We start from the raw sequence: 55,668 nt of genomic DNA, 5'->3' as shown, positions 1-55,668 counted from the left end.
CACGCGACCATGCACCTGTTCGGCGCACTGCACGCGTTGTGGCGCGGCGCGTGCGTCACCGACGATCCGGCGCGAGCCACGGTGGTGCACGCGGTTCCCGCGGTACTGCGTGCGGTGGTGCGCACCTGCCCGCGTCTGCGTACGGCGATCGTCGCGGGCATCGCGCTGGACGACGGCGCCTTGTCGGCGGCAGGCGAGGTGGAGGTAGTCGAGTACTACGGGTCATCGGAGGTCTCGCTGGTGGCGGCACGCCGCGTTCCCGAGCCGATGCGGCTGCTCGACGGAGTCGAGGCCGAGGTGCGCGACGGACTGCTCTACGTTCGATCGCCCTACCGTGTGCTCGGCGCGCCCGACTGGTTCGGAGTCGGCGATCTCGCCGAACTGGGCCACGATCGCGAGCTGACCGTCCTGGGCAGGGGCGACTGCGCGATCAATGTCGGTGGCACCACCGTGGTCGCCGAGGAGGTGGAGCGCGTCCTCGAATCGCTCGACGGCATCGTCGCGGTGGCCGTGATCGGCTCGCCGCATGCCGTTTTCGGTGAAACCGTCACGGCCGCTGTGCAGTTGGACGACGGCGCGGGACTCGACGAGATCCGGTCGCGAGCGCGTCGCGTGCTGGCCAAGGAGGCGATGCCGCGCCGGTGGGTGCCACTGCCCGCGCTGCCGCGAACCGCCGCGGGAAAGGTCGCCAGGGGCAGGCTGAAAGACTTGCTGACATGAGCCCGGTTCCCGTTCTGGTAGCGCCGCGCCGCACGCCGATCGGCAACGCGGGACATGGATTGGCGGACCTGACCGTCACCGACCTCGCCGCTCCGGTGCTGCGCGACGTGCTGGCCTCGCTGCGCTGCGCGGGCCTGGACGCCGACGTGGACGACGTGGTGCTCGGCAATTGCCTGGGACCCGGCGGCGACCCCGCCCGGGTCGCCGCACTGCGGGCGGGGCTGGGTGTGCACGTCCCCGGCGTCACCGTGGATCGGCAGTGCGGATCGGGCTTGGACGCGGTGATGCAGGCGGCGTTGCGGGTGCGCAGCGGCGCGGACGAACTGATCCTCGCCGGAGGCGTCGAATCGGCGAGTACCGCTCCGTGGCGCTTCTGGCCGCCGGTGGCCGGCGCCGAGCCCGTGCGGTACACGCGGGCTCCCTTCGCGCCATCGGGCTTTCCCGATCCGGACATGGGCGCGGCCGCCGACGATCTCGCGCGAGCGCGCGGCATCAGCCGGGAACGGCAGGACGCCTACGCGGCCCGCTCACACACGCTCGCCGCGGCCACCGACTTCTCCGCGGAGATCGTGCCGATCGGTGACGTGCAGCGGGACGAGCGTATCCGCGCGGGCATGACCACTGCCCGGCTCGCGCGCCTGCGCCCGAGCTTCGGCGTCGACGGCACGGCCACCGCGGGCAATTCCTGCGGCATCTCCGACGGCGCCGCGGTCATGGCGGTCACCAGCGAGTCGATGGCCGCCGGGCTGCCCGCGTTGCGGATCCTCGGCTGCGCGGTCGCCGGATCCGATCCCGCGCTTCCCGGTCTCGGGCCCGTGCCCGCGATCCGGAAACTGCTGCGCCGGACCGGCGTCGGTGTGGCGGACCTCGGCGTCATCGAGATCACCGAGGCGTTCGCCTCGGTGGTGCTCGCGGTGGCGGACGAATTGGGCCTCGACGAGTCCACGATCTGCCCGCAGGGGGGCGCCATCGCGATGGGACACCCGTGGGGCGCGTCCGGAGCCATCTTGCTGGTGCGCCTGGCGAGTCGGATGCTGCGGGCGGACGGCCCGGCGCTCGGTCTCGCGGCCTGCGCCATCGGCGGCGGGCAGGGAATCGCCGTGCTCGTGGAGCGAGTGTCATGAGTGAGATCGTCTTCGACTCGGTGCAGCACCGTTTCGGTGAGCGGAAGGTGTTGCGCGACATCGATCTGCGGATCACCGAGCGCCGCGTCGGCATCATCGGGTCCAACGGTTCCGGCAAATCGACCTTGGCGCGCATGATCAACGGCCTGCTGACACCGAGTTCCGGCACGGTCACAGTGGACGGCGTGGACGCCTCCCGCAAGGGCGCACAGGTGCGGCGCAAGGTGGGGTTCGTCTTCACCGACCCCGACACCCAGATCGTGATGCCAACGGTCGCCGAGGATCTCGCCTTCTCCCTGCGGCGGACGGGGTTGAGCAAGCAGGAGATCGCGGCGCGCGTCCAGGAGATCCTGGAACGGTTCGGGCTCGCGGGCCACGCCGAGCACCCCGCACATCTGTTGTCCGGCGGCCAGAAACAGCTGCTCGCCCTCGGCGCCGTCCTCATCCGGCGGCCGGAGGTGATCGTGGCGGACGAGCCGACCACGCTGCTGGACCTGCGCAACGCCAGGGTCGTCGCCGACGCGCTGGACAACGTGGATCAGCAGGTGATCGTCGTGACCCATCAGCTGTCGTTGCTGGAGAGCTTCGAACGCGTCATCGTGATCGATGACGGCGCGCTGGCGTTCGACGGAACACCCGGCGACGCCGTCGCGGCATACCGGGCAGCGGTCGAGTGATCGGCCTGTACCGTCCGGGCGATTCGCCGCTGCACCGGATCCCGGCCGGGGTGAAGCTGATGCTGCTGCTCGGGTCGATCGTGGCCACCACGGTGTTCGCGCGGACTCCGCTCCAGGTGCTGGCCGCCGCGGGGGTGGTGGTCGTTCTGTTCGCGGTGGCCAGGATCCCTTGGCGCGTCGCGCTGGCACAACTGCGTCCGCTGGTATGGATGCTGCTGCTCATCGCCGTTTTCCAGGTGCTGATCACCTCGCCCGCGCGAGCGGCGGTGGTGTGCGGGGTGCTGGTGGTCTCGGTGGCGCTCGCGGCGCTGTTCACCCTCACCACGCGGGTGACCGACATGCTCGACGCCGTGACCCGGTGGCTCGGGCCGCTGCGCAGGGCCGGTGTCGATCCGGAGCGGATCGGCCTGCTGCTGGCTCTGGCCATCCGGTGTGTCCCGTTGCTGGCGGGGATCGTGCACGACGTCGCCGAGGCGCGGCGCGCTCGTGGCCTGCAATGGTCGATGACGGCGCTGGTCACACCGGTGCTGGTGCGGGCGCTGCGGACGGCCGACGCGATGGGCGACGCCCTCGCGGCACGAGGGGTGGACGATGACTGAACTGCTCGCCGCGCGGATCGCCCGGCAGGCCGCCGCGAACCCGGCCGCGTCCGCGGTGATCTCGGGACGCGAGCGGGTGGGTTACGAGCGGTTCTGGTCGAAGGTCGTTCGGGTCGCGGCCGGGCTCGGCGGCATGCGCCGGGTGGCCGTGCTCCCCACGTCCGATGTCGAATCGCTGGTGGCGGTGACGGCGGCGATGCACGCCGGGGTGAGCGTCGTACTGCTGCATCGTCATCTGCTGCCCGCCCAGCTGAGCCGGGTACTCGCGCTCGCCGAGCCGGGAGCCGTCGTGGCCGCGCCGCAGCAGCACCGGCGATTACGGCGGCTGGGATACGACGGAATCGTGCGGACCACCGCCACACTGGAATCCGAGGGTGCGGTGGGCCGGGTGGAGCCGGGTGCCGAACTGTTGGTCGGCATCACCTCCGGCACCAGCGGCGAACCGAAACTCTTCGTGCGCGACCAACGGTCGTGGGCCACGACATCGGATCGCTCCGACCGGACGTTCGACATCGGCGCCGGTGACCGGGTCTCGGTGCCCGGCGTGCTGGACCACACCCATTTCCTCTACGGCGCGTTGCACGCCTTGAGCCGGGGCGCGACGGTCGATCTGCGGCCGGTGGGCGATGCGCTGAAAGACGGTGCGACGCATCTATATGCCGTGCCGACGATCGCGTGGGACGTGGTGCGGGCGGGTATCGGCCGGTTCGGCGGTGTCCGGGAAGTGCTGTCCTCGGCGGCCCGGTGGCCGCGCACGGGCCGGGAAGCGTTGCAGGAGGTCTTGCCGAACGCCTCGCTCGTGCACTTCTACGGTGCGTCCGAATTGAGCTTCGTCTCCTTCGATCGCGGGCTCGGCAGCACGGACGAGAAGTCGGCGGGTGAACTGTTCCACGGTGTCCAGGCGCGCGTTCGCGACGGCTTGGTGTACGTGCGCAGTGACATGCTCTTCGACGGCTATCTCACCGAGGACGGTGTGGTCGGCGGTCCGGTGGACGGGTGGATGACGGTCGGCGACCGGGGCGAGGTGATCGGCAACCAGCTGCGGCTGTTCGGCCGGGACAGCGACATGTTGATCCGGGCCGGTCTCAATGTGGAACCCGCGGCCGTCGAAGCGGCGCTCACGGCGATACCGGGTGTCGCCGAGGCCGCCTGCGTCGGCGTGCCCGACGCACGCATGGGGGAGGCGCCCGCGGCGGCGATCGTGGTGGGCGCGGCCGCACCGGGCGCCGAGGAGATCTGGCGGCGGCTGCGCGCCACCTTACCGAGTCCGAGTATGCCGGTGCAGGTACTGGTCGTGGACAGCCTGCCGCGCACGCCGCGGGGCAAGCTGGATCGGGCCGCGCTGGCCTCGACGCTGGCTGCGCACCGTCGTGGCGGTCGCGCTGCCGAGGCCGATCACTGACCGTCTGCGCTTCGCGCCAAACGAGGGCTCGCCGGTATCCCCGTATCGGTCGACCGGGTCGGCTCGACCGATGACGCGCCGAACCACGTGGTGTAGAACATGATCGCCAGCGCACTGAGCGAAGCAACGAGCGCGATTCCGGACGGAATCGGGTACGCCGCCATCTGCGCGGCGAGGAACCGAATGCACAGCAGCACACCGGTGCAGACCGCGACCCCCATGGCGACGATCCGGACGCGCGGGCGATCCCAGCCGCGGTCGGGGTCGCGCAGCGCGGATTCGACGGTCAGGCACAGTGCCGCGCCCACGATCAGGTCGACGCCGTAGTGGGCGCCGAGGCCGAGTGTCGCGATGAGCGTGCACACCAGCCAGAACGCGCCGCCCCAGCGCAACCACAGCGGGCCGCGCCGGGAGTGGATGAACAGCGACAGTGCCCAGGCGGTGTGCAGGGAGGGCATGCAATTGCGCGGCGTGATGCCGTCGAAGCGCAGCGCCTCGAGTGCGGACGGCACCGCGGGAACGACATTCGGCCAGACGTCGGCGATCTCGAAACCCAGCCCCTGCGGTCCGTACGCGAGCACCGGCCCCACCACCGGGAACACCACATACCAGATCGGCCCGACGACCCCGAGTGTCAGGAACGTTCGCACCAGGTAGTGCCGTGGCCACGCACCGGTCGTCACGCCGCGCAACTGCCACGCCGCGACCAGCACGGCCGCCAGCGGCAGCTCGAAGTACACCCAGCGCACCACGCCCGAGGCCAGCGGTCCCGCCGCGTCCAGCGCGTGCCCGACCAGCCACGACGGGCTGCCGAGAGCGCGGTCGGCGACTTGCACGTACGGGTCCAGAACCATCGGGCAGGCCCACGCGGTGATGTCCAACCAGATCTCGCTGACCTTCGTCGCGCAGATCAGCAGGGCGCCGAAGGCGATGGTGCGCAACGCCGTGCGGCGTCGCTGCTCGTCCCATCGCACGAACGCGATCACCGCCAGTGCGGTGAGCACGAGGGTCGGACCGTTGCCGACGGTGAACGGCCGTCCCTCGGCCGCCCTGATCAGAACGAACACCAGGTCGATGGCGATCGCCGCGGCGACGGCGCCGACCCGTGCGCGAGACGTGATCCCGACCAACGCCAGCAGGAACCCCGCCCACGGTGTGGTCGCCGATTTCGGCGTTCCGGCGTAGTCCCGCAGCAGGCTGGTCAGCGGCCCCAGCGCCCCGATGTGCGCGGCCATGAGCTCACCACCGACCAGCGCGAGCACGATGGCCGCGATACCGCACCACACGACCACCGGCCGGAACCGACGCTCTCGGAGCTCTTCGATACCCACTCGCTCGCCCGGTGGGGTCAAGCTCCCTCGCACGTCGTTCACAAGCACCGAGACATCGTAAACACGACATTAACGTCGCATGTACGGGGAGATGCCTACGCGCGGACGGACGCCGTGCCGGAGGGTGCGCGATGCGCGGCCGGAAGGTTCGACACCGCACCCGCCGAAATCACGGCGCTGTGGGCGGAGACCGGTGGGAGCCCCGGGGCCGCTCAGGCGTAGCGGTCGCTCAACGGATCGCCTCGTCGCCGAGGGGAGCGTGCCGCTGCCACGGACGAATCCGCTCCAGCTGTGCGGCGACCGCCAGCAGCGTGGTCTCGCCGCCGGGCGCCGCGGCGAGCTGGACGCCGATGGGCAGCCCGGCATCGGAGTGTCCGGCGGGAACAGATATCGCCGGGTAGCGCACCGTGTTGAACGGCGGCGTGAACGGGATGAAGCGGGGCACGTCGAGCATGGTTCGCAGAAACCCTTTCCCGGCGAAGGCCCCGACGGGCACCGGCGGGGTCGCCAGGGTGGGCGTGAGCAGGAGGTCGTGCTTGGTGAACCACGCGGCGAATCGGCCCGCCTGCCGCCGCGGGGGAGCGTCGGGTACGCGGTGCATCCTTGTGATCACCCGTCCGGCCCGCGCCACCTTGCGGGTCAGCGGTTCGAGGAGATCCGCGCTCAGGTTCGCGGTGTCCTCGGCGACGCCGGCGAAATAGCGTGCGAGGAAGCCGAGCGCGTCCTGCGGCCGCCACGGCGGCGACGCCTCGGTGACGGTATGGCCCGCTGCGCGCAGCGCTTCGGCCGCGGCCAGCATCGCCGTGCGCACCTGAGGGTCGACGGATGCGCCCAGCACCGGTGACCGGGTGGTCATGCCGATCCGCAGCGGCCGCTCGAGTGGAGGCGGCGTCCGGTAGCGGTCGTCGGCGGCGAGCACCCCGAGCAGGAGCGCCGCGTCGGACACCGTGGTCGCCAGCGGGCCGAACGTCGATATGCCGAGCCAATTCGAGCCGAGTTCGGCAGGGCGCGGGATCACTCCGTCTCCGGGCTTCAGTCCGACGACCCCGCAGCAGGACGCGGGGATACGGATCGATCCGCCGCCGTCGGAACCTACTGCGAGCGCGGCCATCCCGGTGGCGACCGCCGCCGCGCCGCCGCCGGTGGAGCCGCCCGGCGTGTACGCGTGGTGCCACGGATTGCGGGTGACGCCGTGCGCTGCGCTCTCGGTGACCGGCCACTGACACAGCTCGGGCACATTGGTCTTGCCGATCAGCAGCGCGCCCGCGGCGCGTAACCGGCCGACCAACTCGCTGTCGGAACCAGCCGCGGTCTGGCGTGCCGCGCGGGATCCGTTGCCGGTCACGCATCCGGCGAGGTCGAGGTTGTCCTTCACCGCCACGGGAACCCCGGCGAGCGGAAGGTCACGAAGATCGCCGCGGGTGGCCAGCGCGCGGGCTTCGTGGCGGACCTGCTCGTGGCGCACGATCCGGAAGGCGTTGAGCCGCAGGTCGAGTGCCGCGATGCGGGTCAGGTGCTCGTCGGCCACCTCGAGCGGCGATACCGTCCGGCTCCGGACGCCCGCCGCGATCTCGGTCGCCGGCGCGCCCGCCCATGTCATCGCACTCTCCTCGGTACCTCGGATCGCGACGACCACTGCGGCACCGCCACCGGCCTTCGCGACTCGCCGCCCACGGTAATCGTCGACGGGTGAACCCACAACGACCAGCGCTGTCGTCGCCGCGCATGGGAACGACGCGACACACGGCGAGTACCTCGCGTTCTCGATGCGGGCGAGCCGGTTCGGACGGAGAGCATGTCGCGCCGGAGATCGCCGCGGTTCCGGGCACTCGCGGGCCGGAAACCGCGACGAAATCGGGGTTGAATGATCAGGTCGTGCGATAGGTGCGGGCCACGAGTGCCGAGCGCAGGTACCACAGGCCCGACGGCTGGGAGGGGTCGAAACCGGTGAGCTGTCCGATCCGCTTGAGCCGGTAGTCCACGGTGTTGGTGTGCACGTGCAGCACGCGTGCCGTGCGCTGCCGGTTGAGGTTGTTGGCGATGTGGCGTTGCAGCGTTTCCAGCAGCTCGGGATGCGCGTCCAGCGGGTCCAGCAGCGAGCCGAGATACTCGCGGCCGGGCCCGGGTCTGGTCAGCTGGTATTCCAGCGCCAGTTCGTCGAAGCGGTAGAGCCCGGCCACCGCCTGCAATCGCTGCACCATGTCGAGCAGTTCGTGCGCCTGATCGGCGGCGGTGGGGATCTTCTCGGGGGTCGCCTCGACCATGGTCGCGGTGACGCCCACCTGCGCGGCGTGCGACAGTTGGGTGACCAGCGCGTCCAACTGCTCGTTGTCCAGATGGCCGGACGGGATGAGCACCGTGCCCCCGTCGACGCTCAGCAGCGACAGCACGGCCTCGCCACAGCGTGTGGCCAGTTCGGCCTGGACCCGGCGCAGTTTCCGGCGCGCGACGACCTTGCCGTCCACCATCGGGTTGCGTTCCTCGCGGTGCGGCGGGATCGCCACGGCCAGAACGGCGTACGACGACGCGATGGCGATGCCGCACTCGCGCGCCATGGTGGAGGTGCTGTGCCCGCCGAGCAGCGCGGACGTCAGCGTGTGCACGGCGGTGTGGTGCTCACTGACCACCGCGCGAAGCTCACGAACGTAGGCCATGGAGACCGCGGAGTTGATCATGTCGAGCATCTCGACGACCATCTTGGCGCCGTCGACGAGATCGTCGTAGTCCTTCATCGTCGCGTCGGACACCACTAGGTCCAGGCCCATCTTGAAGCCTTCGTGGATCGAGTGGTGGATGGTGTCGATCGGCACCCCCTCCCGCGCCCACCCCGCGGCGGCGTCACCGAGCCGCTGGAGTTTCTCCGGAAGGTCCTTTCCGTCGAGCATGCTCACCGCCAGCTCCAGGCAGACCCGGGTGATGGTGGTGACGTCGCCGGCGATCGCGTCACCCGGTAGCGTCCCGCACGGGGTGACGTTCTCGACGAAGTGCCCGACCATCTGACGCGCTAGCCCGCGAACATCCTTCAGCGGGGACGACATCGGCTTTCCCGACAGGGTCAGGCTCGGCCGGGCCGAACTGTCGACGGACATTGGCGACTCCCTTCCGCCCACGATTGGTGTGCAGCGCATTCACACTAATCGGTAGATCTCCTTCGCGGACCCGATCGACCGGTTCTGTGAGAGCTGGGAGGGACCGGTCGGTGCGGGGTTGTGAGCGGTCACAGGACCGGGCCGGACAGCGGCTACCTACCCCGCGCGGGCGGCGCCGGGTTCGGTCGTCGCCGCGAGCGCGGACGGACATGCCGGTAGGATCACCCGCGCCGGGCATGGCCATGTAACGGGGGTCTTGTCCGGCACGTGTCGTGTCCTGGATGGTGTGCAGTGCCCATCCGCCGCGCACGCCACGGCGGAAAGGCAGTGCGGACGCAACGATAGGGGCAGGGCGATGACACCGGCTCTGAGATGTCTTGTCTGGGAACTGGACAACACCTTGTGGGACGGCGCCGTGTGCGACGCGACCGTCGGCGCGTTGCGACCCGCCGCCCTGCGCACCCTGCGCGTGCTCAGCGAGCGCGGGATCTGGCATGCCGTGGCAAGCCGCGGCGAGCGCGAATGGACGCTGGACAAGCTGTACCGGTACGGCGTCTACGAGATGTTCTCGGCCATCGAGATCGGCTGGGGCCCCAAATCTTCGGCGATCATGCGGATCGGGCGCACCCTCGGACTCCGGCCGGAGGCCATCGGTTTCATCGACCACGAGCCGGTGGAGCGCGCCGAGGTCGCCCGTGCGCTGCCCGCCGTGCGCTGTTACGCCGCCCGCAACGCCGACGTCCTGCCGGTGCTGCCGGACTTCCGTCCGGTGTTGCGCACCGGTCCCGCTCCCACGCCGCCGCTCGGCTTCGCCAGGGTGCCCGCGCGCTGAGACGAGCGCGGTGTGACCGCGTGATACGCGCCCGGCCTGCGGGATCGCGTGACCGCGCCGGAGGCTTCCCAGCTGCGCGAGGAGGCGCGCTGGAGTCGTATCGTGTTGATGGACAATGCGGTATCGGTGAATCGGCGGCGATAGGTTGTCACCATGAAGTGCTATGGCGTAACCGCGAGCGATGCCGAATCGTGGACGGAGATCGCCAACAGCTTCGTTCCCATGGACTACCGCTACGGCGATCCGGACCGATGGTATTCGGGGCTGACGGTTCAGGAGTCGGCCGTCTACCGGTTGTTGCGCTGGGAGCAGCGGGGAACCAGTACCTCCTACCGCACCCGGACGAACATCCGCCACGGTCCGTGTGACGACTTCTACTGGGTCGTCGTCCCCCAGCGGGGCGTGTACTCGGTGCGCTATCGCGGAGAGGAGACGCGGGCGCGACCCGAACAGGCCGCGGTGACCGCACTCGACGATCTGTGCCAGATCCACATCCCGCTGTTGTCGGCCTACGCGTTCCAGCTTCCCCGTGCCGAACTGGACCATCGCGCGGGACCGCTCGCCGAACGCGGTATGACGATCGACTTGAACTCCGGACTCGGCCGGATCACCCAGGCCATGATCCGCAGCACCCACGACGAACAGGCGAATCTGTCCGACCTCGAGTTCAACGCGGTCTGCGACCGGATCGCGGAGTTGCTCAGCCTGATCTCGCTCGGCGAGACCGGTCCGCAGCGAACCCATCACGCCCATGTCGTCGCGCAGATCCGGCAGTACGTGCGAGCCAATGTCGGCCGCAGTGACGTGCGCCTGCCCGCGGTGGCGCACGCGCTGGGCTGGTCGCCCCGGCAGTTGCGCTCGGTACTGCAGCAGGCCGGCACCACCTACCGCGACGTGCGGCGGGACGAAGCCCTGCGCGCCGCACGCGACCTGCTCGAGGACCCGGCGCGGGAGGACGATCCCATCAGCGCGCTGGCGGTCCGGGCCGGATTCACGCCGGCATGGTTCTCCGCGGCGTTCAAGGCGCGCTTCGGTGAGACGCCGCGAGACTTCCGGCGGCGCCGAGCGGCGGAACGCACCCTGCCGGGCGACGCGCGTGAGCCGGTGCCCGCGTTCCTGAACCGGACGGCATCCGGAATCAGCCCGGAAACAGGCTGATCGACAGGCCGCGCAGCCGGGCCGCCTCGGCGATCACCCGGTATCCCGCCACCCGGTCGCCGCGCACCGTGACGGTGAGCGCCAGCAGCAGCCTGCCGTGCGGCGCGACGACGACGCCCGGGTGACCGTCCACCAGCGCGAGCGCCGCCACCTGTGCACGCCGCCGGAGCAGCACGGTCTCTTCGGCCACCGAGGCCGCGCCGCGCACGGTCGTGGCCACTCCGGGGGGAAGCGCGGCGGCGTCGGCAGTGCGGACCACATCGGGCGCCAGGACGGCCAGGAGCGCGTCGAGGTCGCCGTCGCGTGCCGCGCCGAGAAACGCGTCGACGACATGCCGCTGCGCGGTGAGTTCGGGGGTGGCATCGGCATCCCGCACGCGGTGGCGAGCCCGGCTGGCCAGCTTCTTGGTGGTCGGCGTTGTGCGTCCGACGATCGGCCCGATCTGGTCGAACGGCACCGCGAACAGGTCGTGCAGGACGAACGCGACCCGCTCGTCGGGGCCGAGCCGGTCCAGCACCACCAGCAGTGCCCGGCCGACCGAGTCGATCAGGACTGCCTCGTGCTCCGGTTCGTTCTCGTCGGCGCCGCTTTCCAGCCGGGCGGGGTGGTCGAGCGGTTCCTCGCGCCGCGCGGCCCTGGCGCGCAGCAGGTCCAGGCAGATCCGGGACACGACGGTGGTGAGCCAGCCCGGCAGGTTCCGTACGTCCTCGACGTCGTGGCGGGCCAGCCGCAGCCAGGTCTCCTGCACCGCGTCGTCGGCCTCGCTGGGTGAGCCGAGCATGCGGTAGGCGACCGCGTGCAGGTGGCCGCGCTGGGACTCGAATTCGCGCGCGAAACCGTCTTCGGTGGGCATCGGTCACCTTTCCGCTCCATGGTCCGTCATCGAGATGACGGATCGGACAGCGCCCGGGTGACCGGGCGCGCCACCTGACGAAAGGGTATTGCCATGGACATCGCTTACGTCGTCGCCACCGTGCTGGCAGCCGCCGCCGCATTGCTCGCGGCGGGCATCGACGTGGTCCGCGCCGAGTGGGTGCGGACGAACATGCGCGCCTACGGCGTTCCGGAGTCGTGGCTGACGCCTCTCGCGGTCGTCAAAGCGGTCGGCGGGGCCGGGCTGCTGGTCGGACTGGCGGTCCCGCCGATCGCGGTTGCCGCGGCGGCCGGGCTGGTCGGCTACTTCGTCGGCGCGGTGGTGACCGTGGTGCGTGCGCGGCAGTACGCCCACATCGGCTACCCGCTGCCATACCTCGCCCTGGCGGCCGCATCGCTGGGACTGTCCGTCGCGGCGTAGATGCGCGGCGCCGCGCGTGGCACTACTCCGCGAGGATGAACTCGGCCGCCTGCTCGCCGATGAACACCGCCGGCGCGTGGGTGTGGCCCCGGATGAGCAGCGGCATCACCGAGGCGTCGGCCACCCGAAGCCCTTGGACGCCACGCACTTCCAGCCGGGGCGTGACGACGCTGGCGGAGTCGGTGCCCATGCGGCAGGTGCCGACCGGATGGTAGAGCGTGTGGGCGTAGGAGTTGAGCGTCAGTTCGAGCACGGCTTCCGGTTCCGCGGGCGCCTGGGGCGGGTAGATCAGCGGGCCGAGCACCGCCTTCATCGACGGCTCTGCGGCGATGGCTGCGCACACCCGCAATCCGGCCATGATGGCGGCGCGGTCGGCCCCTGCGCTGTCGGACAGGTAGCGCGGATCGATCACGGGTTTGGCGGACGGGTCCACGCCGGACAGGGTGATCCGTCCTCGGCTCTGCGGGCGCAGCAGCACCGTCGCCAGGATCACCCCGTGCTCGGTCGGGTCCTGAAGTCCTTCGTAGTAGAACGGCGCGGGTGCGAACACCAGCTCCAGGTCCGGGAACTCCAGATCCGGCGTGCTGCGCACGAACCCGTACGCCTCGCCGACGTTCGAGGTGAGCATGCCGCGATGGCGGATCAGGTAGGCCAGCAACTGGCGCGGCCGCTCGGCGCCGAACAGCGAATCGCCCGCGACGCCGTAGCCGATGCCCGCGACGAGATGATCCTGCAGATTCGCGCCCACCTCCGGCGCGTGGTGGCGCACCTCGATGCCGTGGCGGGCCAGTTCGTCGCGATCGCCGATGCCGGAGAGCATCAGCAGTTGCGGGCTGTTGATCGCGCCGCCGCACAGCACGACCTCACGCCGCGCGGTCACCGTGTGCGTGCCGCCGCCGTGGCGGTACTCCACGCCCACCGCGCGCGTGCCGTCGAACAGCACCCGGGTGGCCAGCGCCTCGCTGCGCACCGTGAGGTTCGGACGACGCAGTGCCGGCCGCAGATAGGCGTCGGCGGTACTCCAGCGGCGGCCGGCGCGCTGGGTGACCATGGTCTCGCTGAACCCCTCCGGCTGCGGACGGTTGGGCGGCTCCACCTGGTAGCCCGCCTCCTGCACCGCGGCCAGGTAGGCGGCGGTGAGACCGCGCGGGCTGCGCTGACGGGAGACGTGCAGCGGACCCTCGGTGCCTTCGTCGGGGTACTGGGCGTTCTCCACGCGTTCGATGCGGCGGTACTGCTCGACCGCCGCGGCGAAACCCCACTCCTCGCCCGCCAGCAGCGCCCACTCGTCGTAGTCCGCCCGGAATCCGCGCACCCACATCATGGCGTTCATCGAGGACGAGCCGCCGAACATCTTGCCGCGCGGCCAGTAGATCTCGCGGTTCTTCAGTTCCGGTTGCGGCGTGGTGAGGTAGTCCCAATCCACCTCGGAGCGGAACAGTTTGGCGAACCCGGCGGGGATGTGCGCGAACTTGTTCTTGTCCGGCGGGCCCGCTTCCAGCAACGCCACCGTGGTGCCCGGATCGGCGCTGAGCCGATTGGACACCACCGCGCCCGCCGATCCCGAGCCGACGACGACGTAGTCCGCGGAAAGCTCACCAGGTTGCACTGTTCCCACTCCGATCTGCACCGACTACGGCAAAGATACGAGCATGCCCGCGTCGCGTGGCCGATTTCGGGCAACCCGGCGCGAAGTCGTCCGGCGAAGTCCGCGCTATCGCAGGATCAGCAGCGCGGAGGTCTCGATGCGGTCGGCGATCTCGGAGTAGGACCCGTAACCCATGCCCGCCCGCACCAGCGCGCCCGCATAGAGCAATTCCAGCGATTCGACCACGTCCGGGTCCGGATCCGGACCGAGCGCGCGGATGATCCGCTTGCGGATCTCGGCACCGATGCGTCCGCGCAGATGCTCCACGTCCGGATCGCGGCCGAGCAGGGCGCTGGTGACCGCGCCGGAGAGTTCCTGCTCGTCGGCCACCAGCATGGCGATGTTCCGCAACTCGGCGATCACCCGGACGGTCGGGTCCTTGTCCTCGCTGACCGGCGACGGCGACGCGACCAGCCGCCGCCAGAAGATCTCGGCGACCAGATGCTCCTTGGAGGAGAAGTAGGTGTACGCGGTGGCCGTCCCGACCCCGGCCGCCGCGGCGACCATCCGGATGGTCATGCCCGCGAACCCTTCCCGCGCCAGCACTTCCACCGCCGCGCGGGTCAGCTTGTCGACGGTGTCGGCCTGCTTGCCGGACAGCCTGCGGCGGGTCGCCTCGAGAATGACGGAATCGGGTTCGGACATATGTCTGGATCCTACTATCGGCCCGGGCGGTTCAGTTCTTGGCCGCCGCGATGCCGGCCCGGCGCCCGTAGAAGCTGCCGTCGCCCAGCGACGCGCCGCTGACGTAGCCGCCCGCGCACAGGCCGGAGGTGCACCGGCCTGCCGCGAACAATCCCGGAATCGGCTCTCCGGAGACGTGCAGCACCCGCGAATCGAGGTCGGTGCGCAGTCCGCCGAGGGTGAAACCGGCCGTGAAGCCGCGCATGTCGAAGGCCGCCACCGGTCCGCGCAGCGGGCGCACCCATTCCGGCTTCTTGCCCAGCACCGGGTCCGCGCCGTCGGCGGCGTGCAGGTTGTAGCACTCCACGGTCGCCTGCAACGCCTGGCCGGGCAGGCCCATCTCCGCTTCCAGCTCGGCGATGGTCTCCGCCACCCAGGTCGGGGGCTGGCGGAAGAACGGCGTGGAGGTCTCGGTCGTCAGCGCCTCCTCGTAGGACGCTTCATCGAGCACCAGAAACGCCTGATTGTCCTGCTGGATCAGCGTCGCCTGGCCGATCCGGCCGGGGTAGGTGTCCTCCGGGATGTAGCGCTGGCCGCGCCCGTTGACCAAGATGCCTCGGGCCAGCAGCTGCGGATCCCCGAAGAACGCCACCTCGGTCGCGTCCATGTGCGCCAGCTCCGCGCCGAGCGCCTGCGCCAGTCGGATGCCGATGCCGTCGTGTTCCTCGATCGCCGCGGCGGGCCTGCCGATCAGTCGCGGCGCATATCCTTCGATCATCTCCTTGTGGTAGGCGAAACTGCCGGTGGCCAGCACGACGCCGCGCTCGGCGCGGATGGCGACCGGCTTGCCGTAGCGGCGGGCCAGCACCCCGACCACCCGATCGTCGTCGTCGACGATCAGCCGCGCGATCCGCATGTCGTACTCCGCCCGGATGCCGAGCGCTGCCGCGGTGTCGGCCAGCGGCTTCATCAGCATGTAGCCGCCGCCCTTCTCGCCGGTGCGCTTGTCGGCCATCTGCGGAACATGGCCGCGCGGAGCGGGTTCGGCGATCGCGTTGAAGGGCGCGGCGTTCTCGCCGCCGGAGTACATCAGTCCTTCGTCGTGCGGCGGCTCCCACCCCGGCTCGCCCCAGAACGCTTCGCGGAACGGCACGCCGCAGGACACCAGCCAGTGGAAGTGCTCGACGCTGCCGCGGCAATAGTCGGCGATCTTCGCCTTGTCCACGCCGGGGCCGAGCGCCGCGAGCAGGAAGGTCTCCATGTTCTCCGGCGTGTCCTGGAAACCGAGGGCCTGTTGCAGCGGTGTGCCGCCACCGAGGTAGATGAAGCCGCCCGCCAGGGCGGCGGCGCCACCCCAGCCGCCGGTACGCTCCAGGACCAGCACGTCCGCACCCGCGCGGGCGGCCTCGATGGCGGCGCAGACCCCGGCGATGCCGTATCCGGCGACGACGACGTCGGCCCGGTGGTCCCAGGTCTCGACCCGGCTCGCGCGCAGGGGGCGAATGGTGGTGGCGTCAGACATGGTCAACGAATCCTTCACTGCTCGGCGGGCGCGGACTGCGCGCGGGCGGCCTTCTTCTGCTGCGCCACAATCGTGCCCACCAGGATGTCGAGTTTGGTGCCGTTCGGCCAACCCACGTAGTGACATAGGAACACCGCGATCTCGTGCAGCTGGTCTTCGGTGAGTTCGCCGTTGCGCAGCGCGGCCCCGATCTGGATGCCCGCGGTGTCGATCGCGCCCTGCGCGGCCAGCGCGCCGAGCAGCAGCAACCTGCGGTCGCGGATGGTGAGTCCCGGCCGCGACCAGATGTCGGCGAAGAGGTGGTCGGCGGTGACGGCGAAGTGGGCGCCGGGGTATTCCTGGAACTCCGTGCCGTAGACCTCGGCCATCCTGGCCAGACCGCGCTGCCGCACGCTGTCGCTGGAACCGTTGTCGCTCATGAGGTTTGCCTTTCCGATGCGGAGGTGCCCGTCCCGACGCCGAGTCCGGGACCGAGCAGGTCGATGGCGAGTGCGGCCAGCGGCAGCGCGGTGCCGAGCCGTTCGCCCAATTCCAGGGCGAGACCGAGGTCTTTCTCCCCGAGGTCGCGCACGTGCCGCAGGATCGGCAGCCAGAAGTCGCCGTCCTGGATCGGCGCGGTGGTGCCGCGCAGCATGATGGCACCGGGCCCGCCGGTGACCGCGTCGGAGTGGCGCACCACTTTGCCGAGCGCGGTGAGGTCGAGACCGGCCGCCTCGGCCAGGCGTTGCGCCTCGGTGGCGGCGGTGAAGGAGACGAAGTGCAGCAGGTTGCGGGCCAGTTTCATGCGCGTGCCCGCGCCGACCGGCCCGGCGTGCACGATCAGATCGGCGAAGTAGCCGAACGGTTCGCGCACCTGCTCGAACGCCGCGTCGCTGCCGCCGACCATGACCGCGAGCGCGCCGCGGGTCGCGCCCGGCGCGCCGCCGCTGATCGGCGCGTCCACCAGTTCGACGCCGCGGTCGCGGCAGACCGCCGCGAGTTCTTCGGCGGTGTGATCGCTGATCGTGGAGTGCACGGCGACCACGGTGCCCGCCGCGGCGGTGCGCAATATGCCCTCCGGACCGGTGATCACGTCGCGGACCTGGGCATCGTTCACCACGGTGATGGAGATGACCGCCGCCTGCCCGGCGAGTTCGGCGGCGGAGGTGACCGCCTCGGCCCCGGCCGCGAGGAACGGCTCGACCGCCTCGGGCCGCGTGTCGCACACCGTCAGCCCGCCTGGCCATCGCAGCAGGCGCTCGGCCATCGGCGCGCCCATGTTACCGAGGCCGAGGAATCCGATGCGGGCGCTCATGACCGCACGATCTGTCCGCCGTCGACGTTGAAGATCTGCCCGGTGACCCAGCTCGCCTCGTCCGACAGCAGGTACAGGCAGGCGCCGACCAGGTCCTGCGGCGTGCCCATCCGCTTGAGCGGCAGGCGTTTGACGATGTCGTCGACGATCACCTCCGGGGTGACCGCCTTGGTGGCGTCGGTGTCGATCGGTCCCGGCGCGATGGCGTTGACGCGGATGTTCGACCCGCCCAGTTCGAAGGCCAGTTGCTGGGTGAGCCCGTTGACGCCGACTTTCGCCAGGCCGTAGAAGCTGGAATACAGCCACGCGGCGGTGGAGGACTGGTTGACGATCGATCCGCTGCCGCGCTTGGACATGTGCGGCCAGACGGCGCGGGTCATGACGAGCGCGCCGTCCATGTTCACGCTCATGAACTTCCGGTAGTAGTCCCACGGCACGGTCAGCAGCAGGTTCAGTTTCATCTCGCCGTAGATGGCGGCGTTGTTGACCAGGTGGTCGATGCCGCCGAACTCGGCGACGGCGAGATCGGCCAGCGCGGTGGCCGAGTCGGGATCGGACACATCGACTTGTCCGAACACCGCGTTGCCGCCGTCGGCGACGATCTTCTCGACGACCGCCGCGCCGCTCTCGGCGTTCTTGTCGGCGACGACGACGTTCGCTCCTTCGGCGGCCAGCGCCTGCGCGTAGGCGGCGCCGATGCCCTGAGCGGCGCCGGTGACGATGGCGGATCTTCCCGTGAAACGGGCCATGGAGTTCAGCTCCTCTGTGTTGTCCCGCGGCGGTCAGACCGCGGTGGCGATGACTTTGGTCTCGAGGTACTCCTCGAAACCGGCGATGCCCATCTCACGGCCGAGGCCGGATTGCTTGTAGCCGCCGAAGGGGACGTCGGCGGAGTACCAGATCCCGCCGTTGACGCCCAGCGTCCCGGTGCGCACGCGTTCGGTGACGCGCCGGATGCGCTCGGGGTCGGTTCCCCAGACCGAACCGGACAGGCCGTAGGGGGAGTCGTTGGCGATGCGGACGGCGTCCTCGTCGCCGTCATGCGGGATGATCACCAGCACCGGGCCGAAGATCTCTTCGCGGGCGACGGTCGAGCTGTTGGGGACGTCCGCGATCAATGTGGGTTCGACGAAGAACCCGCGTTCGTGCCGGGCCGGCCGCCCGCCGCCGACCACGATCCGCCCGCCCTCGGCGCGCGCGATGTCGACATAGCGTTCGACCCTGGCGCGCTGGCGTTCGGAGATCAGCGGCCCGCACACCGTGCGCGGGTCGGTGGGATCGCCCGGCCTGATCCCACCGAGCGTGCCCGCGGCCGCCTGCACCGCTTGGTCGTAGGCGGCGCGCGGGACCAGCAGCCGGGTGGACAGCGCGCAGCCCTGCCCGGCGTGCACGCACACCGAGAACGCCGCGACCGAGCAGGCCGCGGCGATGTCGGCGTCATCGAGCACGATGAACGCCGATTTGCCGCCCAGTTCGAGGAACGCCTTCTTCAAAGTCGTCGCGGCGCCGGTCATGACGGCGCGGCCGGTGGCCGTGGAGCCGGTGAAACTGATCATGTCGACGCGCGGGTCGGCGGTCAGCCGGGCGCCGAGCGTGTGGTCGGCGGAGGTCACGATATTGACGACGCCGGCCGGGATGTCGGTCTCCTCGGCGATGACGGCGCCGACCGCCGCCGCGCACCAAGGGGTATCGGGGGCGGGTTTGAGCACGACGGTGTTCCCCGCCGCCAGCGCGGGACCCAATTTGGCGAAGTTGATCTGATGCGGGAAGTTCCAGGGCGTGATCGCCCCGACCACGCCGATCGGCTCCCGGCGCAGCAACCGGCGGGTCTTGATGCCCATCGGTTCGGCCACGCCCAGATCGGTTTCCCAGTCGTAGGTTTCGGCGAGTCCGGCCGCGTAACCCAGGTCGGCGACCGGGCCTTCCAACTGCGGGCCCGCGGTCAGCATCCGCGGGGCGCCCGCCTCGGCGATCGTGATTTCGCGCAGGTCCTCCACGTGGGACTGCAACGCGGTGCGCAACTGCTCGAGGCAGTGGGCGCGGAAGGCGTGATCGCGCGACCAGTCCGTCTCGTCGAACGCGGTGCGCGCGGCGGCGACGGCCGCGTCGAGATCGGCCGCGTTCGCGTCTGCGGCGAGGCCCAGGACTTCCTCGGTCGCCGGGTTCACCGTCGCGAAGACACCGTCGGCGCCCTCGACCAGCTTGCCGCCGATCAGCAGGCGGGACCCGTCGGTGGGCAGAAGGCTGCTCATGGATTACTCCGATACTGTCTGGACACGTGTACGGAATATAGTCTCGGACGTCGATCTGTGGCAATAACAGGTTCTAACTCTGCCAACCTCGACGGGACCGAGCGGGAAGGGGTGCGCTCCGGCCGGATGCGCGCGAAAGTGTCGAGTGCGGCACGGCGAAACGGTTGGTGGTTCGAGAAGCATTGTCGGGAACGGTGGATCGGTGGTACTGTCCAGACACATGTCCAGCTATCTGTCTCCGCCTCGGTGGCGGCACGCTGCCGCGAGGCGGAACGTGTTATCGGTTTCGGAGTGTGGGCGATGACTGCCGCGGTGGAGCCGGTGGTGTTCGATCCGTATGACTACGGGTTTCACGAGGATCCGTATCCGACGTATCGACGGCTGCGGGAGGAGGCGCCGCTGTATCGCAATGCGGCTTTGGGTTTCTGGGCGTTGTCGCGGCATGCGGATGTGGTCGCGGCGTTTCGGGACAGTGTGCGTTTGTCGAGTGCGAATGGGGTGTCGCTGGATCCGGCGGCGTGGGGGCCGCACGCGCATCGGGTGATGTCGTTTCTGGCGATGGACGATCCGCGGCATATGCGGATGCGGCGGCTGGTGTTCAAGGGGTTCACCCCGAAGCGGGTCGCGCAGATGGATGTCCGGATTCGGGAGCTGACGCTGTCGTATCTGGAACCGGCGCTGGCCGGGGGGAGTTTCGACTGGATCGATGAGGTCGCGGGCAAGTTGCCGATGGATGTGATCTCCGAGTTGATGGGGGTTCCGGCCGGCGACCGGGTGGAGATCCGCCGGTTGGCGGATTTGGTGGTGCACCGGGAGGACGGTGTGCTGGATGTGCCGGTGGCGGCGGCGGAAGCGTCGATGAAGTTGCTGGGCTATTACGCGGAGATGGTGGCCGAGCGTCGGCGTGCCCGGCGGGATGATCTGACCTCGGCGTTGCTGGATGCCGAGATCGAAGGGGATCGGTTGTCCGATGAGGAGATCATCGGGTTCTTGTTCCTGATGGTGGTGGCCGGGAACGAGACCACCACGAAATTGCTGGGTAATGCGTTGTATTGGGGTGCGCGTTACCCGGGGGAGTACGCGAAGGTCGTCGCGGACCCCGGCCTGGTGGCCGACTGGGTGGAGGAGACGCTGCGCTATGACACCTCCAGTCAGATGATCGCGCGTACCGCGACGGAAGACCTCGGCTACCACGACGGCGTGGTCCCGGCGGGAGCGAAGGTGCTGCTGCTGATCGGTTCGGCCAATCGTGATCCCGCGGTGTTCGACGATGGTGACAGTTTCCGTATCGATCGTGCCGACAAATCGGGGCTGGCGAGTTTCGGTGCGGGAGTGCACTTCTGCCTGGGCGCGCATCTGGCGCGGCTGGAAGCGACCGTCGCGTTGCACGAGTTCGGCTCCCGGGTGCGGTCCTACGACGTCATCGAATCCGGGATCGCACGTGTTCATTCGTCCAATGTGCGTGGGTTCGCCCACCTTCCCATCACCGTGGAGACTCGATAATGCCAAGATTCGCACCCCATCCCGAGCGCAGGCCCGCGCTCGTCTCCGGCGCCTCCTCCGGGATCGGCGCGGCCACCGCCGTGGCCTTGGCCGAGCTGGGTCACCCGGTCGCGCTCGGCGCCCGCCGCGCCGAGCAGTGCGCCGAACTGGCGGACAAGATCCGCGCCGACGGCGGTGAAGCCTTCGCTTACCGCCTCGACGTCACCGAGCCCGACTCGGTCGACGAGTTCGTGCGCGCTGCCGAAGAAGCGCTCGGCCCCACCGAGATCCTGGTGTCCAGCGCGGGCGACATCGAGTTCGGACAGGCATTCGCGATGGACCCGGAACGGTTCGTGCGCCAGGTGCAGGTGCATCTCGTCGGCGCGCAGCGCCTCGTGCACCGGGTGCTGCCCGGCATGCTGCGCAGGCAGCGCGGCGACGTGGTGCTGATCAGCTCGGACTGCGCATCCGAACCGCGTCCGCGCACCGGCGCCTACAGTGCCGCCAAGGCGGGTCTGGAAGCGATGGCCGCGCAGATGCGCATGGAACTCGAGGGCACCGGCATTCGCCTGTCGCAGGTCCGGCCCGGCCCGACCCTGACCGGGATGGGCATGGACTCCACGCCCGAGATCGTCGGCCCGGTGCTGGAGGACTGGAAGGCCTGGGGCTTCGCCAGGCACCCGTACATGCTGCGCGCCGGCGACCTGGCCGCCGCGGTGGTGGCGGTGGTGTCCACGCCGCGCGGCGCACACCTGGTGCTCGTCGAGGTGCAACCCGAGGCGCCGGTGCGTCCGCTCGCGGACGACCCGGGATCGAACGAGCAGTAAGGAGCGACGATGCGAGTGCTGGCCGATCTGGATCTGTGTCAGGGACATGCCGTGTGCCAGGACGAGGCGCCCGAGGTGTTCCACGTCCCCAAGCGCGGCAAAGTGGAGATCCTCGATGCCGTCGCGGACCCGCAGACGCAGGCCGACGTGCAGCGCGCGGTCCGCTACTGCCCCACCCAGGCGTTGACGATCGCCGCGGACGAGTGAGCGGAATTCTTCGCCCGCGGCGGGTAGGCAGGGCGAGCGGGGACGAATACGATGAATCCGAAACCGGAACGTGTTCTAATTCAGGCGCACTGTCCGGCCCGGGGCCCGCGGCGATGTCCGACGTCATGGAGATGATCCGATGAGCACAGCACACACCGACAAGGCGGCGGGCGCCCTGCCCGCCAGGATCACCGGGGAGCTGATCACCCGGCTGACCGGCCTGGTCGCCGCCGACGGTAGCGCGGCGCCGTTCGAGATGACCGAGGTCTACACCGGCGCGCCGGTCGGTGCGCTTCCGCAGTCGACCCCGCAGGACGTCCTGCGCGCGTGCGCCACCGCCCGGACGGCGCAGACGGAATGGGCCGCGCAGCCACTGCGGGAACGACTGCGGGTATTCGAGCGGCTGCACGAGGTGATGCTCGGCGAAGTGGAGACCATCGCCGATCTCATCCAGATCGGATGCGGTAAGACCCGTCGCATGGCGGTCGAGGAATCCTGCGACGTGCCCATGGTGGTCAGTCATTATCTCAAGACCGCGCGCCGGGTGCTGCGGCCGAAGCGGCGCGGCGGCCCGATGCCCCTGCTGACCACCTCCACCGAGCAGCACCGTCCCAAAGGGCTCGTCGCGGTGATCGCGCCGTGGAACTTTCCCTTCGCCATCGCGCTGTCCGACGCCATGCCCGCGCTGATGGCAGGCAACGGCGTGGTGCTGAAGCCGGACAACAAGACCGCGCTGTGCGTGCTCTTCGGTGTCGAGCTGCTGCACCGGGCCGGGCTGCCCCGCGGTCTGGTGCAGGTGGTGTGTGGTGAAGGACCCGATATCGGGCCGACCCTGATCGACAACGTCGACTTCGTCATGTTCACCGGCTCGACCGCCACCGGCCGGATCGTCGGCGAGCAGGCCGGTCGCAACCTCATCGGGTGCAGCCTGGAGCTGGGCGGCAAGAATCCGATGATCGTGCTCGCCGACGCGAACCTGGACGAGGTAGTCCCCGGCGCGGTGTTCGCGGTGTTCGCCAACTCGGGGCAGGCGTGTATGCACATCGAGCGGATCTACGTGCACCGCTCCATCCATGACGAGTTCCTCCGCCGGTTGGTCGCCGCCGCGGCGGAATTGAACGAAAAGATCGGCGCGGCCTACGACTACACGCCGGAGTTCGGCTCCCTCGTCTCCCCGCAGCACCTGGAACGGGTCGCCGCCCACGTCGAGGACGCGCGATCGAAAGGGGCCACCGTGCACGTCGGCGGGCAGGCGCGGCCCGATGTCGGCCCGGCGTTCTACGAGGCCACCGTGCTGACCGGCGTGACCCCCGAGATGACCCACGCGACGCTGGAAACCTTCGGCCCGGTCGTCACCGTGTACCCGTTCGACGACGAGCAGGAGGCGGTGCGCCTGGCCAACGCCACCGACTACGGCTTGAACGCCAGCGTCTGGACCCGGGACTTCGCGCACGCCGAGCGGATCGCCGCCCGGTTGCAGGCGGGCAATATCAACATCAACGATGGTTTCGTCGCGACCTACGCCGCGAAAGGCACGCCATCGGGTGGCGTGAAACAGTCCGGTGTCGGCACCCGGCACGGTGACCAGGGCCTGCTGAAGTACACCGACACGGTGAACGTCGGCGTGCTCAAAAAACAGGTGCTCGCCGCGCGGGCAGGTCAGCCCTACGACAAGCAGCTGAAGATGACCCTGACGTCGCTGCGGCTGATGCGCCGAACCAGGTTGCGCTGAGCGCGGTTCCCCCGCGGGAACCGCCGCGCCCGCAACGGTCACAGCCCCCGCCGATCCGGTAGCGTGGCCGTCGGGGTGGATCCACGGCATCGAGAACGGATACGCATGAGTCTTCGAGAAGTTCCGCTACGCACGCTGTCCGGCGAATCGACGACGCTGGCCGACCTGGTCGGCGACCGCGCCGTCCTGCTGGTCAACGTGGCCTCGAAATGCGGCCTGACGCCGCAGTATTCCGGTCTGGTCGAGCTGCACGAGTCCTTCGGTCCGCGCGGTCTCAGCGTGGTCGGCGTGCCGTGCAACCAGTTCATGGGCCAAGAGCCGGGCACCGCCGAGGAGATCCAGGAATTCTGTTCCACCACCTACGGCGTCGATTTCCCCTTGCTGGAGAAGACCGACGTCAACGGCGACCAGCGCCACGCCCTCTACCAGCAGCTGGTGGAGACCCCCGATGCCGAAGGCAACGCGGGCGACATCCAGTGGAATTTCGAGAAGTTCCTGATCGACCGCGACGGCAAGGTCGCGGGCCGCTTCCGCCCGCGCACCACCCCCGAGGCGCCGGAATTGGTAGCGGCCATCGAAGCCGTGCTCTGAAGCAGTCGCGAGAAGCGGAGCCGTCGTCCCCCCAAGGACGGCGGCTCCGCTCGCGTCCGCCCGCCATTCACGAGCGGTCGGCCTCCAACCCGATCAGCCCGGCACGCGTGGCGCATCCTCTCGGTGATGTGCCACTCGATGACATCGGCGTCAGGAGCGCCGGGTGAGTGGCTCGCGTAAGCCGAGTTGCCTGGCCTCGGCCGGGCCGCGCATCGGGGAATCACCAGATCATCCGCAAGCAGGCTGTGTCTACGAAATCTACAGTGGGGGTGGGAGAGTGAAAGTTTGCGCTGGGCGAACTCGGCACCGAAACGCATGGTCTCACCCGACGGCCGAACTGTCACTCTTCGCGGATCCATACCACCGAAACACATTGTGCCGCAACGTAATTGAGATAGCTGCAAACCGGCGTGTCGGACTTGTGGCCGACGTAGACTGCTCGAGCCGAACCACATGTAAGCACGTGAAGGGAGTTCGGCCATGCTCACAAATGCGCTACTTGTGAACCGACTCAACGGAAGTCGACTTACCGTGTATGGCGACGCACTCACCGATGGAGCGATCGTCGTCAGTGTTCGCTATGCCTTGCACGACCATCGTCGGCAAAGGTGGACGACACATGAAGTGGGAAAAAAAGATGGCTATACCGTGATCCGAATTGAGATCTCCGACGACAAAGATACCTACTGCCTCGATGCGGGCAACGCCCAGATCAACTCCGAAGTCAATCTCAGGATCAAAAAATCTAACGGCTCCGACCAGCAGAAATGGTGTTATCGCGAAGACTCGCGCGGCCCCAAGATTTTCAACTACATGCCATATTTGAATACGTCCGCCGCATTGAGCCTCAGAGGCGATTTCGGAAACGTACAGTACGACACAGTTGTACTGGACAGAAGTTTTTCCGCCGTAAGTCAGCTCTGGTATTTCAACGCGAACGATTATCTCGACGAAATCCCGAACTGACGGGATCGCTCCCAGGGCCCCGGCGAAATCGGCGGGGCCCTGCCAGGGTCGAGGTGGCGGTAGATCGTCGCGCGGGAGACGTTGGAGGTCTCGGCGATCTGGGTGAGCGTGTACTTCCGTTTGCCCGGCCGGTCACGTTCTTCCTGCATCTCGCGTGCCTTGCTCATCCGGAGTTCGGTCAAGGCGGGAGGTCGGCCACCCGTTCGCATCCGGCAGCATTGAGCGCGTCGAGCTGAGAATCGTGGTTCTGCCCCCGGGTTCGCAAGAGCGTGGCGGGCATTCGCGGGACAGAAACTAACAGACACCGAAACACCTTGCCCGGCAATATAATTCTCTCGCTCGCCCGCCCACGCGAGGCGTAATCCAGCGACGCCGCCTGCGATGCCGCGTGAAACGGTTCGGCGTAGGTAGTGGCCCGCGAGCCACCGAGCCGCCGCCGGGAGCGGTGGCCCGAGCCGGGCACGATCCGGCTCGGGCCACCGACGGCGCACCCACTGGTGAGGATGCGCGGCGGCGGCGGCGATTCGCGATGGTTCGACTCGCCATGATTCGAAGGTCGTCGAACGGCGGGCCTGCTACCGCGCGGCGCGTGCCGCGAAAGCCGCCGCCACTAGGACCGTGCTGCCCTCGGCGATCGCGGTGCCGCCCAGCGCGTGCGCCGCGCTGGTCACCGTGCTGCCCGCGAGGCCGAGGAACAGCGAGCCGAAGGTGGCGATCCCGACCACGATGCCCAGTTGCACGTTGGTCACCAGGATGCCGCTCGCGTCCGCGGCCGAAGTCATCGGGACCTTGGCCAGCGTGCGGGTCATCAACGGACTGAACGCGATGCCGTTGCCCGCGCCGCACAAGCCGAGCAGTGTCAGCGCCAGCGGCCCGACCTCGGCGCCGTCGCGCAGCAGCGCGCCGAGGGCCACCATGCTCACCGCGCCGAGAACCAACCCCAGCGGGATCATCGCCGGGTGGAAACGAGCCGGGATGCGCTCCCAGTTCAGGCTGGCGACGGCGAAGGTCACGCCGAGCGGGACGAACAGCAGGCCCGCGTGCAGGGCGCTGTAGCCGAGCGTGCTCTGCAAGTGGATCGCCATGACGAACATCCAGCCGCCGAAGGTCGCCATGATCACGAACAACGCGACCGCGGCGGAGATCAGACCCGGTGCGGTGAGCACCGCCCGCGCGAACAGGGGTTCGCCGCCACGTGCGGCGACGATTCGCTCGATCATCACGAACAGCCCGAAGCCGATCACGCTGGCGATCAACGCGATCCACGACCACATCGGCCAATCCATCTCGCGCCCGAGCGCCAGGGGCAACACCAGCAACAGCACCGAGGCGGTGAGCGTGGCCAGCCCGGGCAGGTCGAGCCGCCGCTCCAGGCGCCGGGCCGAGGGCGGCAGGATGCGCGGTGCCGCGACCAGCAGCGCGACGCCGATCGGCACGTTCACCAGGAACACTCCGCGCCATCCGCTGCCGAACAGGTCCGCGTTGACGATCAGCCCGCCCAGCACCTGCCCGGCGACCATGCCGCCGGAGATGATGGCCGAGTAGACGCTCAGCGCTCGCGCGCGGGCGTGACCGGTGAAGGTGCGCTGGATGAGCGTCATGATCTGCGGCACCATCGCGGCCGCGCCGATGCCCTGGGCGAACCGGAAGACGATCAGCGAGGTCTCGTTCCAGGCCAGTCCGCAAGCCAGCGAGGCGAGGGTGAACAGCGCCAGTCCGGCGACGAACGCGCGGCGCTGGGTGAACCGGTCGCCGAGCCGTGCGCCGGTGACCAGCAGGACGGCGTACGCGATGACGTAGCCGGCGACGATCAGCTGCAGGGCCGCGCCGCTGGTGTGCAACGAACCCCGGATGGAGGGGATCGCGACGTTGACGATGGAGGAATCGAGCACCGCCATGAACTGGCCGGTGAGGATGACGGCCAGGACGGCGAGCGAGTGCCGCGCTCCCAGCGCGGCGGGTGAGGCGGCCGGAGCGGCGGCGGGCGTCGTTGCCGCCGCCGGACCCGGCGATATGGTCTGTGTCATGCTCCGAGCATGCGGTGCGCCGGGCACCGGTAACAGGAGCCCGTTGACACTGGTACCGGCAGCACCAGGCTGAGCGTGTGCCGCAAGGGAATACCGGAGCATTTGGTACATATCCGGCACTGTGTCCGGCGTCACAGACACCTACCTCCGCTATCGCCCGCCCGAAGTACTTAGGCGAGCTAACGTGTTTGGTGAACGCGCGTTCCCGGAGGAAGGAGGTCGTCGTGGCACTCGAAACACGCGGGGAGCGGCTCATGCGCCGCATCACCCGGCTGTACGCGGAAAACGACGACATTCGCAACGCCACCCCGCGTGCGGAGGTCGCCGAGAAGCTTCGCGAGCCCGGCGCGGGGCTCGCCCAGATGGTCGAGACGGTCATGGTCGGCTACGCCGACCGGCCCGCCCTCGGCACGCGCGCGACCGAACTCCGCACCGGCGAGACCGGCCGCACGACGCTGAGCCTGCTGCCGGAGTTCGACACGATCCCTACGGCGAGCTGTGGGAGCGCGTGCGCGCCGTGGCCGCCGCATGGCACGGTGATGCGCGCGAGCCGCTCCGAGCGGGCGATTTCGTAGGCATTCTCGGCTTCACCAGCAGCGACTACACCACTCTCGACCTGGCCTGCATCCACTTGGGGCTGGTTGCGGTTCCGCTGCAATCCAGCGCGCCGGTCGCCCAGCTGTCGGCGATCGTCGAGGAGACCGCGCCGCGGGTGCTCGCCGCGACCCCGGAGCTGCTCGACGCCGCGGTGACGTGTGCGCTGTCGCAGGCCGGGCCGCACCGGCTGATCGTCTTCGACTACCACCCGGGAGACGACGACCAGCGCTCGGCGTTCGAAGCGGCCCGCGCCCGCCTGGCCGAGGCGGGCAGCTCCGTGCTCGTGGAACCGCTCGACGAGGTGCTCGCACGAGGTAGGTCGCTGCCGCCCGCGCCGCTGTTCGCCGCCGAGTCGGGTGCGGACCCGCTGGCGCTACTGATCTACACCTCGGGCAGCACCGGGACCCCCAAGGGGGCGATGTACTCCCAGCGGCTGGTCGCCAGGGGATGGGTGAACCGGCGCGATGTCGCCGCGATCAACCTCAACTACATGCCGATGAGCCACGTGGCCGGTCGCGGGTCGCTGACCGGCGTACTGGCCCGCGGCGGCACCGCCTATTTCACCGCCAAGAGCGATATGTCCACGCTCTTCGACGACATCGCGCTGGCGCGGCCCACCGAGCTGTTCTTCGTTCCACGGGTGTGCGACATGATCTTCCAGCGCTTCCGTGGCGAGGTGGATCGGCGCGACGGGCCGGGCGTCGACCGGGCCGCGCTGGAAGCGCAGGTGAAAACCGAACTGCGCGAGCACTTCCTCGGTGGACGCATGGTCATGGCGATCTGTGGAAGCGCGCCGGTGTCGGCGGAGATGAAATCGTTCGTCGAGTCGGTGCTCGAGCTGGAACTGCACGACGGGTACGGGTCCACCGAGGCGGGCGGCGTCGTTGTCATCGACGAACGGGTGCAGCGGCCGCCGGTGCTCGATTACAAGCTCGCCGACGTCCCCGAGCTGGGCTACTTCCGGACCGACAAACCGCATCCGCGCGGTGAGCTGCTGCTGAAGAGCACCACCCTGATCTCCGGCTACTACGCGCGACCGGAGCTCACCGCCGAGATCTTCGACGACGAGGGCTTCTACAAGACCGGCGACATCGTCGCCGAACTCGCCCCGGATCGCCTGGTCTACGTCGATCGGCGTAACAACGTGCTGAAGCTCTCCCAGGGCGAATTCGTCGCGGTCTCGCACCTGGAGGCGATCTATGCGACCAGTCCGCTGATCCAGCAGATCTTCGTGTACGGCAGCAGCGAACGCGCGTATCTCCTGGCCGTGATCGTGCCCACCGAGGACGTGCTCGGCTGGGGCGACCTCGAGAAGATGAAGACGGCGCTGAGCGAATCGCTGCGACAGCTCGCCAAGGACGCCGAACTGCAATCCTATGAGATCCCGCGCGATTTCCTGATCGAGCCGGAGCCGTTCACCACCGCCAACGGTTTGCTGTCGGGCATCGGAAAGTTGCTACGCCCCAAGCTGAGAGAGCGGTACGAGCCGCGCTTGCAGCAGCTGTACGCCGACCTGGACGCCGGGCAGGCGAACGAACTGCTCGACCTGCGCCGCACCGCGGTCGATCTGCCCGTGCTCCAGACGGTCGGCCGCGCGGCGAAGGCCGTGCTGGGCTGCGCGGACGCCGATCTGCGTCCCGACGCGCACTTCACCGATCTCGGCGGCGATTCGCTGTCGGCGCTGTCGCTGTCGAACCTGCTGCACGAGATCTTCGATGTCGAGGTGCCGGTGTCGGTCGTGATCAGCCCGGCCAACAATCTGCGCGAGGTGGCGGATTACATCGCGGCCGTGCGTGTCTCGGGTGGACGAGGTGCCACCTACACCACGGTGCACGGTGCCGGGCCGCAGGTGCGTGCCGCCGATCTGACGCTCGACAAGTTCCTCGACGCCCGCACGCTCGCCGCGGCGCCGTCGCTGCCGCGCCCCACGGAGACCGCGCGGACGGTGCTGCTCACCGGCGCGAACGGCTACCTCGGGCGTTTCCTGTGCCTGGAGTGGCTGCGGCGGATGCACGACACCGCAGGCACACTCGTCTGCCTGGTCCGTGGCTCCGACGCCGCCGCGGCGCGCCAACGCCTCGACAGCGCTTTCGACACCGGGGATCCCACGCTGGTCCGGGAATTCCGCGAGCTGGCCGCCGCGCATCTCGAGGTGATCCCCGGTGATATCGGGGAGCCGAACCTCGGCCTGGACGATCGGACGTGGGATCGGCTGGCCGACCGCGTCGACCTGATCGTGCATCCCGCCGCGCTGGTCAATCACGTGCTGCCGTACCGGCAACTGTTCGGCCCGAACGTGGTCGGCACCGCCGAGTTGATCCGCCTCGCCCTCACCACGCGGCTCAAGCCGTTCACCTACCTGTCCACGGTCGCCGTGGCCGCGCAGATCGATCCGGCCGTCTTCGCCGAGGACGGGGACATTCGCGAGATCAGCCCGGTCCGCGCGGTGGACGACAGCTACGCCAACGGCTACGGCAACAGCAAGTGGGCGGGTGAGGTGCTGCTGCGTGAGGCCAACGACCTGTGCGGACTGCCGGTGGCGGTGTTCCGGTCGGACATGATCCTCGCCGACCGGCGCTACGCCGGCCAGCTCAATGTGCCGGATATCTTCACCCGGCTGCTGCTGAGCCTGATCGTCACGGGGATCGCGCCGTTCTCCTTCTACCGCACCGACGCCGACGGCAACCGCTCGCGCGCCCATTACGACGGCCTGCCCGCCGATTTCACCGCGGACGCGATCACCGCCCTCGGCGCGACGGCCGGCACCGGCTTCCAGAGTTTCGATGTGCTCAACCCGCACGACGACGGCCGCTCGCTCGACGAGTTCGTCGATTGGCTGATCGCCGCGGGCCACCGGATCGAGCGGATCGCCGACTACCAGGAGTGGTTCACCCGGTTCGAGACCGCCCTGCGGGCGCTCCCGGAATGGCAGCGCCAGGCCTCCGTCCTGCCCTTGCTGCACGCGTATCGGCGACCGGCCCCGGCTGTTCGCGGCTCGGCACTTCCCGCGGAGGGGTTCCGCTCCGCCGTGCGAGCCGCGAAAATCGGCGCCGAGCACGATATTCCGCAGATATCGCGAGAACTCATCGAGAAATACGCGACGGACCTGCAATTGCGGGGCCTGCTGTAGAAGTCAGGACGGCCTCGGCACGGCATCCAGCAGAGCGTTGCCGATTCGTTCGGCTTGGACCAAGATGTTCGTCTGCGCCGAGATGTAGTCGCCGATGCCTTCGTCCTGGGCGGCCCGCAGATACGGCGGCAGCGGTTGCTGGATCTCGGTGTGGATGACGTTGTCGAGCAGCGGCTCCATGTCGCCGCGCAGCGGATTCCCGGTCGCCGCCTGGTTGTCGAGTTCGAGCCGGCCGCCGTCGGTGCTGTAGTCGTAGAGTTCGAACTCCTGCTCGCGCGTCGGATCGATCTGGATCCGGCCGTGCACCCATTGGGAATAGGACGCGAACTTCGCCTCGGCGGTGCGCACCATCGCGACGTGGCCGGGGGCGTCCTGGTTGAACAGGATCGCGGCTTCCTCGATCGACGCCTCGTCGGTCGTGTGCGCGACCCACGGACGGCCCGCCGCGCCCGCGTCGCGGCAGAGCGCGGCGATGTCGAAGCGTCCGCTGAGATGTTCGTAGCGTCCGTCGCCGCGCCATTCGTTGCCGCCGGTGCCGATGGTGAGCAGTAGGGGAGTGAAGTCGACGCTGGAGGTGAGCTGGTCCCTGGTGGTCGTGCCGTCCACCGGGCTCAGGTATCCGCGCGGGTCGTGTACGTAGAGCGGCACCCGCAGCGCCTCGTCGTAGGCGGCGCCGCCTTTGCCGTGCAGGCCGTGGGAACCGGCGTAATCGCCGTGGTCGGAGGTGAAGACGACGACGGTGTTGGCGGCGACATCGGGACGGGAGTGCAAGGTGTCGAGCACGCGACCGATCTGGATGTCGACCTGCTGCTGCGCCCACAGATACAGGTTGCGCATCTCGATCCAGGCCTGCATGGCTTCCGGTGTCCCGTAGGGCGCCACCCCGAACGCCACCGCCGAGACCTCGACCAGCGCCATCTGCAGGCGGGGCTTGCGCGAGAGCTGTTCGAGGGATTCGAAGTTGGGCGGCAGTTCGTTCATCCACCGCGGGATGTCGGCGTTGAATTGGTCGCGCCGGGTCCAGCGCGGCCACCACTGGATGTCGTGCGGGTTGACCAGCGACACCGTCGTACACCATGGCGCGGCGCCGGAATCGTTGTGGAACCAGTCGGCGAACTGGTCGACGATCTTCGGGTCCGCTTGCACCCCTTGCCCCGGCGCGCCGTTCGGGGAGGGATAGGTGCCGCCGTGGAAACCGTAGGCTTCCAGCGCGCCCGGGGTGCGATCCGGGTAGCTGCCGAGATGCCACTTGCCCCAGTACGTGGTGTCGTAGCCGTGGTCGCGCAGCATCGATCCCCATGTCGGGAAAAGGGGCGACAAGGTCGACTCCGACACGACCATCACCCCGGTCTGCTGCGCGTAGAGGCCGGTCAGCAGGCAGCCGCGAGCGGGCGTGCAGTCGTTGGCCGCCGTGTAGTGATTCTCGAACGACACACTGCCCCGGCGGATCCGGGCGATGTTCGGCAGGACGGTGTCCAATGTCTGCTGATCGGGAAACCACACGGGCGTCCGCATCTCATCCACGATGATCACCAGGATGTTCGGCTTGTCCGGATCGGTGTCGGCACGCGCTCTGCCCGGAGCGGCTCCGGTCGAGACGGCGGCCGCGGCCGTCGCCGAGGTGGCCGCACTGGAGAGAAAACCCCTGCGAGTGAACGAGCTCGGCAATGTTCCTCCACGAATGAGTGATTTCGTCGGGCGAATGGAACGCGGAGAATCTCGGTGCTGTCACCGTAGCGCTGTCCGGATCGCGGTAGCCGAACTCCGGTGCGGACACGCCGCCAGGTTATCGCCGCAGGTGAGCCGGTCGGGGGACGCTTGCGACGGTGCGGAGTACGTCGTGAGAGCCGGAATCCGGGGTTACGGCAGGCCGACCAGATCGGCCATCACGTTCATGTGGTGGGCGAAGTAGTCCGCGCGGGCATCGATGATGCCGTTCAGCCGGCCGAAGACCTCGAAGTCGAGCAGGCCGAACAGCTGGGTCCACGCCACGAAGACCCGGTCGAGCACGTCCTCGGACAGGTCGGAGGACTGCTGCTCGATCAGGCGGCGCAGGTCGGCGTGCACGGGTGCGGGCAGCGCGGACGAAAGCGGCGGCGGCGCCAGTTCTTCCGCACCCGCCTGCGCGATGGCGACAAGCCGGAAGACCACGGCCGCGGCGGGCGCCACGGTGTCGTCCGGGGCGTCGTATCCGGGCACCGGACTGCCGTAGAGCAGGCCGTATTCGGCCGGATGAGCCTGCGCCCAGTCCCGCACGGACGAGCACACCGCCATCCACCGGCCGCGCAGATCGCCGGCGGGCAGCCGCGTGTCCGCAGCTTCGGCTTCGGCGGCGAGCGCTTGGTAGGCCTCCATGATCAACGCGGTCAGCAGGTCGTCGCGGCTCGGGAAATACCGATAGAGCGCCGAGGCGACGATCCCCATGTCCCGGGCGACCCCCCGCAGGGACAAGTTCGCGCCGTCCACCGCCAACCGTTTGCGCGCGGCCGCCTTGATCTCCTCGATCATCTCGGAGCGGACGCGGGCGCGCAGTGACTGGGCGGACATTCCTCCCAGTGTAGGGAACAAAGGACGGAGAAGAGAACGTCGGCACAGAGTGTGAACAGTGTTCTTGACTCAGATAGGTGTTCTGACTTAGGCTCTAGCTGTCAATTAGAGAGCAGTGTTCTCTATAAAGAACGTCAGACAGGTTGGAATGCCATGTCCCTGCACGTCGTCATCGGAGCCGGTCCGGTCGGAACGGCCACGGCCCAGTTGCTCGCCGCACGCGGCAGCCGGGTGCGCGTGATCACCCGGCGCGGTAGCGGTCCGGACCACCCGCTGATCGAGCGCGTCGCCGCCGACGCCACCGATTCCGAGGCATTGATCCCGCACTGCGAGGGCGCGGAGGTCGTCTTCCAGTGCGCGCAGCCGCCGTATCATCGCTGGGCGACCGACTTTCCGCCGCTGGCCGCCGCCGCGTTGCGTGCGGCGGAAGCGACCGGCGCAGCGCTGCTCAGCGTCGGAAACCTGTACGGCTACGGACCGGTCGACGGTCCGATCAGTGAGCGGCACACACTGCGCCCCAACAGTGTGAAGGGGCGGGTTCGGACGGAAATATGGGCCGAGGCGCTTGCCGCGCACGAGGCGGGCCGCGTCCGCGCCGCCGAGGTGCGTGGATCGGACTACCTCGGCGCGGGAGCGAAATCGGCGTTCACCATGGTGGCGCTGCCCGCCGTGCTCTCGGGGCGCCGGGCGCAGTTCCCCGCCGATCCGGACGCCGCGCACAGCTGGACCGACGTCGGTGACACCGCTCGCACGCTGGTCGCGGTCGCCGCCGACGAAAGTGCGTGGGGCCGAGCATGGCACACGCCGACCGCGCCGCCCATGTCCATCCGTGAACTGGCCGGACTGGCCGCGACGGTGGCGGACGCGCCCCCCGCGCGCGTGAGCCGGATGCCCATCGCGATGCTGTGGGCCGCAGGGCTGTTCGATCCCGCCGCCCGCGAGATGCGCGAGATGCGCTACCAGTTCGATCGCCCGTTCGTCATCGATTCCTCCGCCGCGACCGCGGCCTTCGGCATCGAACCGACACCGACCGCGGAGTCCCTGCGCGCGACGATCGCCGCGCTTCGCGCGGAAGAATCGGCGAGCATAGGCTGAGCAACGCGGGGCGTAGCGACGTCGTCTCGCGCCATGCGACCCCTATGTGTCGGCGCCGCGACGAAAGGCGTCCCCGCAACGACATCAACGGCGGGATCCGGTGTAGGTCGGCGGCAAATTACGCCCTGGCCAGGCGGTTTGCCAACCACGTTCCGATACCGCGAAGGGCGACGGCGGCCATGCCGGTCGGGCGATAGGTGAACCAGCAGCGTCGGTGGTAGGCCACCGAGGTCGCCGTAGAGGGGGGAGATATCGGGATCGGTCCGATCGGCGACGTGGCCGGCGTACGCCTGAATGAAGAACTCGTCGGCGTACAGTTTGCCGCCGGGAGATCGCCCGCTGAGGTCATAGGCGCCGAACTGCAGGAAGGCACCGGTGAACGGATCGGTCAGGCCCCGCTCTCGTAGCTCCTCCGAGTGTGCGGATCCGGCCTGCGGGTGGGTCAGTCCTTCACCGGATCGGCTCCCACGTGCTTGGTCACCGAATCACCGGCTTGCACTGTTTTCCACAGTTTCCGGTCGACCCGAACCTTCACGGTACTGCCGTCCGATAGCCGGACGGTCAAGCGCCGGTACAGGTTCGCCCCGTCGAACAACCCGCGCGACTTCTCGACAACCGTCCCCCGCCATTCCTGCTGTTGCATCGGTCGACTCCTTGTTTCGCTGAGCATTCACGCCACGGGATCCCGTACGACGTGATTCCAGTGTTTCCTGTCGCCGCCGCGGCGACATCCCCCGCAGGGGTGTATTCGCCTCGGCCGAAAGTCGGAGATCACCGTCGAAAGGACTACCGATCAGCGGGTGATGGCGTCGGCTGCCGTGCTCGAGCAGGCTACCGCCGCTGTTGTCGGTGATCGCCACCATGAGTTGCCCGGCGGCGATCCGGACGTCGACCTCGGCTCGATCGGCTCTCGCGTGGCGCAGGCCGTTTCTCTCAGCCGGCGTGCAGGACGCGAAAGCGATCGGGTCGCACCGGATCCCGGTCGACGACTTGGATCGGCGCTCGAGCCCATTGCCAAACGCTGATGCCTGGCGTGCGGGAGAACCGGATCATCCCGCGGGTGCCTTCGACTGCGACGCGCGGCCAGGATTCGGCGGTGCGGGCCCGGTCCGCGCCGTGCGAACGCAGCATGTCGGCGAGGACGGCCACCGTGTCGTAGCCCTCGAAGGCGACGAAGGAGGGCGCTTCGGTCAGCCGCTCGCGCAGGGTCTTCTCGACTCGGGCGCCGAGGGGGCCGAGGCGCTCGGGCAGATAGCGCAAGAACGGGATCGCGGCGCCGTCCTCGCCCAGTAACCTCGCCCATTCGGCGAACTCCGGTTGCCCGGCGGGAGCACCGATCATGATCTCGGCGAGGCGCTGGTCGCGGCGAACAGACTCCACGATCGACACTGCCTGCTCCGGGTAGCCGACCAGAAGAAGCAGAGCTGTCGCGCGATTGTCGGCGAGTTCATCGCACACCGACGTGGGGGTGAGCGCACGCATGTCGAGTTCGACGACGGTGCCGCCGCGTGGAGCGAGGTAGTCCCGCAGAATGCGGGCACCGGACGCCCAGTAGACGCTCGATTCCGCCGCCACGGCGATTCGGCTGTGGCCTGCGTTGAGCAGGAAGTCCGCGTAGATCCGCCAGCCCCGAGACTGCGCCGGGGCCAGGCGCGCGACCCATCGCGTCGGCTGTTCGGTGAGCGCGTCGAGAACCGCCGACGAGCAGAGGAAAGGCAGGCCGAGGGCGTCGGCCCTGGCGGCAGCGGCGCGAGCGACGACACTGTGATACTCGCCCGCCAAGGCAGCCACGCCGAGGCGAGCCAATTCGTCTACGGCAGCCGCGGCCCGCCGCGGATCAGCCGCGGTGTCTCGGACCACCAGCTCGAGTGGTCTTCCGGCGATCCCACCGGCCTCATTGACTTCGCCGACAGCCAGCTCGACTCCGGCGAGTAGGTGTCGGCCTGCCTCGGCCCAGCCGGGCCGGGTCAGCGGAGCGAGAGCGCCGATCCGGACCGATGATCCATCGGTCCGGATCGCTTCAGGCGGCGGCAGTGGCGTCTTCATGCGTCGGCGTCTCGCCCGCGGCGATTCGGTTGCGGCTAGTCCACAGCCCGGAATGGCACCGTCCGTAGTGCGTGTGCATCTCGATCTCGCCGTGGCGGGCAACCTGAACGACCATGCCGCACATTGGATCCAGCGTCCTCGCCGACAGGCAACCGATTTGTTTATGCGGGCAGGTGGCCGTAGCCGAAGATGTTGATGAAGTAGTTGCCGGGGATCAGTTGGTTCATCGTGTGCCACTGTCCCGCCGGGTCGCGCTGGTAGTAGCTCACCGGCAGCGAACCGACGTCGTAGCAGACGATGTCGGCAGTGCCGAACGGGCTCCAATAGGTGCTCGTACCGGGGCGGCCGGGTTCGAGCGGGGTGGTGAACAGGTGACTGCACGGGGTGATGCTCGGTTCGTAGATCGAGGGCGCGGCCGCGGTGGTCGGCGCGAGGCCGGCCATACAGATACCGCCCCATCCCACACACACCGCCGCGGTCAACGCACGAGGGACAAAACGTCCCATGTCGATTCTCCTCAACTATTCCGATCGGTAAGAGTGAGTACACGATAGTGGCAGGAAGCGAGGGCCGATAGCGCGTTGTCGGCGGGACGGCGGCACGGTGAATCCGGCCGCCACCGGGACGGATGCGGTGGGCCTCCGTGCCCTATGAGCGGCGCACCGCTACTACTCCTGCGCAGAAAGGTGCGGCGGAGCTGCGCACGATGGGCTTCGGGAATCGGTACTGACCTCGAAGACCGGGAACCGGCCTTCCGGGGGATGGGGCTGGAATCGCACGCGTACCGACCGGCCCGAAGACGAGGGGATCTCCCCTTCGAGCGATGTATAGACCCACGGGCCTTCGTCGAGTTCCACGATGGCGATCGTCAGCGGCACCAACCCGCCCTGCCTGTCGGTCGGGGCGCGATCCACCACCCGCCACGACACGACGGAACCGGTACCCATCGAGGGCACACGCTCGAGCTCGCCGGATCCGCAGGACGAACATCCGGACGCTATCGGCGCGAGCAGCTTGTCGCACCGCACGCAGCGGTAGATCATCAGCCTGTCATCCATGCTCAGTGTGCTGCCGCTCCCGACGGCATTCGGACTGTGCGTCACGTGGTTCGTGTGCATACGAGCTTCTCCGGAACGTTGCTGGCAACTTCCGCTCCAGACTCCCCCGATCAGCCACCTCGAGCGACGGTGGAATGACCCGGGGTATACCTGTTTTTCAGGATGGCCGGGCCGTAGCGATGGTCGGCTAGTCCGCGACGGGTTCCGGGGGCGCCACCCGCTGGTGGATGGTCAGCAGCAGATGGTCGAAGCGGGTGCGTTGCTGAACCAGCGCACCGCCCATCGCGACGATGTCGGCGACGAGCTGCTCGGCCAGCGTGCGGATCTTGACATTGGTCTCCTGCGAGCGCCAGCGCAGCACCCGGAACGCCTGATCGGCGTTGACGCCGTAGACGAACATCAGGACGCCCTTGGCCTGTTCGATCACCGCGCGCGCGTCGATCACGTCGGGCAGCAGGTCGTCGAGGGCTTCCTGGAGATTGCCCTCGAGTGTCTCGGTGACATCGATGAAGTAACCGGCGGAGCCGACCACAGTGCCTTGCTCGTCGAACAGCTGGTCGCCGATGACGATCACGTCGTGCGTGTCGCCCTCGGTGTCGATGATCCGGTGGCGGGTGCAGAACGGAGTCGCGGTCTCGATGGCGTCGGCGAGGGCCTCGGCGACCCGCTGGCGGTCGTCGGGGTGCTGGTGGTTCTGCAAGAGTTCGGTGGACGGCTCGACCTCGCCCGGTGCGTACCCGAAGATCCCGGCGGCTTCCTCGGACCATTCCCACCGCTGGTCCGCGAACCAGAACCGAAAGTTGCCGATATCGGGGCAACCGCCGAGCATCCTGCGCGCAGTCTCCCGCTCGCGTTGTCCCATCTCAGTCACCGGTCCAGTATGGCCCGAATACAACCCCAGGTCAGGCGGGGGGTGTGGCGTTGTGTGCCGCGCACCTCCCGGATCGGGGCCGCCGCGTCGCCGCGTAGGCGCGAAAAGTGAAACAGGAATGGCCGCGAACCCGGTCTTTTGGTATCCCGAAGAACGGGAAGGCTAGCGTCGACAGTGTCGTCGCTGACGATCCCGGTGTGCGGGGTCGGGGTCCGGCAGCACTCGGGCCAGCGTGACAGGACTCGATGACCGAACCCGGCCTACCGGGTTCCGGACGAGGAGACAACAGACCATGCCGAAGATCCTTTTCGTGATGACCGGAGCCGACCACTGGACGCTGGCCGACGGGACCCAGCACCCGACCGGCTTCTGGGCCGAGGAATTCGTGGTGCCCTTCGAGAAACTGAAAGCGGCGGGTTACGAGATCGTGGTGGCCACCCCGGGTGGCGTCGTACCGACCGTGGACAAGGGCAGCCTCGCGCCCGAGGCGAACGGCGGGCAGGAGAACGCCGATCATCGAGCGCACGTGATCGGCACGAGCGCCGAACTGAACAACCCCGTGGACCTGGCGGGGGTAAACCTCGCCGACTACGCGGCGGTGTTCTACCCCGGCGGGCACGGGCCGATGGAAGACCTCGCCGTCGACGCCGACTCCGGTCGGTTGCTCGCCGACATCCTGGCATCCGGCAAGCCGCTGGCGGTGGTGTGTCATGCGCCCGCGGCTCTACTCGCCGCGCAGGGAGAAGACGGAGCGAACATCTTCGCGGGCTACGCCCTGACCGGCTTCACCAACGCCGAAGAGACCCAGGCGGGCTTCGCGGACAAGGCCGAGTGGTTGTTGCAGGATCGGCTCGTCGCGATCGGAGCCGACTTCCGCGAGGGCGATCCGTGGGCCCCGAAGGTCGTCGTGGACCGCACGCTGATCACCGGCCAGAATCCGGCATCCTCCGCAGGCGTGGCCGACGAGCTGCTGAAAGCGCTTTCTTGACCGGTACCTGTCGGTCCGGCCGCTGAGCGGGCGCGGCGTGCGAATGCGACGGCACCGACGCAGCGCCCGCGGTCCGGGCGACGGACCTGTCAGGGGCGGTGACAGGCCGGTGGCAGGCGATATCCGCGGTCGGAAAGCAGCGCGCGCAGTACGTCCGGCCGGTTGGTGATCAGGCCGTCTACGCCGAGGTCGAGCAAGGCGTTCATGGTGGCCCGGTCATCGACCGTCCAAGGCACCACCCGCATGCCTCGGCGGTGAGCGGCGCGGACGAGGTCCATCGTGGTGAAAGGCTGGTAGTCCGGAGCGGTGACGGTGGCGTTCTGCGGAGTGCCGTGCACCGGTGAGACCGCGGCGGCGCCGATGGCGGCCGCCGCCGCGACGAACTTCTCCTGCAACGATCCAGGGAAGTCGTCGATATCCATGCCGCCAAGCCACGGGGAGCCGCCGGGTTCACCCGCACGCAACTTCGGCTGACCATCGGTCAAGACGATGATCGGCAGGTCGGGCGCTACCTCGCGCAGCCGTATGAGGGTGCCGAAGTCGAAACTCTGGATGGTGACCTGCCGCCCGATGCCCGCCCGGCGGATCTCCGCCACCACGACGTCCACGAACTGCTCACGCGGCGCGGTCTGCTCGGGGGCGGCTGCCTCGACCTTGGTCTCGATGTTCAGCTTCACCTGATCGGCGCGATACGCGCGCACCAGGTCGAAAACCTCCGCAAGCAACGGTATTCGCGCTCCCGGCGCTCTCCGCTGCCCGGGTTGCTCGGCGGACGGCACCGAGCCGCAGTCGATCGTCCGGACCTGAGCCAGGGTCAGATCCCGGATGTAGGTGGTTCCCGCGACATAGGGGAACTTCGGGTCGCCGGGAACGGCGGGTGTGGTGTCCACGCACTTCGCCGGATTCGGATCGCGGTCGTGCGTGACCACCGCATAGCCGTCCGCGGTGATCTGCACGTCCAACTCCAGCGTGCTCACCCCGAGCTCCAACGCGTTCGCGAACGCGGGCAACGTATTCTCCGCCACCAGCCCCAACCCGCCCCGATGGGCTTGCAGGTCGAACGCGGCCGGACCATCGGCCGCTCCCGGGGCCACGTCGACCGTCAGGACACCGGCCGCCATAACCCCTGCCACGCATATCCGCCACACCGGCCCATCCTCTCGCCGGACGGTAACACCCGGGCGAAGAAGCGACGATCGCGTAACTTCACCGCCGCCGCGGGCGGAACACAGATGTAGTTTCGGGCATTCGGAAAATGGCGGGAAAATCGCCACCGGCTGACATTCTCTGTCCGGCTACGCCATAATGATGGCCGTTCAAGATCTCGCCATGTGTCGAGGGCTCGGTAGCAGCTCTCCTGCGGGGGAAGGCCGGGGGTACGTGAATCGCTATCGGATATTTCTCAGCTATCGCAGGGATGGCACACACCACTTCGTCGGCCGGCTTCGAGCTACCTTCGAAAAGGAGCTTCCGGACGATCTGACCTTCTTCGACAGAGACTCCATCGATGTCGGGGTGCCCTTCCGCGAGGCGATCGTGCAAGCCATCGCCGGGTCGGCCGTGGTCATCGTGGTCATCGGATCGGAGTGGCTCAGCCCCCACAACAGGAGCCGGTTGCACGCCCCCGACGACCCGGTACGTATGGAAATCGAGACCGCACTGCGTCTGGGGAAGGTGATACTCCCTCTTCTGGTCGATGACGCCCGACTGCCCCACCCGGGCGAATTGCCGCCGAGTATCCGGAATCTGCTCGAGCACAACACGGCCAGGATCAGGTCGGAGGTGTATGACGACGACACCGACAGGCTGATCCGCATCGTCGACGGTCTGGTCGCCCAATCGGTCCCTGATCGCAGGGTCGAGAGCGGTACCGTCTTTCCCGATACCGGAGAGAGCGCCAGTAAATATCTCAACGTGGCGATCGCGGGCACAGCGATCCCGTTGTTCGTCTGGTTCGTATTCCGCGTGCACGGCGAACTGCGCGATCTGCTCTCGGTGCTCTTCGGTGTCTCCGTCGTCGCCGGACACTTCTACATGCTCAGTCGCGGCGACAAACTGGCGATCGATGCGGGCGGAGTCGAGGTCCGGAAAGTCGGCGTCGTCCACCGCTTCTCGTGGCGTGAAATCGACCGATTGGCGATTTATCCCACCGGGAAAAGTGTCTTCCTCGTCGCGCGTATGGTCGATCCGCTCGTGCAAGAGAAGTACAAGCAAACCGGCGGCTGGCCGCGCTGGGACGCGAGCACACGCCAACTCATCATTTGCGATCTGAAAGTCGAAGCCTACCGCAACACCGGGGGTAAAGACGGCGGGTCCATCTCCTTCACCACCGACCGATATTCGGGTGGGAGCGAATACGTATTGGAATCGGTGAAGCGCTACAGACCCTACGGCGGCTTCGGTGGCCTGCCACCGCCTACTCCGAACACGGATCCGATTCCGCGCAGATTGATCGGCGTGGCATTCGCTGTTGTGCTGGCCGTCCTCGTCACGCTGATGGCGGTGTCGGTCTCCCGATCGACGGATACCGGGCCGACCAGAAGCCGGCACGTCGGATCACAACCTGTGCAGACGATGCCGCCGGCAGTATGTGCTGCCGGTCAGGGGGAGGGCTGCGCCGAGTGCGATCCAGACGGCCAGGACGGTGAGGGCGTGGGTGGCGCCGTGGCCCTCGAAGAAGGCGGTGGAGCGCAGCAGGCGGCCGCCTGCTCCGGGCGGTAGCAACTGACCGAGGTTGCCGGACCAGCCCGGCAGCATCGGGCGCGGTCGCGGTGCCGGAGAGGGGGTGGCCGATGAGCATCATCGCGATGGCACCGATCCCGATCCCCAGGTATCCGAGTAGGGATTCGGCGGGGATCACCTTGTCCGCTCCTTCGTTGCAGGGATTTCCTGACATCTGGTGACGCAGATCACTTGGGTGACTGTCAGGAATTCAGGGCCTGTCGCGTTCAGGAAGTACGCGAACCAGACAGGAGCGAATCATGAAGCACCGCATCGTCGTTCTCGGAGCCGGATACGCCGGAGCCTTCACCGCCGGATATCTGGCCCGCACGCTGCATTCGGACGATTTCGAGATCGCCGTCGTCAATGCCGAACCCGATTTCGTCGAGCGGCTGCGCCTGCACCAGCTCGCCGCGGGGCACGATCTTTCCCACCGCCCGCTGGCGGAGGTGTTCGCGGGCACCGGAATTCGGCTACGCGTGGCCCGGGTCACCGACATCGACGTCGCGCGGCGGACCGTTACGGTGGCCGATGGCGAAGGCATCGACCGGATCGGATACGACACCCTCCTCTACGCGCTCGGCAGCACTGCCGCCGACCATGGCGTGCCCGGCGTCGCCGAGCACGCCTTCCACGTGGCCGCACGGCCGTCCGCGCTGCGCCTGCGCGCCCGCCTGGATGAGCTGGGCGAGACCGGGAAGGTGCTGGTCGTCGGCGGTAACCTGACCGCGATCGAGGCCGCCACCGAAATCGCGGAGGCCCGTCCGGGTCTTCAGGTCAGCCTGGTCACCAGCGGCGAATCGGGGGGTTGGCTGGGTCCGAAGGCGCGCCTTCACCTGCTGCGTTCCTTCGATCGATTCGGCATCGCGGTCCACGAGCACACCGAGATCGAGCGTGTCGAGGAGACGAAGGCGGTCGCCGCCGACGGCAGCGTGTTCGCCGCGGATGCGACTGTGTGGACCGCCGGCTTCGCCGTCCACCCGATCGCCGCCGCCAGCGGTCTCGCGGTGGAAGCCGACGGGCGGATCACGGTAGACCGTCAGATGCGGTCGGTCTCGCACCCGGATGTCTACGTCGCCGGTGACAGCGTCTTCGTCATCGGTGAGAACGGTCGGCCGTTGCCGATGTCGTGTGCTTCGGCGGGATTCACCGGCACGCAAGCGGCGGCCGCGATCGTCGGGGATCTGACCGGCCGCAAGATCAAGGCGACCGCGCTGCGCTATGTCGGCAACCACATCAGCCTCGGACGCAAGGACGGGATCTTCCAGCTTGTCGACGGTGCCGGGCGCGCGAAGGCCGGGGCCCTGTGCGGCAGGCCTGCGGCGCGAGTCAAGTCGGCGATCGTGGCGGCCAGCGCTTGGGCCATCAGCCGACCGACCTTCGGAATGCCGACTCGCCGGCACCGCTCGGCCACCGACCGGGAGCGCTCGCCCGAAGTGCTCACCGCATAGGGTCGGGCGCATGAACACCGCCACCGTGACGCGTTTCGAGGCCAGCCGGAACCGCCTGGCCTCGCTCGCCTACCGGCTACTCGGCTCGGCCGCCGACGCCGAGGACACGGTGCAGGACGCGTTCCTGCGGTGGCAGGCCGCCGACCAGGAGTACGTCGAGGTTCCGGAAGCTTGGCTGACCAAGATCGTCACCAATCTGGCCCTCGATCGCCTTCGTTCGGCGCAGGTGCGGCGCGAACGCGCCGTAGGCGCCTGGATGCCCGAACCGCTGCTCGACGGCGATCCGATGCTGGGCCCTGCGGAGACCGCCGAGCAGCGCGAATCGGTGACCCTGGCGGTGCTGACCCTCATGGAGCGCCTGTCGCCGACCGAGCGAGCTGTTTACGTTCTGCGCGAGGCTTTCGCGTACAGCCACGCCGAGACCGCCGAGATTCTCGGCATCACCGAGGCCGGGAGTCAGCAACACGCGCACCGAGCCCGGCGTCGAATCGCCGCCGCCGGCAAACGCACCTCCGAGGTCGATCAGGCCTCCGCGCGTCGAATTGTCGAGGCGTTCGTTGCCGCCGCCTCTTCGGGCCGGACCGAACGGCTGGTGGCGCTGCTGACCGACGACGCGAGCGGCGTCTCCGACGGCGCCGGAGGCATGGCCGAGAAGCTGATCCGCTACCTGAACCCGGGGCAGATCGCCCGTGCGGTGCGAGCCGGCTTCAAACCGTCCGCGGCCAAACGCAAACTCGTCGGCGGCTCTCCCGCTGTCCATGCCGCCGTGATCAACGGCTGCCCGGCCGTGCTCTTCACACTCGGCGCCCGGATCCTGGGCGTCACGATCCTGGAGATCCGCGACGACAAGATCGCGGGCATACGCGGTATCGCCGCCCCGACCCGACTCGGCCGCCTCACCGAACAATGGCAGCGGCGCCGGCAGGATGTCCCGCTGATCGAATCCTGGTAGCCGACAAGCTGTTTCGACCGTCGCGTCGACCACTCGGGTAACAACCGCAACGGGGTCACCTCGAAAAGCGTTGCCTCGGCGAGCGCCGATACAGTACCTCGGTGCCGAGTTCGTCGATGATCGCGGTCGCGAGGGCGTCGAGATCGGTGAAGCAATTTGCCCGCGAGTTCTGGCGCTACAGCCGGGCCCGCCGTGACCGAGGGCACGGTGCGCCTGCTCCGGTCGCAAGTGGCGTTGCGGGCGCTAGCATCGGCGGCATGATTGCCGGCGAGTTGGTGGGGCGGTGGCGGTTGACGGCGTGGACCGCCACCGACGAGGCAGGCGCGGTGACGATGCCGTTCGGCGACGACCCCCAAGGGTGCCTGGTCTATACCTCTGGCGGATGGATGACCGGTCAGATCGCCAAAGCCGACCGTCGTGAACTGTCGACATCGGTCGCGCTCGGCGGCACCGAAAGTGAACGCGCTGAAGCCTATTCGACCTACGTCGCGTACTGCGGGGAGTACCGCCTGGAGGGCGACACCGTCGTGCATGTGCTGCGAATGAGCGTGTTCCCGAACTGGGTGGGCAGCGAGCAGCGGCGCTCGGTGGAAATATCCGGCGACCGGCTGGTCTTGCGGACGCCACCCACGCCCGTCGGTGAACAGATCCTCGTCAATCGGCTTCATTGGATCCGTGCCGAGTAGCCGGGCTGGGTCTGGACGGCCGGCTCGAGAAAGAGCCGAACGCGGCACGGCGGCGGCAATGTCGCGCCGTGACCGTAGGTTGCGTTGTGAGGATGCTCGACACGTGCGACTGGATCGTACGTCGCGACAGAGACATCTGCGCTGCCAGACGGCAATCGGAGTGGCAGTCGGCGACCGGCGCGGCGGAGGGGGACCTCGGCCTGGCGGTCACAACCGGGCGAGCAACTCTTCGCGGGAGGCGGAGCGCATGTAGATCGACCCGGTGTGGATGCCGGAGGCAGCGCTGATCGCGGCGATGCTCGGCCTGGTCGTCGCTGGATCGGCGAGCAGATCGCGCGCTGCGTCGAGGACCTGATCACGGTGAATCGCCGGGGTCTTGCCACGCGGTCCAGCTCGAGGCAAGGTTTCGGAATATGTATTCAAAAACTCGGTTTCCGTTTACGGGCGCCCTGCTCGCCTTCATCGGAGCAGCCCACACGGCGCTCGGGGTTGCCATATGGACGACCGGTGACGAGCAGGCCGAGCTCTCGTTCTGGTTCACCGCGTTCGGAGTTGCCGCCATCTGCTTCGGCATCGCCGTGATCGACACGGAGCGAACCCGGGGCTACGTGCCGGCACCGATCCTCGCCGCAACCGCTCTTCTCACCGCGTTCGGTCTCGTGTTCGAGCCGGTGTCCGGGTTCCTCACCGTCCTGGTACCCCTGGCCATCGGCGTCCGCGGATGGACGCGCCACCGCCGCGTCCCCACGGTCTCGGCGAGAGGAGCGAATTCATCCGATACGGCGACGGCACTCAGCTGAGTGGGTGGCCGTGCAGCGCGCGTTCGAATCGCCACAGCAGATCACGAACCTATTGAATGCATTGGGTTTTCACGACATCGGGTGGAACGCGAAGTTCTTCGACCAACGTCATCCTGTGGGCCACCAAGCCGTGATGGCGACGCGCTCCGGAGTGGGCCCGAACGCACCGTGATGTGATCCCGTGAGAGCGACTGGACAGACACCGGCGGGCTCGCCCGGGACTGTCCAGTCGTCGACTGGTGGTGGTCTCGGACATCACTGCCGATCTCACACGTTTCTTCTCGTTGCGGGGTTTCGGTCGGCGGTGAAGCGCGGGGCGTTGGCGGCGGCCCAACGAGCGAACGTCGTCGCGGTACGGCCGGTGATGTCTCGGACGCTGGTGATGGGCAGAGTCGCGGGGTCCGGGTCGAAACCGCAGAGAACGTTGTCGACATACCAGGTCGCGCTGTCGCCCATGGTGGGGGCCAGGGCGGTGATGGTCTCCTCGCGCGAGGACCGGTGCAGGACGATGTCGCGGCCGAGTGCGTCGGCGAGGTGCCGGACCAGCTCGGCGCGAGTGAGGATCTCCGGCCCCGCCAACGGGAACGCGCGGCCGAGATGGGTGTCGGTCAGCAGGGCGGTGGCGGCGACAGCGGCGATATCATCCATGGCGATGGGCGCGCTCGCCGCGTGGGGCCGCGGCTCCCGGATCGAGCCGGATTCGCGGATCTGGTGCGACCAGGTCATGGTGTTCTCCATGAAATCGCCGGGCCACAAGTGGGTCCAGGCCAGGCCACTGTCCTCGACGGCCGTACAGACACTGCCCCACCAGCTCTCCGGTTCACCGGACAGGTCGACGACATGCCGCACGCCGGCTGCGCAGGCCAGCGCGAGCACCTCGGTGACACTGTCCGGTGCCGGTGCCAGGTACATCCGCTGCACACCCGCGAACGCCGCGGCCAAGGCCTCCGGTCGCCGCAAGTCACCCTCGATCACCCGCACCCCGGAGGGGAGTGCGGCCTTCCGCGGGTTGGTGGTGAGCGCGCGAATGTCGGTGGCTCCCAGGGCGAGCAGGTGGTCGACGACCTTGCGGCCGATGTTTGCGGTGGCCCCGGTTACCAGGATGGTCATCTGCGCCCTCTCCGGTGTGAATGCTGATCAACCCATCCTGTCAGCCGATGCGGGCGCTTGATGTCGTCGCCCCGGTACCTGGTCCGCCACCCGATCCACCACCGCGCGACCGTTTTCCCGGAACTGCGCCGCCGCCGTATGCCGAGGCGCGGGCGCGTCGTCCACCGGCTGCGCCCCGGGGCGGCTCGGCGCGCTCACGTCGTGGGATGGAGCAACTCGGGAGGTGGTCGCCACCGGTCACCGGGCAGAGGTCCGATGCATCGATCAGCGCCGATGCGGCGGTGAGGCGCGTCGCTCTTCATCTTGTGTCGAGGTTCAGGCCGGTACCCGATCGCCGGCGCGGAATTCGTCGACGAAGCGCAGGGCCCGGTCTTCCAGCGCGGCGAAATGGGCGTCGCGCGCGGCGCTGGTGAGCGCGTTGTCGAGTAGCAGATTGCCGTCGGCGTCCAGGCGCTGCGGTTTTTCTTCGGCTCCTGGCAGCAGTCCCACCGTCGACTGTGTCAGGCCGCAGTAGTAGGCGATTCCGTCGTCGAGTTGTGAACTCAGTGCCTGCTGCATGAGGTCGACGACTCCGTCGTCGTCCGCCGCGCCGGCCAGGCCCAGCCACAGCATCCGCTTGCCCGCGAGCCGGGGTTTGCTGCGTCCGTAGGCGAATCCGTAGTTCCACACGCGATCGATCCAGCCTTTGAGGATCGCGGGTACCTGCATCCAGTACACCGGGAACACCGCGACGATGACATCGGCGGCGAGGATGCGCCGCATATGGTTCTCGACCTCGGGGGAGTAGGTCTTGTCTCGGTTGTTCCAGTCCGGTAGGTCGGCTGCCGTCATGCGGGGATCGAATCCCTCGGCGTGCAGATCGAGCAGGTCGATCCGGTAGCCCGCGGCGGTGAGTCTGCGGACGGTCAGCGCGGCGATATGGGCGGTCAGTGAGTCGGGGCGGGGGTGGGCGACTACGACCAGCGCGGTGGGAGTGGTCGAAGCGTCTTCGATGGAGTTGCTCGGCACGTGGTCCTCCATAGCGGTCCGGTATCCGGACGATCGGTTGTGCGGTCGAGTTGTATTCCACACCCGATCCGGTGGACGATCTATGGGTAAAGATCTACATTCGATAGGAGTTCGTCTACGCTTATGGCGTGGATCCTTTGAGTAAATTGCTGGGTGGCATTCGTGCCGAAGGAGCCGTACTCACCCACGCGGTTCTGGAGGCGCCGTGGACCATCCGCTTCGCCGACCGTGCGCCGTTGACCATGGTGACGGTGCTGCGCGGAGGTGGCACGCTGCTGCTTTCCGGCGGTGCGCAGCAACGGATCTCGGCCGGAGACACCGCGATCGTGCGCGGTCCCGAACCGTTCCTCCTCGCGGACCGACCTGATTCGGCCGACCTGCCGCACGCCGAATACGAGGTCGCCTGCTTCGCGGCGGATGCGGAATGCGAGGCCGGTCTGGAAGGCGGACGGTGGGGTAACGACCCGGCCGGCGAGACGGCTCTGATCGTCGGTGCCTATCGGGCCTCGGGCCGGCGTCATGAACAGCTTCTGCGCGCGGTGCCACCCGTTCTGGTGGTGTCGGACGACGTGGAGGTATGCGCCTGGATGGAATCCGTCGCCGCGGACGCGGCCGCGCGGCCGGCCGGAGCCCAGGCGCTGATGGACCGCCTGCTCGACTGGGCGCTGGTGTGCACACTGCGTGACTGGTTCGAAAAGGAGGCCGCCGAGGCGCCGGGATGGTATCGCGGACCCGCCGACCCGGTGGTCGGGCCTGCGCTGGAGGCGATGCACGGGCAACCCTCCGCCGGCTGGACCGTGGCGTCCCTGGCGGCCGCGGCGGGCGTGTCGCGGGCACTGTTCGCGAGGCGTTTCACCGAGGTGATGGGCCAGTCGCCACTGGCGTATCTCACCGAATGCCGGATGGACGATGCGGAGGAACTGCTCTCCGACCGCACCCTCACCGTGGCACAGGTGGCGAAGGCCGTCGGCTACGCGGATGCTTTCGGTTTCAGCGCGGCATTCAAACGGCGCCGGGGCGTACGTCCGAGCGAGTTTCGCGCCACATCGAAATGACAAACGCCAGATGTGTGAAGATCCGAGATGGTCAGGTCGCCAACCGCCCGATCTATGCCGCGATCGGGGTGATGGTGAACGGGGAGAAGGACATCCTCGGGTTGTGGGCCCGGACCGGTGGCGAGGGCGCGAATTTCTGGATGAGTGTGCTCGCGCTGGACGAACTCAGCGAGACGTGGGGCACGAAATACGGTGCGATCGTGCGGCTCTGGAACAACGCGTGGGATGAATTCGTCCCGTTCCTCGACTACGCGACCTCGAGATCCGCCGGGTGATCTGCTCGACGAACGCGATCGAGTCGCTCAACGCCCGCTACCGGCGCGCGATCAAGGCCAGGGGACATTTCCCCACCGAGCAGGCCGTGACGGTTCAGAAGGTGACGACGACTTTGCCGCGGACGTGCTGGGCTGCGAAGTCCAGCAGTGCCTGTCGCGCCTCGCTGAAGGGGTACTCCGCGCCGATCTCGACCCGCAGCGCGCCCGTGGCGGCCTGCGCGGCCAGTTCGGCCAGCCGACCGGCCGGAGTGGTCGTCCCGGTGTAGACCGCGCGGACGTCCCGATCGAACGCGGGCGGCCCACCGAGCGGGGACACCAGCAGGCCGCCGGGTTTCGCGGCCGCCGCGGCGCCGGCGAGGGCGGGGCCCGCCTGGGCCAGGTCGATCACCACGTCTGCGCCTCCCGGCGTCCAGTCCCGCACGCGTTCGGCGACGTTTTCGGTGCGGTAGTCGATCACGCCGTCCGCCCCGAGGCTCTCGAGGTAGCCCATGTCGCCGTCGCGGCCGGTGGCGATCACGGTGGCGCCGGCCTGTTTGGCGAGCTGAACCGCGTAGCTGCCGAGACCGCCGGTGGCGCCGACGATCAGCACCCAGCCGGGCAACCCGGGCTTCGCCTCGTCCAGCAGCGCAGACGCGGTGAGCGCCCCGGTGGGCAGCGCGGCCCCGTGGCGGGGGTCCAGTGACGCCGGGCGCAGCGCGGCGGAATCGTCCGCGCGCACCAAGGCGTATTCGGCGAAGGCGCCGGAGGGCACCCCGTTCCACGCGATCACCGCGTCCCCGGCCCGGAAGCGGTCGACGCCTGCGCCGACGCTCTCGACCACGCCACTGACGTCGACGCCGGGGACGAACGGATGCGCCACCGGCAGCTTGTCCTTCAACGTGCCGGTGATCAGCGCGATGTCGATGGGGTTGACGGCGGCGGCCTGGACTCGGACCAGAAGCTCCCCCGCGGCGGGCTCCGGCCGGGGCACGTCGGCGATTTCGAGTTCGTCCAGTCGCCCGTAGGAACGGGCCAGCAGCGCCTTCATCGGTTGTCTCCTCGGAAGTCGGGCAGCGGTTTGATCGCCAGGACGCGCTTGCCGCTGACGTGCCGGGTCGCCAGGTCCCGGTAGGCGTCGCGGACGCGCTCGAGGGGATAGACGGCGGCGATCGGGATGGTTATCTCGCCCTTCGCGGCGAGGGCGGCCAGGCGAGCCCAGATCGCCGGGTCGTCGGCCTGCTCCTGCGCGGCCGAGTGCACGCCGTAGCGCTGCACCGCCCGGCCGTCGGCAGTGGTGTTGATTCGGTCCGGTCTGACGCCCAGCGAGATGGCGGTGTCCACATTGCCCGCGCCGAAGGTGTCCAGGTAGACGTCGATGCCCTGCGGCGCTGCCGCGCGCAACCGGTCTGCCAGTCCAGGTCCGTAGGCCACCGGCTCGATGCCCAATCTGCGCAGGAAGCCGAAGTTCCTCTCGCTCGCGGTGCCGATGACCGTGGCCCCGCGCAGCCGGGCCAGCTGGGCGGCGAGCACGCCGACACCGCCGGCTGCGGCCGAGACGACGACCGTCTCGCCGGGACATGGCGCGACCACCTCGACCCCTGCCCACGCGGTCGCCCCGGCACCCGCGATGCTCGCCGCTTCCGCCCAGCCGAGCCCGGCAGGCTTGGCGGTGAGCGCGCCGGGACCAGTGGCCACGAAGTCGGCCTGCGCCGCGCGCGGCGCGAAGCCCAGGACATCGTCGCCGGGGGCGAACCCCGTCACATCGTCGCCGACCTCGGCGACCCGTCCCGCGAAGTCGTTGCCCTGGCCCTCGGGGAAACGGGCGGGCCAGATCGTGGCGAATACACCTTCCCGGATGCCGATCTCGCCCGGGTTGAGGGCTGCGGCGACGACGTCGACCACCACTTGGCCGCGCGCAGCATGGGGTCGGTCGACCTGCGCGATCTCGAGGACCTCGGGACCGCCGTAGCGGGAGAACCGCACTGCTCTGGGCATGGTGGTCACCTCCCCTCGCGCACGGCAGCGCGCCGAGCCGCCACAGCACCGAGTGCATACACATGTACCGCCTCGGCGCCGGGGCAGCCGCCACGCCCACGTGGCAACTGGTAGTCGGCGACGTCGACCAGCCCGAACTCGGCGGCACCGCGCGTCGCGGCGATCTCGTGGACCCAGTGCCCCACCGCTTCCCCGTTTTGGCCCGGGAGGCTGCTGCTCAGGAAGATCGACGTGCCCGCCATGTCCGCCTCTCGAGTTTGGTGATGTGTCCACAAAGTATCGATGTTTGGGTGATATGGCAACCAAGTAACCCGCTGCGGCGTCCGGCAACCGCCCGAACGAAGCTGGACGCCAACGAGCGGGCGGATCGAATGCGTCGAGGATCGGCGTGCGGATTCCTGCGCTTCCAGGGTGTGTCCGCGTCCATGTCCCTCGGATGCTGGGTGCACGGCACTGGCGTAGCGAAGTCCGGGGGATGAATCGATGCTCGTTTTCCGATGACGTCGCGTCTGCTTCTGGCGCGGCTTGCTGGGTGTGCGGCACCTAGGCGAGTTGCGGCCTGCTTACCCGATGGGGAACCAGCCAGAATCGGCTTGTGCAATCGCGAGAGGGATCGGGATGGATCGGGCAATAGTGGACAGGCCAGATGTCGTCGGTATGTGGGTTACGGCCGATGGGCACATTCGGCAGGAATTACGTGCGGATGGTCGCTATGACGAGGCCAGGGGCTCGCGTCGCAGCGCATACACCGGACGCTACAAGGTGACAGGAAATCACCTGGACTACATCGATGACCTGGGATTCAGCGCCACAGGTGATATCCGTGACGGAGTGCTCTACCACGAGCACCTCGTCCTATATCGAGAGGACCAGGAATCATGACGCAGAGCAAGGCCGTAGTGATCACCGGGGCCAGCAGCGGCATCGGAGAAGCCACTGCGCGAAAGTTGGCCGCCGACGGGCATGAAGTGTTCCTCGGCGCGCGCCGCACCGACCGGCTGGAGCGCCTTGTCGGTGAGATCACCGCCGGTGGTGGGCGGGCGGCGTGCCGCAGTGTGGATGTCACCGACCTGCGTGATGTTCAATCGTTCGTGAACGTCGCTCAGGAGCATTTCGGTCGAATCGAGGTCATGGTCAACAACGCGGGAGTCATGCCGCTGTCGCCGTTGAGCGCGTTGAAGGTCGACGAATGGAACCGCATGCTGGATGTCAACGTACGCGGAGTGCTCCACGGCATCGCCGCCGCGCTTCCGATCATGCAAGCGCAGGGCAGCGGGCACTTCGTAAACCTCGCTTCGGTCGGCGCTTACGAGGTCGTCCCCACCGCGGCGGTCTACTGCGCGACGAAGTTCGCGGTGCGGGCGATATCCGAGGGATTGCGCCAGGAATCATCGGGCGATATCCGCGTCACGACGATTTCTCCTGGTGTCACCGAATCCGAATTGGCAGAGAGTATTTCGGATGCCGAAGCTCGTGAGGAGATGAAGACCTATCGGTCAGTGGCAATTCCGGCCTCGGCTGTCGCGGACGCTATCGCCTTCGCCATCGGTCAACCGGCCGAGGTGGACGTGAATGAGATCATCGTTCGTCCGGCGGCGAGCGCGCAGTAGCCGACTCCGACACGGTTGTGCGGTGGCCGTTGACGCGCAAACGGCCACCGCATCCCCGGGGGGCAGGGGTTTGCACCGGCGGCTCGGATGCCCCGCGCGGTCGGGTGGGTGCATTGCACCCACCCAGCGGGTAGGGCTTCGGCACTACGCTCGAAGTATGTCGTCCACTGAACTCGGAGATTTCCTCCGGTCGCGTCGCGCGCAGGTATCCCCCGAGGAAGTCGGGGTCCAGACATACGGCGTTCGCAAGGTCGCGGGCCTGCGACGGGAAGAAGTCGCATTCCTCGCCGGGCTGAGTTCGGACTACTACACGCGTTTGGAACAGGGCCGTGAACGCAACCCGTCCGCCCAGGTGCTCGACGCGCTCACGCGCGCGCTCCGGCTGGATGCCGACCAGGAGATGCATCTGTATCGGCTGGCCCGGTTGGTACCGGCTTCCCAAGGAACAAGCGGCCGGGAACCGGTGAGCCCAACGCTTCTGCAACTGATGGACACCTACGCCTCGACACCGGCGTTCGTGCTGAATCGGACGCTGGACATTCTGGCTCGCAACCGCCTGGCCGAGGCGCTGTTCTCTCCCTTCGCCGAAGCGGACAACCTCGTACGCATGGTGTTCACCGACCCCGCCGGCGCGGACTTCTACGCCGAATGGCACCGTGCGGCACAAGCTACGGTCGCGACTTTGCGATTAGCGGTGGGGTACGAGCCGGACCGGGCTCGCCTGAACCAGTTGGTGGACGAAGTCTCGGCGGCGAGTCCAGCTTTTCGCCGGTACTGGGAAGAGGGTCATGTCCGGGGTAAGACGGTGGAAGCGAAAGAACTCACGCATCCGGAGGTCGGAACCCTCAGCTTGACCTTTCAAGCATTCGATGTGCGGGACAAGCCGGGACAGCAATTGGTGATCTATCAGGCCGAACCGGGGTCACCGAGTGACCACGCCCTGAAACTCTTGGGATCGCTCTCCGCGACCAGATACCGCGAAAATCAGGACTCGGACCTCGGCATGCCCGATCGCGGTTGACCGGGCGACTGGGCGAACCGGCGGAAAGCGGGTCGACGCCCGCGCTCACCGGCCCTCCCGGACCGCCACCACTTTGCGGCGCCGCTGTGGGGGCTTACGAAGCTTCCTCGAAGAAAGATCAGCGTCGCTATCGCATCAGTCGATGAGCGAGGGCCATTTGGTCATTCGATCGCGCAGGTCGATGAAGCCACCGTTCTCGGAAAAGGTTCCATCGCCGCGATGGTGGATCTCTCCGGTGCCTCTTCTCGACTCGTCGAGCCAGGCATGTTCGGCCTGCACGATCCACAGTCCGTAGTCGTCGACAAGGCGGTCGTCGACCACCCGGCATTCGATGTTGGCGAAACACTCGGCCACCAGGGGAGCGACAACAGCGGTTGACGCGATCGGTGTGAGGCCGAATCGGGTCCATTTGTCTGTCTGCATGCCGGAAATATTGCCGACATCCACCACCTGCTGTGCGAGTTCGGCTGACGGGACGGCGATCACACACTCACGCGTATCACGCAGGACCTCGAAGCTGTAGTCCCATGGCCCTAGAACGAATCCGATCAGACCGCCGTGCCGAACCGGCATATTGAAGCCGTTGGTCATCAGATTGAACTGGCGCCCATCCGAGGTCGAAATCATGATCACCGGCCCGGGTTCGATCAGCCTGTGCACCTTCGACAGCGGGTATGCGGTGAAACCTTTCGGAGCAGTCACGTGTTGCCCTTCCTTTCCTATAGCGGTTCAGTACCTCCAGCCTCCCGGGTCCGACGTTCTTATGCGTGGCTCTGCTGCACCCCCTTACATGCGGGAGCTGAAGATTCTTGCCCCCTCACGCCGTTCCGGGGTGTTTTGATCGGAGCAATCGACATATGGCCAGTACACACCTGGGTGCCCTGCTCCTATGCAGATTGCGACCTGTTAGCTCACATCGTTGAAGCCGAGTATGGATTGCGTACTTCCGAACACCGGAAAAACACTTCCCGAAAGGAACATCATGAGCCAGGTCATCAGCGGAACACCTCTCTCCGGCCGCGTCGCCGTCGTCACCGGCGCCTCCAGCGGTATCGGGGAAGCCACCGCCGTCCGACTCGCCCAACTCGGGGCGAAAGTCGCCCTGCTCGCCCGCCGCGGCGACCGCATCAGCGCCGCCGCCGACCGCATCACCGCCGCCGGGGGCACCGCTCTGGCCGTCACCACCGATGTCACCGACCGCGCTGCCCTGCAGGCGGCCGCCGACCGAATCCGCAGCGAACTCGGCCCCGTCGACCTCGTCTTCGCCAATGCAGG

At 68.4% G+C, this 55,668-nt stretch carries 52 protein-coding genes and 2 pseudogenes (2 of these 54 running past the window's edge); 28 read left to right on the top strand and 26 right to left on the bottom strand.

Annotated features, from left to right (window positions below):
- The 5 genes in view from ACZ6DL_RS25770 to ACZ6DL_RS25750 are tightly spaced (each overlapping or abutting the next) and all read left to right on the top strand, a layout consistent with a single transcriptional unit that may run on beyond the window.
- On the top strand, positions 1–720 hold the 3' portion of the coding sequence (locus ACZ6DL_RS25770) for a class I adenylate-forming enzyme family protein (RefSeq protein ID WP_466054853.1). It extends 402 nt beyond the left edge of the window; the window shows 720 of its 1,122 coding nt (coding positions 403–1,122); its start codon lies beyond the left edge, outside the window; it ends in the stop codon at positions 718–720.
- On the top strand, positions 717–1,844 hold the full coding sequence (locus ACZ6DL_RS25765) for a thiolase family protein (protein ID WP_466054851.1): 1,128 nt from the start codon (positions 717–719) through the stop codon (positions 1,842–1,844). Before ACZ6DL_RS25770 ends, ACZ6DL_RS25765 begins: the two co-directional genes overlap by 4 nt.
- Positions 1,841–2,521, top strand: coding sequence for an energy-coupling factor ABC transporter ATP-binding protein (locus ACZ6DL_RS25760; protein ID WP_466054849.1), 681 nt, complete (start codon positions 1,841–1,843; stop codon positions 2,519–2,521). The genes ACZ6DL_RS25765 and ACZ6DL_RS25760 overlap by 4 nt, the downstream gene beginning before the upstream one ends.
- Complete coding sequence (locus ACZ6DL_RS25755) at positions 2,518–3,120, top strand: energy-coupling factor transporter transmembrane component T family protein (protein ID WP_466054847.1); 603 nt, start codon at positions 2,518–2,520, stop codon at positions 3,118–3,120. The genes ACZ6DL_RS25760 and ACZ6DL_RS25755 overlap by 4 nt, the downstream gene beginning before the upstream one ends.
- Positions 3,113–4,522 carry an AMP-binding protein gene (locus tag ACZ6DL_RS25750; RefSeq protein WP_466054845.1) on the top strand — a complete coding sequence of 470 codons (1,410 nt, stop codon included), beginning with the start codon at positions 3,113–3,115 and terminating at the stop codon, positions 4,520–4,522. The genes ACZ6DL_RS25755 and ACZ6DL_RS25750 overlap by 8 nt, the downstream gene beginning before the upstream one ends.
- On the opposite strand, the gene ACZ6DL_RS25745 is transcribed toward ACZ6DL_RS25750, so the two are convergent.
- The 3 genes from ACZ6DL_RS25745 to ACZ6DL_RS25735 all read right to left on the bottom strand — a co-directional run bounded on the left by ACZ6DL_RS25745 (position 4,516) and on the right by ACZ6DL_RS25735 (position 8,942).
- Positions 4,516–5,895 (bottom strand): DUF5933 domain-containing protein, encoded by a 1,380-nt coding sequence (locus tag ACZ6DL_RS25745; RefSeq protein ID WP_466055115.1) that lies wholly within the window; start codon positions 5,893–5,895, stop codon positions 4,516–4,518. The two genes, ACZ6DL_RS25750 and ACZ6DL_RS25745, sit on opposite strands and share 7 nt — an antisense overlap.
- 187 nt (positions 5,896–6,082) lie before the next feature.
- Positions 6,083–7,453: an amidase gene (locus ACZ6DL_RS25740; RefSeq protein WP_466054843.1), complete on the bottom strand. Its 1,371-nt coding sequence runs from the start codon at positions 7,451–7,453 to the stop codon at positions 6,083–6,085.
- A gap of 268 nt (positions 7,454–7,721) precedes the next feature.
- Positions 7,722–8,942: a PucR family transcriptional regulator gene (locus ACZ6DL_RS25735; RefSeq protein ID WP_393238471.1), complete on the bottom strand. Its 1,221-nt coding sequence runs from the start codon at positions 8,940–8,942 to the stop codon at positions 7,722–7,724.
- A 355-nt stretch (positions 8,943–9,297) separates the two neighbouring features.
- Between ACZ6DL_RS25735 and ACZ6DL_RS25730 the strand changes: the two genes are divergently transcribed.
- Positions 9,298–9,774, top strand: a complete 477-nt coding sequence (locus ACZ6DL_RS25730; RefSeq protein WP_466054841.1) for a hypothetical protein — start codon at positions 9,298–9,300, stop codon at positions 9,772–9,774.
- Positions 9,775–9,927: 153 nt separating this feature from the next.
- The gene (locus tag ACZ6DL_RS25725) at positions 9,928–10,932 is read left to right on the top strand and encodes a helix-turn-helix transcriptional regulator (RefSeq protein WP_466054840.1); all 1,005 of its coding nucleotides are present in this window, start codon (positions 9,928–9,930) and stop codon (positions 10,930–10,932) included.
- Here the strand turns inward: ACZ6DL_RS25725 and ACZ6DL_RS25720 are convergent.
- On the bottom strand, positions 10,913–11,785 hold the full coding sequence (locus ACZ6DL_RS25720; protein WP_466054838.1) for a sigma-70 family RNA polymerase sigma factor: 873 nt from the start codon (positions 11,783–11,785) through the stop codon (positions 10,913–10,915). The genes ACZ6DL_RS25725 and ACZ6DL_RS25720 overlap by 20 nt on opposite strands.
- A 93-nt stretch (positions 11,786–11,878) precedes the next feature.
- On the opposite strand from ACZ6DL_RS25720, the gene ACZ6DL_RS25715 reads away from it, so the two are divergent.
- Positions 11,879–12,226, top strand: a complete 348-nt coding sequence (locus ACZ6DL_RS25715; protein ID WP_040866625.1) for a DoxX family protein — start codon at positions 11,879–11,881, stop codon at positions 12,224–12,226.
- Positions 12,227–12,248: 22 nt separating this feature from the next.
- Here the strand turns inward: ACZ6DL_RS25715 and ACZ6DL_RS25710 are convergent, their stop codons facing one another.
- The 7 genes from ACZ6DL_RS25710 to ACZ6DL_RS25680 form a co-directional block, all read right to left on the bottom strand.
- Positions 12,249–13,835: a GMC family oxidoreductase gene (locus tag ACZ6DL_RS25710; RefSeq protein WP_466054835.1), complete on the bottom strand. Its 1,587-nt coding sequence runs from the start codon at positions 13,833–13,835 to the stop codon at positions 12,249–12,251.
- A gap of 105 nt (positions 13,836–13,940) precedes the next feature.
- Positions 13,941–14,519 (bottom strand): TetR/AcrR family transcriptional regulator, encoded by a 579-nt coding sequence (locus tag ACZ6DL_RS25705; protein WP_040866627.1) that lies wholly within the window; start codon positions 14,517–14,519, stop codon positions 13,941–13,943.
- Positions 14,520–14,550: 31 nt separating this feature from the next.
- Positions 14,551–16,020, bottom strand: a complete 1,470-nt coding sequence (locus tag ACZ6DL_RS25700; RefSeq protein WP_466054833.1) for an FAD-dependent oxidoreductase — start codon at positions 16,018–16,020, stop codon at positions 14,551–14,553.
- A gap of 14 nt (positions 16,021–16,034) precedes the next feature.
- A complete protein-coding gene (locus ACZ6DL_RS25695) occupies positions 16,035–16,439 on the bottom strand; it encodes a carboxymuconolactone decarboxylase family protein (protein WP_393238453.1) in 405 nt (134 codons plus the stop codon).
- Positions 16,436–17,314, bottom strand: coding sequence for an NAD(P)-dependent oxidoreductase (locus tag ACZ6DL_RS25690; protein ID WP_466054831.1), 879 nt, complete (start codon positions 17,312–17,314; stop codon positions 16,436–16,438). The genes ACZ6DL_RS25695 and ACZ6DL_RS25690 overlap by 4 nt, the downstream gene beginning before the upstream one ends.
- Positions 17,311–18,063 carry an SDR family oxidoreductase gene (locus ACZ6DL_RS25685; protein WP_466054829.1) on the bottom strand — a complete coding sequence of 251 codons (753 nt, stop codon included), beginning with the start codon at positions 18,061–18,063 and terminating at the stop codon, positions 17,311–17,313. Before ACZ6DL_RS25685 ends, ACZ6DL_RS25690 begins: the two co-directional genes overlap by 4 nt.
- Before the next feature lie 33 nt (positions 18,064–18,096).
- The gene (locus tag ACZ6DL_RS25680; RefSeq protein ID WP_466054827.1) at positions 18,097–19,566 is read right to left on the bottom strand and encodes an aldehyde dehydrogenase; all 1,470 of its coding nucleotides are present in this window, start codon (positions 19,564–19,566) and stop codon (positions 18,097–18,099) included.
- Between the two features lie 300 nt (positions 19,567–19,866).
- On the opposite strand from ACZ6DL_RS25680, the gene ACZ6DL_RS25675 reads away from it, so the two are divergent.
- The 6 genes from ACZ6DL_RS25675 to ACZ6DL_RS25650 all read left to right on the top strand — a co-directional run bounded on the left by ACZ6DL_RS25675 (position 19,867) and on the right by ACZ6DL_RS25650 (position 25,371).
- Positions 19,867–21,069, top strand: a complete 1,203-nt coding sequence (locus tag ACZ6DL_RS25675) for a cytochrome P450 (protein ID WP_466055113.1) — start codon at positions 19,867–19,869, stop codon at positions 21,067–21,069.
- Positions 21,069–21,875: an SDR family oxidoreductase gene (locus tag ACZ6DL_RS25670; RefSeq protein WP_466054826.1), complete on the top strand. Its 807-nt coding sequence runs from the start codon at positions 21,069–21,071 to the stop codon at positions 21,873–21,875. Before ACZ6DL_RS25675 ends, ACZ6DL_RS25670 begins: the two co-directional genes overlap by 1 nt.
- A 9-nt stretch (positions 21,876–21,884) precedes the next feature.
- Entirely contained in the window at positions 21,885–22,082 is a 198-nt protein-coding gene (locus ACZ6DL_RS25665; protein WP_466054824.1) for a ferredoxin, read from the top strand.
- Between the two features lie 139 nt (positions 22,083–22,221).
- Complete coding sequence (locus ACZ6DL_RS25660) at positions 22,222–23,814, top strand: succinic semialdehyde dehydrogenase (RefSeq protein WP_466054823.1); 1,593 nt, start codon at positions 22,222–22,224, stop codon at positions 23,812–23,814.
- 105 nt (positions 23,815–23,919) lie between these two features.
- Positions 23,920–24,405: a glutathione peroxidase gene (locus ACZ6DL_RS25655; RefSeq protein WP_040864094.1), complete on the top strand. Its 486-nt coding sequence runs from the start codon at positions 23,920–23,922 to the stop codon at positions 24,403–24,405.
- Between the two features lie 480 nt (positions 24,406–24,885).
- A complete protein-coding gene (locus ACZ6DL_RS25650; RefSeq protein ID WP_466054820.1) occupies positions 24,886–25,371 on the top strand; it encodes an RICIN domain-containing protein in 486 nt (161 codons plus the stop codon).
- Between the two features lie 575 nt (positions 25,372–25,946).
- On the opposite strand, the gene ACZ6DL_RS25645 is transcribed toward ACZ6DL_RS25650, so the two are convergent.
- On the bottom strand, positions 25,947–27,398 hold the full coding sequence (locus ACZ6DL_RS25645) for an MFS transporter (protein ID WP_466054818.1): 1,452 nt from the start codon (positions 27,396–27,398) through the stop codon (positions 25,947–25,949).
- Between the two features lie 254 nt (positions 27,399–27,652).
- Here ACZ6DL_RS25645 and car point away from each other — a divergent pair.
- Positions 27,653–31,125, top strand: a pseudogene (gene car, locus ACZ6DL_RS25640) (carboxylic acid reductase).
- Positions 31,126–31,128: 3 nt separating this feature from the next.
- Here car and ACZ6DL_RS25635 read toward each other — a convergent pair.
- Together ACZ6DL_RS25635 and ACZ6DL_RS25630 are read right to left on the bottom strand one after the other, a co-directional pair.
- Positions 31,129–32,793, bottom strand: a complete 1,665-nt coding sequence (locus ACZ6DL_RS25635) for a sulfatase-like hydrolase/transferase (protein WP_466054816.1) — start codon at positions 32,791–32,793, stop codon at positions 31,129–31,131.
- Positions 32,794–32,985: 192 nt separating this feature from the next.
- Entirely contained in the window at positions 32,986–33,672 is a 687-nt protein-coding gene (locus ACZ6DL_RS25630) for a TetR/AcrR family transcriptional regulator (RefSeq protein ID WP_466054815.1), read from the bottom strand.
- A 153-nt stretch (positions 33,673–33,825) separates the two neighbouring features.
- On the opposite strand from ACZ6DL_RS25630, the gene ACZ6DL_RS25625 reads away from it, so the two are divergent.
- Positions 33,826–34,767, top strand: coding sequence for an NAD-dependent epimerase/dehydratase family protein (locus ACZ6DL_RS25625; protein WP_466054813.1), 942 nt, complete (start codon positions 33,826–33,828; stop codon positions 34,765–34,767).
- A 442-nt stretch (positions 34,768–35,209) separates the two neighbouring features.
- On the opposite strand, the gene ACZ6DL_RS25620 is transcribed toward ACZ6DL_RS25625, so the two are convergent.
- The 5 genes from ACZ6DL_RS25620 to ACZ6DL_RS25600 form a co-directional block, all read right to left on the bottom strand.
- Entirely contained in the window at positions 35,210–35,410 is a 201-nt protein-coding gene (locus tag ACZ6DL_RS25620) for a DUF7489 domain-containing protein (protein WP_466054811.1), read from the bottom strand.
- 290 nt (positions 35,411–35,700) lie between these two features.
- Positions 35,701–36,813 (bottom strand): ABC transporter substrate-binding protein, encoded by a 1,113-nt coding sequence (locus tag ACZ6DL_RS25615; RefSeq protein WP_466054809.1) that lies wholly within the window; start codon positions 36,811–36,813, stop codon positions 35,701–35,703.
- A 161-nt stretch (positions 36,814–36,974) separates the two neighbouring features.
- Positions 36,975–37,319, bottom strand: a complete 345-nt coding sequence (locus tag ACZ6DL_RS25610) for a hypothetical protein (protein ID WP_466054808.1) — start codon at positions 37,317–37,319, stop codon at positions 36,975–36,977.
- 162 nt (positions 37,320–37,481) lie between these two features.
- Positions 37,482–37,856 carry a Zn-ribbon domain-containing OB-fold protein gene (locus ACZ6DL_RS25605; RefSeq protein WP_466055111.1) on the bottom strand — a complete coding sequence of 125 codons (375 nt, stop codon included), beginning with the start codon at positions 37,854–37,856 and terminating at the stop codon, positions 37,482–37,484.
- 202 nt (positions 37,857–38,058) lie between these two features.
- On the bottom strand, positions 38,059–38,733 hold the full coding sequence (locus ACZ6DL_RS25600) for a PAS and ANTAR domain-containing protein (protein WP_466055109.1): 675 nt from the start codon (positions 38,731–38,733) through the stop codon (positions 38,059–38,061).
- Positions 38,734–39,034: 301 nt separating this feature from the next.
- On the opposite strand from ACZ6DL_RS25600, the gene ACZ6DL_RS25595 reads away from it, so the two are divergent.
- Positions 39,035–39,730, top strand: coding sequence for a type 1 glutamine amidotransferase domain-containing protein (locus tag ACZ6DL_RS25595; RefSeq protein ID WP_466054806.1), 696 nt, complete (start codon positions 39,035–39,037; stop codon positions 39,728–39,730).
- 89 nt (positions 39,731–39,819) lie between these two features.
- On the opposite strand, the gene ACZ6DL_RS25590 is transcribed toward ACZ6DL_RS25595, so the two are convergent.
- Positions 39,820–40,863: a glycerophosphodiester phosphodiesterase family protein gene (locus ACZ6DL_RS25590; protein ID WP_466054804.1), complete on the bottom strand. Its 1,044-nt coding sequence runs from the start codon at positions 40,861–40,863 to the stop codon at positions 39,820–39,822.
- A 247-nt stretch (positions 40,864–41,110) separates the two neighbouring features.
- Here ACZ6DL_RS25590 and ACZ6DL_RS25585 point away from each other — a divergent pair, with 247 nt between their 5' ends.
- From ACZ6DL_RS25585 to ACZ6DL_RS25570, 4 genes are all read left to right on the top strand, one after another.
- A complete protein-coding gene (locus ACZ6DL_RS25585; RefSeq protein WP_466054802.1) occupies positions 41,111–42,451 on the top strand; it encodes a toll/interleukin-1 receptor domain-containing protein in 1,341 nt (446 codons plus the stop codon).
- A 260-nt stretch (positions 42,452–42,711) separates the two neighbouring features.
- Positions 42,712–43,902, top strand: coding sequence for an NAD(P)/FAD-dependent oxidoreductase (locus ACZ6DL_RS25580; protein ID WP_466054800.1), 1,191 nt, complete (start codon positions 42,712–42,714; stop codon positions 43,900–43,902).
- Positions 43,903–43,912: 10 nt separating this feature from the next.
- Positions 43,913–44,854 carry a sigma-70 family RNA polymerase sigma factor gene (locus ACZ6DL_RS25575; protein WP_466054798.1) on the top strand — a complete coding sequence of 314 codons (942 nt, stop codon included), beginning with the start codon at positions 43,913–43,915 and terminating at the stop codon, positions 44,852–44,854.
- Between the two features lie 116 nt (positions 44,855–44,970).
- On the top strand, positions 44,971–45,540 hold the full coding sequence (locus ACZ6DL_RS25570; RefSeq protein ID WP_466054796.1) for a lipocalin-like domain-containing protein: 570 nt from the start codon (positions 44,971–44,973) through the stop codon (positions 45,538–45,540).
- A 207-nt stretch (positions 45,541–45,747) separates the two neighbouring features.
- On the opposite strand, the gene ACZ6DL_RS25565 is transcribed toward ACZ6DL_RS25570, so the two are convergent.
- Positions 45,748–45,942, bottom strand: a complete 195-nt coding sequence (locus ACZ6DL_RS25565) for a hypothetical protein (protein WP_466054794.1) — start codon at positions 45,940–45,942, stop codon at positions 45,748–45,750.
- 11 nt (positions 45,943–45,953) lie between these two features.
- Here ACZ6DL_RS25565 and ACZ6DL_RS25560 point away from each other — a divergent pair, with 11 nt between their 5' ends.
- Positions 45,954–46,340 (top strand): DUF6463 family protein, encoded by a 387-nt coding sequence (locus ACZ6DL_RS25560; RefSeq protein ID WP_466054792.1) that lies wholly within the window; start codon positions 45,954–45,956, stop codon positions 46,338–46,340.
- 267 nt (positions 46,341–46,607) lie between these two features.
- On the opposite strand, the gene ACZ6DL_RS25555 is transcribed toward ACZ6DL_RS25560, so the two are convergent.
- Both ACZ6DL_RS25555 and ACZ6DL_RS25550 read right to left on the bottom strand, forming a co-directional pair.
- Complete coding sequence (locus tag ACZ6DL_RS25555) at positions 46,608–47,450, bottom strand: SDR family oxidoreductase (protein ID WP_466054790.1); 843 nt, start codon at positions 47,448–47,450, stop codon at positions 46,608–46,610.
- A gap of 315 nt (positions 47,451–47,765) precedes the next feature.
- The gene (locus ACZ6DL_RS25550; RefSeq protein WP_466054788.1) at positions 47,766–48,458 is read right to left on the bottom strand and encodes an NAD(P)H oxidoreductase; all 693 of its coding nucleotides are present in this window, start codon (positions 48,456–48,458) and stop codon (positions 47,766–47,768) included.
- 128 nt (positions 48,459–48,586) lie between these two features.
- Between ACZ6DL_RS25550 and ACZ6DL_RS25545 the strand changes: the two genes are divergently transcribed.
- Both ACZ6DL_RS25545 and ACZ6DL_RS25540 read left to right on the top strand, forming a co-directional pair.
- Entirely contained in the window at positions 48,587–49,513 is a 927-nt protein-coding gene (locus ACZ6DL_RS25545; protein ID WP_466054786.1) for an AraC family transcriptional regulator, read from the top strand.
- Between the two features lie 2 nt (positions 49,514–49,515).
- Positions 49,516–49,949, top strand: a pseudogene (locus ACZ6DL_RS25540) (transposase); the annotation flags it as partial.
- On the opposite strand, the gene ACZ6DL_RS25535 reads toward ACZ6DL_RS25540, so the two are convergent.
- The gene (locus tag ACZ6DL_RS25535; RefSeq protein ID WP_466054784.1) at positions 49,883–50,815 is read right to left on the bottom strand and encodes an NADP-dependent oxidoreductase; all 933 of its coding nucleotides are present in this window, start codon (positions 50,813–50,815) and stop codon (positions 49,883–49,885) included. The pseudogene ACZ6DL_RS25540 and the gene ACZ6DL_RS25535 overlap by 67 nt on opposite strands.
- Positions 50,812–51,762: an NADP-dependent oxidoreductase gene (locus tag ACZ6DL_RS25530; RefSeq protein WP_466054782.1), complete on the bottom strand. Its 951-nt coding sequence runs from the start codon at positions 51,760–51,762 to the stop codon at positions 50,812–50,814. Before ACZ6DL_RS25530 ends, ACZ6DL_RS25535 begins: the two co-directional genes overlap by 4 nt.
- 570 nt (positions 51,763–52,332) lie before the next feature.
- Between ACZ6DL_RS25530 and ACZ6DL_RS25525 the strand changes: the two genes are divergently transcribed.
- The 3 genes from ACZ6DL_RS25525 to ACZ6DL_RS25515 all read left to right on the top strand — a co-directional run bounded on the left by ACZ6DL_RS25525 (position 52,333) and on the right by ACZ6DL_RS25515 (position 54,393).
- Positions 52,333–52,644, top strand: coding sequence for an Atu4866 domain-containing protein (locus ACZ6DL_RS25525; RefSeq protein ID WP_466054780.1), 312 nt, complete (start codon positions 52,333–52,335; stop codon positions 52,642–52,644).
- Positions 52,641–53,372 (top strand): SDR family oxidoreductase, encoded by a 732-nt coding sequence (locus ACZ6DL_RS25520; RefSeq protein ID WP_466054778.1) that lies wholly within the window; start codon positions 52,641–52,643, stop codon positions 53,370–53,372. Before ACZ6DL_RS25525 ends, ACZ6DL_RS25520 begins: the two co-directional genes overlap by 4 nt.
- A 157-nt stretch (positions 53,373–53,529) precedes the next feature.
- On the top strand, positions 53,530–54,393 hold the full coding sequence (locus ACZ6DL_RS25515; RefSeq protein WP_466054776.1) for a helix-turn-helix domain-containing protein: 864 nt from the start codon (positions 53,530–53,532) through the stop codon (positions 54,391–54,393).
- 135 nt (positions 54,394–54,528) lie between these two features.
- Here the strand turns inward: ACZ6DL_RS25515 and ACZ6DL_RS25510 are convergent, their stop codons facing one another.
- Entirely contained in the window at positions 54,529–55,053 is a 525-nt protein-coding gene (locus ACZ6DL_RS25510; RefSeq protein ID WP_466054775.1) for a flavin reductase family protein, read from the bottom strand.
- A 322-nt stretch (positions 55,054–55,375) separates the two neighbouring features.
- Between ACZ6DL_RS25510 and ACZ6DL_RS25505 the strand changes: the two genes are divergently transcribed.
- Positions 55,376–55,668, top strand: the 5' end (the start) of a protein-coding gene (locus ACZ6DL_RS25505; protein WP_466054773.1) for an SDR family oxidoreductase. The gene runs 484 nt beyond the window's last position; only the first 293 of its 777 coding nucleotides appear in the window; its start codon is at positions 55,376–55,378; its stop codon lies beyond the right edge, outside the window.

This window comes from Nocardia sp. NPDC041819 (genome assembly GCF_055590505.1).
Note: the sequence above shows the minus strand (reverse complement) of the source record. Positions and strands in the feature narration are given on the sequence as shown.

What these genes read in the sequence shown, in the direction of transcription:
- ACZ6DL_RS25525 (WP_466054780.1), top strand. Translation starts at nt 52,333, where the DNA reads ATGGGGAACCAGCCAGAATCGGCTTGTGCAATCGCGAGAGGGATCGGG.
- ACZ6DL_RS25520 (WP_466054778.1), top strand. Translation starts at nt 52,641, where the DNA reads ATGACGCAGAGCAAGGCCGTAGTGATCACCGGGGCCAGCAGCGGCATC.
- ACZ6DL_RS25620 (WP_466054811.1), bottom strand. Translation starts at nt 35,410, where the DNA reads ATGCAACAGCAGGAATGGCGGGGGACGGTTGTCGAGAAGTCGCGCGGG.
- ACZ6DL_RS25605 (WP_466055111.1), bottom strand. Translation starts at nt 37,856, where the DNA reads ATGATCTACCGCTGCGTGCGGTGCGACAAGCTGCTCGCGCCGATAGCG.
- ACZ6DL_RS25760 (WP_466054849.1), top strand. Translation starts at nt 1,841, where the DNA reads ATGAGTGAGATCGTCTTCGACTCGGTGCAGCACCGTTTCGGTGAGCGG.
- ACZ6DL_RS25645 (WP_466054818.1), bottom strand. Translation starts at nt 27,398, where the DNA reads ATGACACAGACCATATCGCCGGGTCCGGCGGCGGCAACGACGCCCGCC.
- ACZ6DL_RS25660 (WP_466054823.1), top strand. Translation starts at nt 22,222, where the DNA reads ATGAGCACAGCACACACCGACAAGGCGGCGGGCGCCCTGCCCGCCAGG.
- ACZ6DL_RS25695 (WP_393238453.1), bottom strand. Translation starts at nt 16,439, where the DNA reads ATGAGCGACAACGGTTCCAGCGACAGCGTGCGGCAGCGCGGTCTGGCC.
- ACZ6DL_RS25740 (WP_466054843.1), bottom strand. Translation starts at nt 7,453, where the DNA reads ATGACATGGGCGGGCGCGCCGGCGACCGAGATCGCGGCGGGCGTCCGG.
- ACZ6DL_RS25690 (WP_466054831.1), bottom strand. Translation starts at nt 17,314, where the DNA reads ATGAGCGCCCGCATCGGATTCCTCGGCCTCGGTAACATGGGCGCGCCG.
- ACZ6DL_RS25700 (WP_466054833.1), bottom strand. Translation starts at nt 16,020, where the DNA reads ATGTCTGACGCCACCACCATTCGCCCCCTGCGCGCGAGCCGGGTCGAG.
- ACZ6DL_RS25655 (WP_040864094.1), top strand. Translation starts at nt 23,920, where the DNA reads ATGAGTCTTCGAGAAGTTCCGCTACGCACGCTGTCCGGCGAATCGACG.
- ACZ6DL_RS25575 (WP_466054798.1), top strand. Translation starts at nt 43,913, where the DNA reads ATGAACACCGCCACCGTGACGCGTTTCGAGGCCAGCCGGAACCGCCTG.
- ACZ6DL_RS25650 (WP_466054820.1), top strand. Translation starts at nt 24,886, where the DNA reads ATGCTCACAAATGCGCTACTTGTGAACCGACTCAACGGAAGTCGACTT.
- ACZ6DL_RS25675 (WP_466055113.1), top strand. Translation starts at nt 19,867, where the DNA reads ATGACTGCCGCGGTGGAGCCGGTGGTGTTCGATCCGTATGACTACGGG.
- ACZ6DL_RS25750 (WP_466054845.1), top strand. Translation starts at nt 3,113, where the DNA reads ATGACTGAACTGCTCGCCGCGCGGATCGCCCGGCAGGCCGCCGCGAAC.
- ACZ6DL_RS25725 (WP_466054840.1), top strand. Translation starts at nt 9,928, where the DNA reads ATGAAGTGCTATGGCGTAACCGCGAGCGATGCCGAATCGTGGACGGAG.
- ACZ6DL_RS25630 (WP_466054815.1), bottom strand. Translation starts at nt 33,672, where the DNA reads ATGTCCGCCCAGTCACTGCGCGCCCGCGTCCGCTCCGAGATGATCGAG.
- ACZ6DL_RS25670 (WP_466054826.1), top strand. Translation starts at nt 21,069, where the DNA reads ATGCCAAGATTCGCACCCCATCCCGAGCGCAGGCCCGCGCTCGTCTCC.
- ACZ6DL_RS25595 (WP_466054806.1), top strand. Translation starts at nt 39,035, where the DNA reads ATGCCGAAGATCCTTTTCGTGATGACCGGAGCCGACCACTGGACGCTG.
- ACZ6DL_RS25600 (WP_466055109.1), bottom strand. Translation starts at nt 38,733, where the DNA reads ATGGGACAACGCGAGCGGGAGACTGCGCGCAGGATGCTCGGCGGTTGC.
- ACZ6DL_RS25560 (WP_466054792.1), top strand. Translation starts at nt 45,954, where the DNA reads ATGTATTCAAAAACTCGGTTTCCGTTTACGGGCGCCCTGCTCGCCTTC.
- ACZ6DL_RS25730 (WP_466054841.1), top strand. Translation starts at nt 9,298, where the DNA reads ATGACACCGGCTCTGAGATGTCTTGTCTGGGAACTGGACAACACCTTG.
- ACZ6DL_RS25735 (WP_393238471.1), bottom strand. Translation starts at nt 8,942, where the DNA reads ATGTCCGTCGACAGTTCGGCCCGGCCGAGCCTGACCCTGTCGGGAAAG.
- ACZ6DL_RS25530 (WP_466054782.1), bottom strand. Translation starts at nt 51,762, where the DNA reads ATGCCCAGAGCAGTGCGGTTCTCCCGCTACGGCGGTCCCGAGGTCCTC.
- ACZ6DL_RS25680 (WP_466054827.1), bottom strand. Translation starts at nt 19,566, where the DNA reads ATGAGCAGCCTTCTGCCCACCGACGGGTCCCGCCTGCTGATCGGCGGC.
- ACZ6DL_RS25615 (WP_466054809.1), bottom strand. Translation starts at nt 36,813, where the DNA reads ATGAAGACGCCACTGCCGCCGCCTGAAGCGATCCGGACCGATGGATCA.
- ACZ6DL_RS25570 (WP_466054796.1), top strand. Translation starts at nt 44,971, where the DNA reads ATGATCGCGGTCGCGAGGGCGTCGAGATCGGTGAAGCAATTTGCCCGC.
- ACZ6DL_RS25625 (WP_466054813.1), top strand. Translation starts at nt 33,826, where the DNA reads ATGTCCCTGCACGTCGTCATCGGAGCCGGTCCGGTCGGAACGGCCACG.
- ACZ6DL_RS25580 (WP_466054800.1), top strand. Translation starts at nt 42,712, where the DNA reads ATGAAGCACCGCATCGTCGTTCTCGGAGCCGGATACGCCGGAGCCTTC.
- ACZ6DL_RS25685 (WP_466054829.1), bottom strand. Translation starts at nt 18,063, where the DNA reads ATGGCCCGTTTCACGGGAAGATCCGCCATCGTCACCGGCGCCGCTCAG.
- ACZ6DL_RS25715 (WP_040866625.1), top strand. Translation starts at nt 11,879, where the DNA reads ATGGACATCGCTTACGTCGTCGCCACCGTGCTGGCAGCCGCCGCCGCA.
- ACZ6DL_RS25535 (WP_466054784.1), bottom strand. Translation starts at nt 50,815, where the DNA reads ATGAAGGCGCTGCTGGCCCGTTCCTACGGGCGACTGGACGAACTCGAA.
- ACZ6DL_RS25705 (WP_040866627.1), bottom strand. Translation starts at nt 14,519, where the DNA reads ATGTCCGAACCCGATTCCGTCATTCTCGAGGCGACCCGCCGCAGGCTG.
- ACZ6DL_RS25515 (WP_466054776.1), top strand. Translation starts at nt 53,530, where the DNA reads ATGTCGTCCACTGAACTCGGAGATTTCCTCCGGTCGCGTCGCGCGCAG.
- ACZ6DL_RS25765 (WP_466054851.1), top strand. Translation starts at nt 717, where the DNA reads ATGAGCCCGGTTCCCGTTCTGGTAGCGCCGCGCCGCACGCCGATCGGC.
- ACZ6DL_RS25610 (WP_466054808.1), bottom strand. Translation starts at nt 37,319, where the DNA reads ATGGGACGTTTTGTCCCTCGTGCGTTGACCGCGGCGGTGTGTGTGGGA.
- ACZ6DL_RS25720 (WP_466054838.1), bottom strand. Translation starts at nt 11,785, where the DNA reads ATGCCCACCGAAGACGGTTTCGCGCGCGAATTCGAGTCCCAGCGCGGC.
- ACZ6DL_RS25555 (WP_466054790.1), bottom strand. Translation starts at nt 47,450, where the DNA reads ATGACCATCCTGGTAACCGGGGCCACCGCAAACATCGGCCGCAAGGTC.
- ACZ6DL_RS25665 (WP_466054824.1), top strand. Translation starts at nt 21,885, where the DNA reads ATGCGAGTGCTGGCCGATCTGGATCTGTGTCAGGGACATGCCGTGTGC.